48 protein-coding genes and 1 pseudogene are annotated in these 57,671 nt (G+C 36.2%); 19 read left to right on the forward strand and 30 right to left on the reverse strand.

Annotated features, from left to right (window positions below; translation table 11 throughout):
• Positions 1–133 precede the first annotated feature (133 nt).
• Both GLP24_RS14585 and GLP24_RS14590 read right to left on the reverse strand, forming a co-directional pair.
• A complete protein-coding gene (locus GLP24_RS14585) occupies positions 134–469 on the reverse strand; it encodes a hypothetical protein (RefSeq protein ID WP_101767526.1) in 336 nt (111 codons plus the stop codon).
• Positions 469–1,668, reverse strand: a complete 1,200-nt coding sequence (locus tag GLP24_RS14590; protein WP_101767527.1) for a hypothetical protein — start codon at positions 1,666–1,668, stop codon at positions 469–471. The genes GLP24_RS14585 and GLP24_RS14590 overlap by 1 nt, the downstream gene beginning before the upstream one ends.
• 158 nt (positions 1,669–1,826) lie before the next feature.
• Here GLP24_RS14590 and GLP24_RS14595 point away from each other — a divergent pair, with 158 nt between their 5' ends.
• Complete coding sequence (locus tag GLP24_RS14595) at positions 1,827–2,942, forward strand: coiled-coil domain-containing protein (RefSeq protein ID WP_101767528.1); 1,116 nt, start codon at positions 1,827–1,829, stop codon at positions 2,940–2,942.
• 76 nt (positions 2,943–3,018) lie between these two features.
• On the opposite strand, the gene GLP24_RS14600 is transcribed toward GLP24_RS14595, so the two are convergent.
• Complete coding sequence (locus GLP24_RS14600) at positions 3,019–3,699, reverse strand: DUF223 domain-containing protein (protein WP_101767529.1); 681 nt, start codon at positions 3,697–3,699, stop codon at positions 3,019–3,021.
• Positions 3,700–4,950: 1,251 nt separating this feature from the next.
• On the opposite strand from GLP24_RS14600, the gene GLP24_RS14605 reads away from it, so the two are divergent.
• Complete coding sequence (locus tag GLP24_RS14605; RefSeq protein ID WP_167388502.1) at positions 4,951–6,024, forward strand: RepB family plasmid replication initiator protein; 1,074 nt, start codon at positions 4,951–4,953, stop codon at positions 6,022–6,024.
• Between the two features lie 53 nt (positions 6,025–6,077).
• On the opposite strand, the gene GLP24_RS14610 is transcribed toward GLP24_RS14605, so the two are convergent.
• Positions 6,078–8,489 carry an Ig-like domain-containing protein gene (locus GLP24_RS14610; protein ID WP_101767532.1) on the reverse strand — a complete coding sequence of 804 codons (2,412 nt, stop codon included), beginning with the start codon at positions 8,487–8,489 and terminating at the stop codon, positions 6,078–6,080.
• Positions 8,490–9,063: 574 nt separating this feature from the next.
• A complete protein-coding gene (locus tag GLP24_RS14615; RefSeq protein ID WP_101767533.1) occupies positions 9,064–10,323 on the reverse strand; it encodes a PD-(D/E)XK nuclease-like domain-containing protein in 1,260 nt (419 codons plus the stop codon).
• Between the two features lie 192 nt (positions 10,324–10,515).
• On the opposite strand from GLP24_RS14615, the gene GLP24_RS14620 reads away from it, so the two are divergent.
• Complete coding sequence (locus GLP24_RS14620) at positions 10,516–11,217, forward strand: hypothetical protein (protein WP_101767534.1); 702 nt, start codon at positions 10,516–10,518, stop codon at positions 11,215–11,217.
• A 543-nt stretch (positions 11,218–11,760) separates the two neighbouring features.
• Here GLP24_RS14620 and GLP24_RS14625 read toward each other — a convergent pair.
• The 7 genes from GLP24_RS14625 to GLP24_RS14655 all read right to left on the reverse strand — a co-directional run bounded on the left by GLP24_RS14625 (position 11,761) and on the right by GLP24_RS14655 (position 16,296).
• A complete protein-coding gene (locus GLP24_RS14625) occupies positions 11,761–12,132 on the reverse strand; it encodes a hypothetical protein (RefSeq protein WP_101767536.1) in 372 nt (123 codons plus the stop codon).
• Positions 12,133–12,523: 391 nt separating this feature from the next.
• Positions 12,524–13,222 (reverse strand): hypothetical protein, encoded by a 699-nt coding sequence (locus GLP24_RS14630; RefSeq protein ID WP_101767537.1) that lies wholly within the window; start codon positions 13,220–13,222, stop codon positions 12,524–12,526.
• 125 nt (positions 13,223–13,347) lie between these two features.
• Positions 13,348–14,088, reverse strand: a complete 741-nt coding sequence (locus GLP24_RS14635) for a hypothetical protein (RefSeq protein ID WP_101767538.1) — start codon at positions 14,086–14,088, stop codon at positions 13,348–13,350.
• 8 nt (positions 14,089–14,096) lie between these two features.
• Entirely contained in the window at positions 14,097–14,372 is a 276-nt protein-coding gene (locus GLP24_RS14640) for a hypothetical protein (protein WP_101767539.1), read from the reverse strand.
• A gap of 72 nt (positions 14,373–14,444) precedes the next feature.
• A complete protein-coding gene (locus tag GLP24_RS14645) occupies positions 14,445–15,068 on the reverse strand; it encodes a WGR domain-containing protein (RefSeq protein ID WP_167388503.1) in 624 nt (207 codons plus the stop codon).
• Between the two features lie 167 nt (positions 15,069–15,235).
• Positions 15,236–15,562 (reverse strand): AzlD domain-containing protein, encoded by a 327-nt coding sequence (locus GLP24_RS14650; protein ID WP_101767541.1) that lies wholly within the window; start codon positions 15,560–15,562, stop codon positions 15,236–15,238.
• The gene (locus GLP24_RS14655; RefSeq protein ID WP_101767542.1) at positions 15,562–16,296 is read right to left on the reverse strand and encodes an AzlC family ABC transporter permease; all 735 of its coding nucleotides are present in this window, start codon (positions 16,294–16,296) and stop codon (positions 15,562–15,564) included. Before GLP24_RS14655 ends, GLP24_RS14650 begins: the two co-directional genes overlap by 1 nt.
• 227 nt (positions 16,297–16,523) lie before the next feature.
• Here GLP24_RS14655 and GLP24_RS14660 point away from each other — a divergent pair, with 227 nt between their 5' ends.
• Both GLP24_RS14660 and GLP24_RS14665 read left to right on the forward strand, forming a co-directional pair.
• Entirely contained in the window at positions 16,524–16,898 is a 375-nt protein-coding gene (locus GLP24_RS14660) for a Rid family detoxifying hydrolase (protein ID WP_101767543.1), read from the forward strand.
• Positions 16,899–16,907: 9 nt separating this feature from the next.
• Positions 16,908–18,191 carry an L-cysteine desulfidase family protein gene (locus tag GLP24_RS14665; RefSeq protein ID WP_101767544.1) on the forward strand — a complete coding sequence of 428 codons (1,284 nt, stop codon included), beginning with the start codon at positions 16,908–16,910 and terminating at the stop codon, positions 18,189–18,191.
• 45 nt (positions 18,192–18,236) lie between these two features.
• Here the strand turns inward: GLP24_RS14665 and GLP24_RS14670 are convergent, their stop codons facing one another.
• Together GLP24_RS14670 and GLP24_RS14675 are read right to left on the reverse strand one after the other, a co-directional pair.
• The gene (locus GLP24_RS14670; protein WP_101767545.1) at positions 18,237–19,907 is read right to left on the reverse strand and encodes a DUF6884 domain-containing protein; all 1,671 of its coding nucleotides are present in this window, start codon (positions 19,905–19,907) and stop codon (positions 18,237–18,239) included.
• A 19-nt stretch (positions 19,908–19,926) separates the two neighbouring features.
• Positions 19,927–20,229, reverse strand: coding sequence for a ParE family toxin-like protein (locus GLP24_RS14675; protein ID WP_101767546.1), 303 nt, complete (start codon positions 20,227–20,229; stop codon positions 19,927–19,929).
• Between the two features lie 250 nt (positions 20,230–20,479).
• Between GLP24_RS14675 and GLP24_RS14680 the strand changes: the two genes are divergently transcribed.
• The 5 genes from GLP24_RS14680 to GLP24_RS14700 all read left to right on the forward strand — a co-directional run bounded on the left by GLP24_RS14680 (position 20,480) and on the right by GLP24_RS14700 (position 23,364).
• Positions 20,480–20,797, forward strand: a complete 318-nt coding sequence (locus GLP24_RS14680) for a hypothetical protein (RefSeq protein WP_144043143.1) — start codon at positions 20,480–20,482, stop codon at positions 20,795–20,797.
• Positions 20,797–21,369, forward strand: coding sequence for a hypothetical protein (locus GLP24_RS14685; RefSeq protein WP_101767548.1), 573 nt, complete (start codon positions 20,797–20,799; stop codon positions 21,367–21,369). The genes GLP24_RS14680 and GLP24_RS14685 overlap by 1 nt, the downstream gene beginning before the upstream one ends.
• A gap of 330 nt (positions 21,370–21,699) precedes the next feature.
• On the forward strand, positions 21,700–22,029 hold the full coding sequence (locus GLP24_RS14690; RefSeq protein ID WP_232616196.1) for a hypothetical protein: 330 nt from the start codon (positions 21,700–21,702) through the stop codon (positions 22,027–22,029).
• A 231-nt stretch (positions 22,030–22,260) separates the two neighbouring features.
• Positions 22,261–22,647, forward strand: coding sequence for a hypothetical protein (locus tag GLP24_RS14695; protein WP_101767550.1), 387 nt, complete (start codon positions 22,261–22,263; stop codon positions 22,645–22,647).
• On the forward strand, positions 22,648–23,364 hold the full coding sequence (locus GLP24_RS14700; RefSeq protein WP_101767551.1) for a hypothetical protein: 717 nt from the start codon (positions 22,648–22,650) through the stop codon (positions 23,362–23,364).
• Between the two features lie 73 nt (positions 23,365–23,437).
• Here GLP24_RS14700 and GLP24_RS14705 read toward each other — a convergent pair whose 3' ends face one another.
• Entirely contained in the window at positions 23,438–25,360 is a 1,923-nt protein-coding gene (locus GLP24_RS14705; RefSeq protein ID WP_232578123.1) for a BRCT domain-containing protein, read from the reverse strand.
• A 341-nt stretch (positions 25,361–25,701) separates the two neighbouring features.
• On the opposite strand from GLP24_RS14705, the pseudogene lepB reads away from it, so the two are divergent.
• Both lepB and GLP24_RS14715 read left to right on the forward strand, forming a co-directional pair.
• A pseudogene (gene lepB / locus GLP24_RS14710) lies at positions 25,702–26,217 on the forward strand (signal peptidase I); the annotation flags it as partial.
• Positions 26,218–26,301: 84 nt separating this feature from the next.
• A complete protein-coding gene (locus GLP24_RS14715; RefSeq protein WP_101767554.1) occupies positions 26,302–27,123 on the forward strand; it encodes a hypothetical protein in 822 nt (273 codons plus the stop codon).
• Here the strand turns inward: GLP24_RS14715 and GLP24_RS14720 are convergent.
• Complete coding sequence (locus tag GLP24_RS14720; protein ID WP_101767555.1) at positions 27,120–29,507, reverse strand: phosphoadenosine phosphosulfate reductase domain-containing protein; 2,388 nt, start codon at positions 29,505–29,507, stop codon at positions 27,120–27,122. The genes GLP24_RS14715 and GLP24_RS14720 overlap by 4 nt on opposite strands.
• A 66-nt stretch (positions 29,508–29,573) precedes the next feature.
• Here GLP24_RS14720 and GLP24_RS14725 point away from each other — a divergent pair, with 66 nt between their 5' ends.
• Entirely contained in the window at positions 29,574–29,753 is a 180-nt protein-coding gene (locus tag GLP24_RS14725) for a hypothetical protein (protein ID WP_101767556.1), read from the forward strand.
• Between the two features lie 180 nt (positions 29,754–29,933).
• Here GLP24_RS14725 and GLP24_RS14730 read toward each other — a convergent pair whose 3' ends face one another.
• From GLP24_RS14730 to GLP24_RS14795, 14 genes are all read right to left on the reverse strand, one after another.
• Positions 29,934–30,707, reverse strand: coding sequence for a PRTRC system ThiF family protein (locus GLP24_RS14730; protein WP_167388504.1), 774 nt, complete (start codon positions 30,705–30,707; stop codon positions 29,934–29,936).
• Positions 30,708–30,933: 226 nt separating this feature from the next.
• Positions 30,934–31,689 carry a hypothetical protein gene (locus GLP24_RS14735; RefSeq protein WP_101767558.1) on the reverse strand — a complete coding sequence of 252 codons (756 nt, stop codon included), beginning with the start codon at positions 31,687–31,689 and terminating at the stop codon, positions 30,934–30,936.
• Positions 31,690–31,864: 175 nt separating this feature from the next.
• Positions 31,865–33,160, reverse strand: a complete 1,296-nt coding sequence (locus GLP24_RS14740) for a hypothetical protein (RefSeq protein WP_101767559.1) — start codon at positions 33,158–33,160, stop codon at positions 31,865–31,867.
• Positions 33,160–33,381 (reverse strand): hypothetical protein, encoded by a 222-nt coding sequence (locus tag GLP24_RS14745; protein ID WP_101767560.1) that lies wholly within the window; start codon positions 33,379–33,381, stop codon positions 33,160–33,162. The genes GLP24_RS14740 and GLP24_RS14745 overlap by 1 nt, the downstream gene beginning before the upstream one ends.
• Before the next feature lie 131 nt (positions 33,382–33,512).
• A complete protein-coding gene (locus GLP24_RS14750; protein ID WP_101767561.1) occupies positions 33,513–34,877 on the reverse strand; it encodes a hypothetical protein in 1,365 nt (454 codons plus the stop codon).
• Between the two features lie 65 nt (positions 34,878–34,942).
• On the reverse strand, positions 34,943–35,158 hold the full coding sequence (locus GLP24_RS14755) for a hypothetical protein (RefSeq protein WP_101767562.1): 216 nt from the start codon (positions 35,156–35,158) through the stop codon (positions 34,943–34,945).
• Between the two features lie 50 nt (positions 35,159–35,208).
• Positions 35,209–35,715: a hypothetical protein gene (locus GLP24_RS14760; RefSeq protein ID WP_101767563.1), complete on the reverse strand. Its 507-nt coding sequence runs from the start codon at positions 35,713–35,715 to the stop codon at positions 35,209–35,211.
• Positions 35,716–35,808: 93 nt separating this feature from the next.
• Positions 35,809–37,656, reverse strand: a complete 1,848-nt coding sequence (locus tag GLP24_RS14765) for a ParB/RepB/Spo0J family partition protein (protein WP_101767564.1) — start codon at positions 37,654–37,656, stop codon at positions 35,809–35,811.
• Positions 37,657–38,314: 658 nt separating this feature from the next.
• The gene (locus tag GLP24_RS14770; protein WP_167388505.1) at positions 38,315–39,400 is read right to left on the reverse strand and encodes a ParB family protein; all 1,086 of its coding nucleotides are present in this window, start codon (positions 39,398–39,400) and stop codon (positions 38,315–38,317) included.
• Positions 39,400–40,590, reverse strand: a complete 1,191-nt coding sequence (locus GLP24_RS14775) for a ParA family protein (protein WP_373322872.1) — start codon at positions 40,588–40,590, stop codon at positions 39,400–39,402. The genes GLP24_RS14770 and GLP24_RS14775 overlap by 1 nt, the downstream gene beginning before the upstream one ends.
• Positions 40,591–41,129: 539 nt before the next feature.
• Positions 41,130–41,573 carry a hypothetical protein gene (locus GLP24_RS14780; protein ID WP_101767567.1) on the reverse strand — a complete coding sequence of 148 codons (444 nt, stop codon included), beginning with the start codon at positions 41,571–41,573 and terminating at the stop codon, positions 41,130–41,132.
• Between the two features lie 134 nt (positions 41,574–41,707).
• Complete coding sequence (locus GLP24_RS14785; protein ID WP_232569135.1) at positions 41,708–46,843, reverse strand: DEAD/DEAH box helicase family protein; 5,136 nt, start codon at positions 46,841–46,843, stop codon at positions 41,708–41,710.
• Positions 46,844–46,953: 110 nt separating this feature from the next.
• Entirely contained in the window at positions 46,954–47,175 is a 222-nt protein-coding gene (locus tag GLP24_RS14790) for a hypothetical protein (RefSeq protein WP_232569134.1), read from the reverse strand.
• Positions 47,157–47,942 (reverse strand): hypothetical protein, encoded by a 786-nt coding sequence (locus GLP24_RS14795; protein ID WP_101767587.1) that lies wholly within the window; start codon positions 47,940–47,942, stop codon positions 47,157–47,159. Before GLP24_RS14795 ends, GLP24_RS14790 begins: the two co-directional genes overlap by 19 nt.
• 526 nt (positions 47,943–48,468) lie before the next feature.
• On the opposite strand from GLP24_RS14795, the gene GLP24_RS14800 reads away from it, so the two are divergent.
• The 6 genes from GLP24_RS14800 (at position 48,469) to GLP24_RS14825 (ending at position 57,661) form a co-directional block, all read left to right on the forward strand.
• On the forward strand, positions 48,469–49,317 hold the full coding sequence (locus tag GLP24_RS14800) for a thioredoxin fold domain-containing protein (protein ID WP_101767589.1): 849 nt from the start codon (positions 48,469–48,471) through the stop codon (positions 49,315–49,317).
• A gap of 38 nt (positions 49,318–49,355) precedes the next feature.
• On the forward strand, positions 49,356–49,835 hold the full coding sequence (locus GLP24_RS14805) for a hypothetical protein (protein ID WP_144043145.1): 480 nt from the start codon (positions 49,356–49,358) through the stop codon (positions 49,833–49,835).
• Positions 49,836–49,941: 106 nt separating this feature from the next.
• Positions 49,942–50,376: a hypothetical protein gene (locus GLP24_RS14810; protein ID WP_101767609.1), complete on the forward strand. Its 435-nt coding sequence runs from the start codon at positions 49,942–49,944 to the stop codon at positions 50,374–50,376.
• Positions 50,377–50,393: 17 nt separating this feature from the next.
• Entirely contained in the window at positions 50,394–50,792 is a 399-nt protein-coding gene (locus GLP24_RS14815; RefSeq protein WP_101767610.1) for a TraR/DksA family transcriptional regulator, read from the forward strand.
• 98 nt (positions 50,793–50,890) lie between these two features.
• On the forward strand, positions 50,891–53,266 hold the full coding sequence (locus GLP24_RS14820) for an Ig-like domain-containing protein (protein ID WP_101767611.1): 2,376 nt from the start codon (positions 50,891–50,893) through the stop codon (positions 53,264–53,266).
• 159 nt (positions 53,267–53,425) lie between these two features.
• On the forward strand, positions 53,426–57,661 hold the full coding sequence (locus GLP24_RS14825; protein WP_167388508.1) for an Ig-like domain-containing protein: 4,236 nt from the start codon (positions 53,426–53,428) through the stop codon (positions 57,659–57,661).
• Positions 57,662–57,671 lie beyond the last annotated feature (10 nt).

Here is a 57,671-nt window from a genome sequence, read left to right on the forward strand (position 1 = left end):
GATTGTGATGTTGACTTTAGAGTTGGTTGTTAGCGTAAGGGTTCACTTTAGAGTTGGTCTTAAATTAACTCTAAAGTGAACACTAGAGATCAAATACGTTCGCCCTACCATTATAACGAGCGTATCGAGACCATTAATTAATATTAATGATAGCAAACACGACAACAGCCAAAACTATCATTGCTGTCATTTTGTTATATCTTGATCTCCATATAGGATTAGTCATGCCTGTTTCAAGTTTCGCTTTGTATTGCGCTAGGTAAATAAATACAGAACCGGTATAGAACGTCAGTAGCATTAGTATTAAGAAACCCAACTCCACATCAGTTAGATGTGGGGGTAATGCACTGAAGAAAAGTGCCAGTCCAATAATCTGAACAATAATAAGTAGTGCACTTACAGCAAAATTATTACGTATCATATGAGTTACAACTTGAGAATAACTCACGCTTTCTTTTTGATCTAACATTAGTCGTCCCTACCGTTATTACCGCTAAGTTGAGCTAAACACGCACTTGCTAGTACAGGAAATTCTTTTAGTATTTTTGTTAAAATGGTGGTCTTCGCTTTTTCATGATAGCAACTGCGATTCATGTCAGATGCGTATCTCCAAATTTGACAGTAACCTACCGCATTGTGTCGAATCATATTAACAATGTGGCGATGTTTTGTTTGTGTGGCCAATAAGCTCCACTCGCAACCGTCTCGATGTGACTCCTCATACCATTCTTTAGTTGCTTGTAGCCAAAAGCTATAGCTTTTGATAGGTAAAGGCGCGTCCAGCTCCTTTAATAACAATTCATTCTCATCTTCGCTTAAATGTTCTTTGTTATATAATGCCCACTCTTCAATATGTTCTAATTCCCATGCGTAATATTTATGATCACTATCAAGACCTAGTGATAATATTTTTTGTAGAGGAGGAAGTTGCTTAGGACGCTTTAGGATTTTAACTGGTTTTACTCCATCAGCTAAAAACGTTAATACTGAATACATCTTTTTTGCATCTTGCTGACTGTATTTGTGATATTTCATGAGGTTCTTAGTGTTAAGAGGACATAAATCACCATCCTCAATAAAAGCAGCGTGTTGAGATGCTGTAATACTGTAATGGGCTGAATTTATTTCTCCGTCATCCCAACTGTTACTATTAATCATTGCTGCGCGTTTTTTTTGATAGAGTTCATTAATACTGGCGCGCTTCACTGTATTGAACGCGTAATCGAGAGTCTCACAATCCGTTGTTAACTGTAATGGACGAAAAATTTCAGGTAGAGGTTCATTCTTCGCAACACCTTTAAATAACGACTCGAATAGTTTTTTGATTGAAATGTCAGGCAATTCATCGCCAACTATTTTTGCATCACTACCATGCTGCCCAATCCCTAGTGATATGATCTTATTGGGAGTAATACCATACCCGTAACCAAAATTAGTCCCGTATACAGTATATAATCGATCAACGACAGATTTAGATAAACCATTTTGTTCATAATATCTGAAAATTGAACAGTAAAAATCAATGATTTTATTTTTATCTTTAAATGAATCATTTGCACTCAACTGATCACTGTAGTCACCAATATTTTTCTTCGCAGACCCCGCACAGTAGGTCTCCATTTTATCAAAAACGCCTCTAACTAACGTTTCAATGTGATTAATTGTCATTTTTATAACCTTGTTAATTAAATTTATACATGTATTTTTACATGATTAGCTTTATGCGCAATAGCTATCGTATCGTTATTAACCTACAAATTTATTGTTCTGTTAACCCTATGATGCTTACAATATAAAAAATTAACGTTATTAAGGGATACAGATAAATGCAAAGAGCAAAAAATCTTATTGATATGATTACCTCTCATCCTCAAAAATCGAATGATTGCATAGAATCATCCCCTGATTATCTTGTATGGGCACCGTTACTATCTCAATATAGTGATATTACCGCTTTAGAGCTAGAGAGTATTACGCGTAAGTTTGAAGGCTCGCCATTATCGTTAAATCCAGAGCAAAAGGAACTCGCAGTAAATGCTGCAATAAAAATTGCGAGTCAAACGAAACTAGAGCTATTCAAAACATTAGTACAAATGCAGCTAAACTTAACGGATGCTGTCCATCTAATTAATTCGACAAAACAAACTCCATCCTCGATAGCGAACGTCGTTGACGACCATTCAGAATGCCGAAACAATACAGATGCACCAATACCTGATGTTATTGATTACGCCTTAGAAATAAAAAACATTCAAACCTCATTAAGTAGCCTCATATCTATGTCGGAATTACGTAATGAGCACGTCGAATGTGATAGAACTATTGATGTTAATATGGTTTCAGTTATTGAAAATGCTATAAAAGCTGCAATAACTAGCAGTGAAGCTAAAACTGGCAGTGATGAAGGTCTTATCGAGAAAATAACTGCAGATAACGCTCAATTAATAGAAACAGTAAATAACGTATCTTCTAGCAATAGTAAAATGTTAGAACAAATTGAACTGCTAACAAGTGAGTGTAATGCCCTTACAGAAAAGTTGGCTTCTTCAGAAACCAAAGTTGCTCAGTTAATGAAAGAACGGAGCCCAGACCAGAAACAATTAGATAAGTCGCAAAATAAAATTGACTCACTTAAAACAACTGAAGTGGAGCTAAAAAAACAAATAAAGGGGTTCGAAGAGCGTATGGGCACCCTCATTAAGCAAAACTCAGATCAGCAACAGCGATTAGAAGATTCACAAGATCGATTAATGAAAGCTGTGGACGCTAAATATTTAGCTGAAGGTGAACGAGATAAATTATTAGCAAAATTAGAAAAGAAAACTGCTCGTAAAGACAAAAAATCTGATGTATTAGATAAAATGAGCCTTGTCGCAAGCCAAATTAATAATGAACTGAATGATAATATCGAATCGAATGATAATATCGAATCAACTATCTGATATTTAGAATAATTTACTTGCACTGCCTGATGTCTAGCTCATATTTCAATCAAGCTAGACATCAAAAATCATTAAGTTAATTTAAAAAATAACACGTATTTTTAGTTGGAAGCTGTGTAACACTACCACTCAACGCTCTTGACATTTTCCATGCTTTTGCGCGTCTTGCTCGACTATTCAATGTTAAGTGTTCAATAGCATCAGGCATTGAACCAACCTGTTCAAACACGGAAAAAATGCAGTGTGTACTGTCCATGAGTTCGATTCTAAATTTTTCTGTCGTAGCTCGATCATAATTAGTGACTGATAATTGATATTGAGTTATTCGTGCAAATTGCTCAGTTGCTAGTTTGTGATTCAACGTGTCGGAATATTTCTCTTTAATGAGTGCATCAATATCGTCACGAATACCGTTATTATCTGCATCAACACCCGTTAAATCGTTGGTTTCCGTTTCAACGTCTATGTTCATATGACCGAGATCTCTCGCCAGGTTTTTTATTGCCAGTTTTTGAGCCATTAACGATCTAATGTATTTTTGCGCAGCAGCTTTTTGGGTTGGGTTGCTCCCAAATTTAGTCTCAATTAACGCATCAGCTTCATCAGGTATACCGTTATTGTCAGCATCGTAAGCACCAAGCTCAAAATGATGTTTAGTTACGGTATTAGTATCGGTTACGGTATTAGCTAATGCGCTACCGCTTACAGCTAATGTGATTAAACTTGCAGTTATCAATTTTAATATTTTCAACGACATAACTTTACTCAATATGATTTTTTAAATTAGTAGTAAAAAACGTTTGTACGAAAGAATCTCGTTCATTTTTATCAATGATCCCGTTAACTATTTTAGTGATGCCTTTAATCGCATATTCGGTTCTTAATGCCTTTGAATTTGCAAACAGAATCGATGGGGTTTTATTTAATTGCCAATCTCTAACTCGAAATGAATGTAAGCACATTGCTGTGCCGATCGTGCGCGTGTTTAGTAAGGAGTTGTATTCGAATGATTTAAGTCCTGTAGTGTCAGTACAGAGCGCACGAAATCGCGTAACGCTGTAGAAATAGTGCCATTCTGCGAATGTATCAAATCAGTAATAATTGCTTTATCAACTTCAAATTCGTGAAATACAGAGTTGCTTGTCATGTTTAATTATCACTCGTTCAATAAAAGGATATTTTATCTTGAACGAGTGCAAATTATATTTATGTAATCGCCTGTAAATGCTTTCCCCAGAAAAAATAAATAATAACGCTGATTGTTAAATATGAATTAATATTCAATAAATCAGCATAAAATGATATTAATTTTAAAGTACCAAATTATCCCCTCCTTTATACGTATTTTACGACTGCGTTTTTATCTCTCGCTCCGCTTGATTTTTTAAAGATATATTTTTCTAATTCGCATTCTTAGGCGATCAACTGTCATAGCCTTTAGCATTTATCATTAAATTATAGATAAGCCAGCTATGCAGCTTACAGGCATCAAGAAACACATAATATGATGTAAAACTTAGGTATTGAACTTAAAATTATAGTTCAGGTTGTCTTTTGCTGTTGTGTATTTTTCATAATCAAAACAAATAAAACAAAATAATAACAATTGCCCATTTAAATTGTTTGAACTCAAGAAAAATCGAAGATTTGGAGTGAGTTTAAATAATTAAATCTTTTAATGCCTTTTGTTTAAGACCTTTGTTTAAGATCTTTTATTGGGTTAGTTAAGTTATTGAATTTAAAGGGCTGAAAGGTGACTTCTCGGGCAGGTTTGAAGACTAACTCGGGCAGGTTTGAAGACTATGAGCTGTATTAAGTAACAGGTTATACAACGCTTATGTACACATTATATACATGTTATCAATTTCAATTTTAATGGTTATTGTTGAAATAAAAACAAGCAATAATTAATTATTAGACTTACAACTTTAAAATTAGTTGTTGTGAATGAAAAATGAATATAAACTCAGGCAAATCGTTTTATTTCTTGCCTGAGTTGGATTTATTAATGTCAAAAATTGAATGCGATGAAGTTGCGATTGCAGATACAGGTAGTAACTGTTTTTTGAAACAATCAAATGCATTAACTACGGCCGCATATACATTAACGCGCAATGAAAAACGATTGATTTATATCGTTGTAGAGATCTTAACGACAAATAATATTCCAGAAGTCCGTGGCCGTTATGACATTGAAATTCACCATGGCTATTATCATCGGCTTTTTGGCGGCGGCAATAATGTTGCGCGTGATATAAATGAAGCGTCTCGGCTCTTAAATACACGCGAAGTTATTTTTTATCTTCCAGAAGAAAATGGTGATGGTGATAGCGAAGACGATATTGCACTTGATGGATTAAGTTGGACAGTCAAACGAGGAACGCGACCAAAATTGGGTCTAACGTTATTATCAATAAACGCAGAAGTAGCCGATTTTATGTTGGCCACACATCAGTTTACTGGCTACTATTTGCGAGATGTGGCTAGTTTAGATCGTGTTATCTCAATGCGATTGTATGAAAGCATTATGCAATGGCATAACAGAATGAAACGAAACGAACAATCAGTCACTTTTAGTTATGAGTGGATAATGGATCGCTATCAATTGCCGGCATCCTTGCGAGTTATTACTGATTTTCGTAAACGTTTTTTACGAGTAGCAACAAAAGAAATTACAGATAAAACGGATATAGACGTTAGATTTGAAGAACATACCCGTCGAGAAGGGAGAAAAATAGTATTAGAATCTATAACTTTTTACTGGAGTAAGAAGCGTCGGAACAAAAGCAAGAAATCGTTATGCGATAACGATTATATTGAAACTAAAACGGCATCACTACAAATGCCGCTTTATGAGTCAATGCAAACAGAATGTTTTATCCTTGCTAGTAAAGATTATCTAAACGCTATTATTAGTAATGGTGCAAAATTAGAGCTACCAAAACCTTCATGGTTTACACATTTTATTCATGCTCATAAATTTGTTACAGGATTACTGCCTGATCTTAAATATATGAATATTGCAAAAAAAGTGCTTAGTGAACAAGAGTATAATTTTTTGTCGTCAAAAGGTCATATTTAATGTTGCAGCAAAAACGAGCCTGTTTAGTTTGTTTGACTAAACAGGCTTGTTTGTTATTTATCGTAGAGAGATCGAAGTTGCTGAACATCAAACATAAACTCTGCGTGACCATCCTTAACATCGCTATCGGGATAAATTGGGAGCTCTAATTTACCGCTATCCCCTTGCAGATTAAAACCAATATGCTCAGTTTCACCCGGTCCTACATGTTGTTCATTAATAATCACACCAAAACTGGCATCACTACGGACAGTAACTATGCCCTCTTGAGGACCTGTAGCTATGTTTCCTGAGTCAGTATGCAACACGGAAGATGTGATTACGGCTGCGGGTTTGTCGTTCTTTAGTAACAATTTTCGGGAGATAGGTAATGCAGTAACAGCTTTTAATTTAATCCAGTTATCAGGCGTATACATAAATGTAACGCTAGATGTTCCGATGTTACCGAATGCGTCTTTTGCACGAACTGTTAATGTGTACTGTTGAGACTCAATCATCGCAGGGAAAATACGAGGCTGCTCAATTTTAATTTTATTTTTATCGATATTACGATAAGCAAGATAAATGTTATCTTTCGATGGTCCACCTTTCAGAGTGATATCTAAAATCCGTGATTCAGACATATCTGCAATATTTACAGTTAATCCATTAATGCCATGAACCATCCCTTTAACGGGTTGGCCGTTGTAATCAATAGTTATTTGTGGTGCCTCAGCATCATTAGTGAATTTTGCTACATTTTTTGTTGTAAAGTTTCGGTGTGCCTCCATTATGACAGCATCAATATCATATACGCCATCAGGCAGTTTTGATAAATCGAATGCGAATTTGTAATTATCTGAATTTTCCTCCCATTTTGTACGAGGCACATTTAATTTTTTACCGTTGCTATTGAGATAAGCGTCAGTAATACGAACGGAGTCAAAATAATAGCCTCGGCTTGGTTGATTAGCTAAAACGGTTACTATCTTAGTTGATGGCTCCCATTCAGTTGACGTAATTATTGGTAGTGCCGAGTTATTCCAATGAACACTCGCCCATCCTGGTTGTGAGAACAGTGAGCCGTCCTTATTTTTTAGAGTGGAACCATAGTGCCAATTACCTATTGTTCCCTTGTTGATTTCTTTTGGTGGATCATAGGTAATAACACAAGAAGTTTCTCCTGCAGGGATAGTGCAATTACCCATATGTTCGAAAAATTGTTCATATGGACGTGATTGAGCAATAATTTTTGATGCCAAGATCTTAACGGGCATCTCATTGACATTAATGTGACGACTCCATGACGACCAGCCTATATCTGAATATTCATAACTATTGCCAAGACGAACAGGTTGTTTTACGACGTCTTCTGCTAGTTTAAGATTGTAACCATTAATGTATATGCCGCCATACTGCCTTTTATCATGCATTGATACGTAGTTGCCGTCAGTAAATCCATAAGGATCGGTATAAATCACATATACTGGTTCCCCTTTATCATTATCAATGATCTGAGAATGACCTTTGGGAATTAATCCACCCCTCGCATGAGTGTGAAAGTTATCATAAGGCACTTGATACATTGTTTTGACGGGATTAGTGAAGACCTTCATACCAGGCTTGTACGTTTCAAAGCCTTTGACTCCACCAATCGATTGATCTGAGTTTGGATTATATATAGCCACCAATGACGCACTGCCATTTACGTTGTCGTAATACATTTTTTGCGCGAGTGAATACTCGGTATTACCGGCATTATCATGCACTTCAAACTGTAATGTGTATATTTCAGTTGCGTTATTAGACGGGAACCAACCGCTACCATTACCAATCGATGCCATTTTGCCTTGGCTGTCATAATTAACTTTTGATCGCTTGTATACGGAGCCATCTTCGCGCTTAACAATGGCAAATATCTCACTAATCCCAGAGAGTTCATCTGAGATTTCTGTCGCCCGATATTTATTATCCTCCCAATAACCGGTATACCAAACATTAGGAGGAACATCTTTTCCGCCGAGGCCCCCGTATGATTGCGCGACGATAGGACCAACTTTTGGCGGAGTTAGATCGATTGTAATTTTGTCGGTTGTAGTGCTAATTAACGTCCCTTTCAAATCAAGAGTTTCACTAATTATAGAGTATTCACCTGACTGCAGTTTGTTACTTACAGTAAATTGCACGCCATAAAATGTTTGGTTATTTACTGTAAGTCGGTCATGAGTATTGATGACGTGACTGGTTTTAGTCGCAATAGTAAGATCACCCGCGTCTTTTATTGTCATGCGCATACGACGATCTAATCCTGCACTCATCGTAATGGTTACATCGCCATTAGGGTTGAAGAATTTTTGAGATAAGGCAGCTTCTTTATGTTCGCCTTGTTGATCAGTGTAACCGATAGAGATCACTTCAGCGTTTACTGCTGTCGAACTAATTAATAACGCTATCAATATTCCAAGTTTTTTCTTGTTAATCATCATCTATTTACCACGATTTTAATATTTAGCGTTATTGTAACTAATATTTATATATTTAAATTGTGGTAATGAGGCTTAAATGCCACCGCTTATTGAAATTATCGTAAGGTGACTACGGGGATATTGTTAATATTGGCATATGGGAATAAACAATAAACGATAGCAATAACTCACGCTATTACTATCGTTTATTGCAACTTTTTTTGAGTTCGTAATCTTCAAACCTGCCCGAGTTAGAAAATATAATTGTTATTAATCAGTTTGTTAAGCAGCATCAAAAAGCAACGCAAATTTTTGCATTGTAAAAATCAACTTAAAAAGGCATTATTAATGCAAATAATTAATTAATTCTGTTATTTAGCATGAATGGCTTCAACAGCTTGTAAGTTGACCTTAGTATGTTAACTACGATTTCAGATAGTAAAAATATCCATTAATAATAGAGGTCTTCAAATCTGCCCGAGTTCGACACTGGATGAAAAAAAAACACAAAAAAAACTAATAAAGTCTATTATTTGTCACTTTATTAGCTTTTTATGTGAAATTGATTAGTTAATTTAAACATATTAACTATTTGTTAAACTCTACCCCTTTTAGATAGGGTTATTCTAGTTGAGCCAATTTCATCGGTGTAACCATACCAATCATTCGTTTCTAAACATTCCATTAATTCGTTTATTGCGTGATGATAGTTTTTTCCTGCGATACGAAAATCATCATGTGATAACTCGAAAACCTCGCATATATCGGCATCAATAAACTCTACGCACACAAACGGAAATGTATATCGGGGAATTGGAATGCCAGCCAACCGACCAACATAGCTATACATGTACGCCTGTATGTCATATTTTAAGTCAGCAAAATAATAAATAACTTTTAATGGATTAGCCGAGCGAGAGGTTTTTAAGTCTACAGGTACGCCATCGTAAGATAACCAGTCGAAACGCACTTTTAGCCAGCGCCCAGTCTCAGGACAAAGAGCTATAACAGATAGTTCTGATATACCGTCTGATAGTAAAGTATCTGCCCACTCATTATTACGTACAGTTTTACATGCTCGATGTGCATCATCCCAGACGACAGCATCAATGCCTGTTTTTCCTTGATTTGCCTCTAAATGTCGTTGCTGCATTACATCGAATATAAACTCACCGAGACAAGGATCATGTTCAATTAGGCGTTCGATAAGAACGGCTTTAGTTCCTGATAATTTAAGCCCATTCTCTTTACAAAGAGATTTAATATCCTCGCTTGAAGATAATAGATTTGGATTTTCTGCTTGTGATAGTTCGCGGAAATAACGGTCATAAAAACCATTTGGTTCTAAGATTAACTCATGAGCATAAGTACCCGCATCCAAGGTGTATTCCATCGCTTTTGATGTTCGTTTTCGATTAACAGGATCGATGTAATGTCTATAATAGTGCGCGGGAGAAGTTAAGAATTTTTTTATCATACTAGAGCTAAATGCTGGCAGTGAATGATAAACATCGTTAGGAATGTCAGTATATATACCCGCAATTAAATCGCCATTAGCATCAAGAAAGTTCGGCTTACCTTGATCGTCATAGCCCGCTTTGACGGTAAAATTTGCTTTAGCGTTTATATCATCAATATCAGCTCTTTTTGCTGAAATTAGACCTGATTTAATTGTTAATTCCTGTGATTTAGAGTTCACAACGGGAGTGATGGTGGATGCCGATTTATTAGTTACTTCAACACCTTTTACTTTAACGATCTTCGGCATATTTTTTTGGATTTTTTCTATCATTCCCTTTTCAGGGTTCCAGTTACTATCCATAACATCGACAAATAAACTACCCATTGAAAACATAATAAACCCCTAAAATTCAATCAATTAACCTGTGTATTTATTATCACATGAGTTCTAATATGCGCTAGTGGCTGATAAGTTTTTGGATAACATCATTTAAAGTAATGCACTTACAACCAAGTAAGAACTTGCACGTTCAAAAAATAGCGTTACTATTAATTGTTATTATTTTTATCATTGAATGTTCAGGTTATGAATACAGAAAAAAAACGTTACTTATCACTAACAGGTAATTCACCATATTCAGTTTTGAAGTGGCTACAATACAATAAACAATACCAAGTAATAGAAAAATCAATTATTGACGATCAATTTTTAACATTGGTTTTTAATGATACATTCCGAAAAAAAATAGCAGCAGATATAGAAAAAGCTAATGATATTTGTACCCGATACAGAACATCATTACTAAAAGTTCTGGATGTGGTGTGTGAAAAATTCCCTATTATCACCATTTCCCGCAAAGGTGTAAGTTCTTTTGTTATAACTCTTGTTGTCAATAAGTCTATTGAGCTTACTACTGAAGCACTCACGCTAGAGAAAGCGTTTGAGGATGCGCGGGTACTTAATAAATCTTATAATTGTGCGCATTTTGCTGATGTAACATATATTGGCAGTTGGTTCTATGAGTTGCCGATCAATAAACAATTAACCATTCTTTACAAGACAATTATTGGTGATTTTGGAGAGAATTATTACTCCCCAACAATGGATCTGCTAGAGAAGAAACGTATTGAGCATAACATTGTCGTAGGAACTAAATCATACGATTATTTTATTGATAACATTACGGGTATGAAAGTTTACAACCCTTATCGATTAACATCTGAACCTGCATCTCGCTATGGGCGATGTTATCTGGATTGGTATCAAAACGTGGAAAAAGAAGGTTAATTTACAAACGAAAAAAATCCAATCAAACAACAGTGCATTCGGTTTGATTGGATTTTTTGTTGTATTCAGATTACGATTTTGACTTGAAAAACACAGTGGTTAAAGGCCAAAAGCACGACACGATAAATATTATCAACGTCAAAGGAGGTAAGATTTTAGGAAACAATACGATGTAGTATGTGCATAACCCCGTATGATTTAAGATAAAATCCCAATGTGGAGGATATATTCTTAATTCCTCAGCAAGAATGACCTGTGTGAACACGCCAGTAATGAATATAATAAATAATACTAAGGATATTAAGTTTATTCGCTTTAGCGTGTTGTATGTTGATCGTGCCTCAGTATCATCATAAAAATGATTCGCTTTATTGCCAGATAAAATGGTGAGAGCTGAAAATAAAGCAAGCGTAGTGATGGTTGCAGCATTAACAGCATAAATGCTGATTTTCGAAAGTATTGGTATCGAAATCGTGTACATAGGCATTAAAATGGCGGTAATGAAGGCTATAATAGTCCCAGGTGCCCAATTAAAATCTAATTTCAACATGATTGGTTCACTTCAAATAAACTCAATGCATTAGCTACACAAAAGTTACTTGGTTTTGTTCCATGGCTAGTATCAAAAAATTCTTTTCTTATACTAACTGCATCTTCAAGATAAATGAGGTCGTTAGCTAATTCCCATTGCCCATTAGTTAACCAAGATAAGTTATGTATATGGTCTATCGTAAGGATACCCGTTGCGGGTTTTAGTTGATCAACTAAAAAACCGGAGATTGGTAATCCTTTATCAAGCGGCAGGCGAATGCCAGATGTTGATTCATATGATGTAAACGTTACATTATCAATAACGGATACGAAAATGTCGTTTTTTTGGCGCAAAATATCGCCAGAACTTGTTAAGTAAAACATAATTAGTATTTATCCTTCTAAAAATGCAGTGAAAATGCAATATATTTGAATTGCTGTTGCCAAATAGTTTGGCACTTACAACAGTAAATACATTGTGTTGATAGCAATGGTCCAACTCTTAATTCATCAAAATATGCGGCATGAACAAACGAGTTACAGTCTGGACACTTGTTCATGCTACTGACAACAAAGCTGTCATCCCCATTTAATTTTTTAACACTAATAACGAACTGATAGAATCTTTCGTATGATGTATGGCAGTTACAACAAGTATAATTAGCTAAAAAACCATTTTTACACTCTTTAATATCACACAACAACTCACTACAGCATATTTTGCAAATATCCAAAACCTTTACCACCTAAATCTTACGTTTTTAATGACAATTGTTCATGAATATATAACACTCAATTTAACATCCGTTAAAGGATAATCATATTTGATATTAAATTGTGTTATCACTTTAGATATTGCAGGAAGAATAATAGCCAATTTTGACGGTTTAACTATAGTTACTACAGAGGATGAATAAACGTCCATTGTTAAATAATCAGTTAACTCACTCTTCGCCATCGAAAATAATGCTGTTATAGCCGACGACATAACTGATTGACGACGAGCGAGGGGTAAATTTTCAATGTTAAGGTTAAAAATAACGTTAATATTTTTATCAATGAAAACGTCAAGGTAATATTTCTGAAGGGCTAAAGGGCTGATTGTTTTGGCCGCTAGTAATATCTGATGAGAGTTGTCACTATTTTTAATAATTGTATATACGTTACCATGCTGATGACAACCATCAACCATCCCTTGATAGATCGTTTCGTCGGAACCGCTATTAATGACAATAGAACAGAAATAATCAGTACAGCACGCTCCGAGACATCGCATACCTGTTTTGAAATTAACTTTATTAAATCGAAACGCCTCTATTTGCTGACGTTGATTTTTATTAAGCATTACAGGTACATTTTTTACTAATTGACGAGATTGATCCGTTGTTAAACTAAACGGTAGAGCAATGATGCTTAATTCCTTTTCACATCCATCTTCACTTAAAACTTGTTTTTTTACTTTAAAATTTTCCATTAGTAATCACTAATCAATTATGACTTGTACAAATATTTTGGCATTAACTCCCGTATGCGCTAGTGCCTCCAATATACATTGGACATACATTGGATAATTTTATTGTAAGGCAAATACCTAATTTGTTAGATGCTGTAGTGAACGGTTAAATAGCCGGTATTAATATCAATATCATTGCGAATATTAAATGTGGTAAGTAAGTAACGTATTACACTAAGTGCAGATTTTAACTCGTGTGGGTAAACGGCAAGATAAAAGCACAAGTTTGGTGTGGTTGCGTCACTATCAACGTTATAGTTGAACCCCATCTTGTGTAATTTGCTATTAACTTTATTAATCTCGTTTGATTTCAGTTCTTGAAATTTATCTTTAGTCACCGAGGCTATAATATTAACTTCAGCCAATATATACTCATCCTCACAGCTAGCATCCTTGCGACTTTCGATGATAGTTGCTAGCTTTAATGGATTGGGGACATAAGCAGCTAGAACTAATTGCCATTCGGTAGGGCTAATTTCGTGAACGGCATAATAAATCCGATCAATTTCTTCAACGTTGCGTGTTAAATACGCTTTAAGTTCATTATTAGTTAAATGCACTAATTTTTCAGCTAACTTTACAGCGTTAGATAGCGAAGCGTTACCTAACGCTGCTGTGCAAGATGGAAATGTAAGTGTATTACGTCGAAAATTTTCAATGGTATCAATAGGTACACCGCTCCAACTAAGATTAAATAGTCCTGCCTCAATAAGCGTAAGTGCATCACTATCAATTTGTAATGGAATAACGACACAATCAAGATCGCAATATTGAGCTTTATCATTTTGATGATTAAAGCGATAACATTTAAATGGTTCTAACGACATTTGCTTACCTATAATTTAAATTGAACATGATTATCAAGGTCTGAATAAAAATCCAAACCAACGACTCGGCAGCGTCGAGTCATTTCAATTCGTTGATCCACAGAATCAGCATACTGTTGAATTTGATCAACGATCCGTGAGGCTGGTAATGCAGCTAATTTTGCGGCTGCTCTACGTTCTTCGTTGTTGCTACACCCCAAATTTTTCATATCCACTTTCCGCAACAATTTGTACGCTGCATTACGCGGAATTTTAACTTTTAATTGATGGCTGGATGATTGCATTTTAAATTCCTTAGTATCTTGATTGTTCCCTACTAAATAAGTAGAGAACAAATTTTAGTTATCACGGCATGTTTACTTCGTTAGCTGACAATCTTCTTCCTCAACGCCAGCATCTTCGATATCTTCAAGAGAGCGGACAATAAGAACTGTTTGTAATCCCTCATATAACTTATCTAACACTGATACTTGTGCGAAATATGTTTCATCACACGATGATGTGTCGCCTACAGCTACGGCACAAGTACGCCAAGGTGAATCAATCCCTTGTGGGTCATAGCATGATAGATAAGTGTTACCATTTTTTTGTTTACGACAAAGCAAGTAGCAAAGGTTATTTTTATCTGCAACATAAACGCCTTTACCTGAATCTGTATCTTTATTAACTTGAGTCGATTTATCAATTAGATACGCACGTTCATGCTTGTAATGATTAGAGATCTCATAACCTTTTTTACGCTTAGCTGATACCGCTTTTTGAACAGCCCTTGCAGCATCTTGAGGGAATGCGGTCGTCATTATAGGTTGAGGTGTAGTATTTGAGCCGACACGTCCATAATGGCGATAAACAGTGTATTCATTTGATTCTTGATCTTGCAGAGTAGAAACGTTATAGAATTTATCTGAATTTGTAACTGAATCTTGAAAATTCATTTCTATCTTTTCAATTAAAATTGAATCGTTTGATAATGCAGACATTTTTATTGCTCCATTGCAATGTTTAATTATTAACTGCATTTATTGTCACACGGTTTTCGAATCGCGCTACCCTCGCCCAATTTGGCTAGTGTCGTAGTTGGATTACAATTGGTGGGGGTGTAATGCACAAACAATAATTCACATCACTTGTGCATTACGATTTACGTTTAGGCGCCAAGTAATATTTTAAATAGCATTAATGATCCCATGCCGCTAATTACAACCCAAATAAGATCGAATTTTAGACTCACTAATGTACAAACAATGGCTGCTAAAACTTTTGGATTATCTAAAGTGAACGCAAGATGTGGCGCAGTCCCCAATATTTCAACAGCTATAATTGCGGGAAGAACAGTAACAGGGACAAATCGAAGTGTTTTCTTGAATCTCTCAGACATTTCAAAACGTCCAGCGAGACCTATAACGGATAGTCGAACAATATAAGTAGCCATTATCATTGCTACACATAGTAAAATAAAGTATGAATTAGACATTATAAAACCGCCCCTTCGTTATTATTGTGATTCTTTACCAATGCCTGTTTCTCCGTTGCAACATCCATTCTATATCCCGCAAACACGCCGAGAATGGCAGCAATAACAAGACCTAGTGAATAAGGTAAGCCTGATAGTAATAATCCAGATATTGTTGCTACAATTGCAGCAGTAATACATTCTCGATTGTGTAGTTGTGGAATTACGATAGCAATAAACGCAGCGATCATCGCAAAATCTAATCCATAATTTGCGATTTGTGGAAATGATGAACCGATTGCTGCGCCTAGAAGATCTGCAATTACCCAATTTAGCCAAAAACCAAACATGGCTGCTAAGTAAAAAATATGCCGAGATTTTTTCCCCTCTTTCATGTGATTAATGGTCGAAGCGTAAACCTCATCAGTTAATCCGTAACTCATGAGCATTCGTACGTAAAATGGATATTCTTTCATGTGATCTGACATGGACGCCGAATATAATAAATGGCGAAGATTAATGACGAATGTAGTGAATGCTATAACAGCAATACCTGCAGATGCCTGAACGAGTCCGATCGCAACCATTTGTGCCGAGCCAGCAAAAACAGTAAATGACCAAATGGTACTTTGAGCAATTGTCATTCCAGCTGTAACACTAAGTGCACCGACGATAAATGAAAAAGGAAAGGCACCTACGCATAATGGACCTATCGCTTTCAATCCGCCCAATATCATTACTTTAGTTGTTTTCATAAAATTATAATTTCCTCGTTATTTTATTCTCTCTATTTTTAGGCTATTACTGGATTCTTACGCTTTCAACAATAAACGTTGGCATTTACGATCAATGTCTCTTTTATTACATATATCTAAATATATCATTACAATACATACTCAATTTGTCATAAGTATTAATATACCAATTGAGCAATAACAAATTTATCGTTAGTTAACTACGATTATTTCGACGGAAAGAAAAAATGAAACGAGTAATTAATGCAAAACAAGCACCAGAAGCTATCGGACCTTATTCTCATGCGAATGCTTTCGGTGCAATGATTTTTACTTCTGGCCAATTACCCGTGTCTGAAGGGAAAATTGTTAGTGGTGGTATTATCGAACAATCAAAACAATCACTACTCAATCTTCAGTATGTATTGAAAGCTGCACATGCAGATATGACTACTGTAGTTAAAACTACGTGTTATTTAGCAGATATTAATGATTTTGCGGCTTTTAATGAAGTTTACAAAACATTCTTTAAATCTGACTGCCCGGCACGATCTTGTTTCGCTGTAAAAGATTTGCCATTGGGTGCGCTTATTGAAGTAGAAGCAATTGCTTGCCGAAAGTAGGAGAATGTCATGAAAAATCAAACTAAATGGAATAGCTACAAAAAGATCATCAATACCGTTGTAAAACCTGCGCTTGGTTGCACCGAGCCTATCGCTGCGGCTTATGCTGCATCTGTTGCGGCTGAAATGCTTCACTCTGCACCAACTCGAATTCATGTCGAAGTTAGCTCAAATCTGTTTAAAAATGCGATGGGGGTGTTTGTCCCAGGTACAGGTAAAATTGGTTTAGCTATCGCAGCTGCAGCTGGTGCTATCTATGGGAATCCTGAATATGGACTTGAAGTGCTTGCCGGTATTAATCAGTCTGATGTCGATCGCGCACAAAATCTAATTGATGCTGGTTCGGTTACGGTTAAGCGAAACGTAGAAACAAAAGAATTTATCTATTGTTTTATTGAAATGACTGATGGTAATCATGTTGCAAAAGTGGAGCTTCAGGGCGGGCATACTCAAATCGTTAAAAAAATTCTAGATGATGTAGTTGTATTTGAGCAACCACAAAATAAGTTAGTTTCAACTGGATCCGTTTGCGACGATGTGGATATTTCCTTAGCTTACATTTATGAATATGCAACAACGGAAAAATTTGAAAATATCAAATTCATTCTAGACGCAGCTGATATCAATATCGCTTTATCTAACCACGGATTAGAACATCCTTATGGCTTGGAAATTGGCCGTACATTAGCCGACGCGATGAATGAAGGGATAATTACTGATGATCTAATGAATGATATTATCATGCGAACTTCTGCAGCTTCAGATGCTCGTATGGGTGGTGCAACTCTTCCCGCAATGAGTAATTTTGGCTCAGGTAATCAAGGTATAGCCGCAACAATCCCTGTGGTTATCACTGCTAATTACTATAACCAAGATCAAGAGAACTTAGCTCGAGCATTGATTATTAGTCATTTGACTGCAATTTATATCAAATCGTTTTATCCGCCATTATCTGGTTTCTGTGGTAATACAGTTACTAGCGGTGCAGCTTCAATGGCAATGGTATATCTAGCTGGCGGTACGTTTGAACAATCTTGCTCAGCTCTTCAGAATTGTATTAGTGATGTCGCAGGGATGATCTGTGATGGAGCGAAAGCTACTTGTGCCATGAAAGTTAAATCAGCAACTTGTTCTGCATGTGCAGCTTTCTTGTTAGCAATGCATGATCAGTGTGCCAGTGAACAAGGTATCGTTGCCAAAAATGTTGAGCAAAGCATTAGAAATATCGGGCGTCTAGTTACTAATGGCATCTCTGCCGTAGATACGGAAATTATTGATATAATGTCAGCTTAATGTTTGAACAAAAACGAGCCCAGTAAGCTTAGTGAGCTCGTTTTGCTAAAAAATATTCAGTTGTACCGCACGTCTCTCTCTTGAAAATAATTCAGTGATAATTTCCGAACGCACTTCCGTTGATGAAACACTTGAATCATCCATATTTGTGTAATTTAGCCACAATAATCGCTTTAAAATAGCCCCTACCTTATTTTTCGCGTTAGCTAAAATGAAATAAAAACTATTTTCGACATCCCATTCATCATTTGATTCCGCTATTTTGTAAGGTTCCGGTTTCTGTATCATACGTTGACATTGCTCATTCCAGGTCTTAGCAAAGTTACAGGGATTGTCCTTTATCATCTCAATAGCGATTTCAGTAATCGGAAAATCAGTATCATCTTCGATATGAGATAAGAAGTATTCGGATTTTTCAACACGAGTAATCATTCTTTCTCTGCGCACGTCGGCTTTTTTAACGTAGCCTTTTTGACCTGACGTAAAGATGCTACTGGTGCGAACAGCATCAAAATATTGTTCTACACCAAACATTTTAAGAAAGTTATGCATGTGGTTAAACTTAGGATTGCATTCGCTCATACCGAGGCAATGGGTGCGAGAAAACAAATAATCGTTTTTTCCCCTCTTCGCAGAAAGTAATTTCAATATATTATTATTGGTTAATGCGATGGGCTTACCGTCAGGCATTTTAATGCTTCGTGTTGGAATACCTAAAATTACATCCTTGATTCCTAATGAATCTAGCATCTTCGTTGCATGATCAACGATATCGTCAACAGCATATTGGTGCACAGGAAGAATAACATTTGCATGTTTGGCTATATTGCGTATCTGTGCACGATGCGCGATCAGCTCATTTCGTTGTTTCTCATGATCCATTGGATTGTCATTAAGTACAAAATAAAAGTTTTTACGAGCTGATGGTCTAACTAATTTGAGTATTTGCTGATAATGCTCATAAATTTCTATAGATGACGTCATCTTGCAACCTTTGTTTAAAGCTGATATCAAACCAGTATCGACAAAAATCTTATAACCAGCTTCAGCAGCCTGAATAATATATTGAAATATTGATAAATTTTTCGTCTCGTTTACGTAATGTAATGATATCCCCATATCTTGGCCCGACATCATATAACCAATAGCTTCATCAAGATTCGCAACGCAACTTCTAAATAGAGTTGGATTTTGGGGTGCCTTTAATTCTTTTTCTAGTTTTGATGCGTAACCAATCAAATCACCGATCCCTCGATGCTGTCGAGATATAATAAAATCGAAAGAGTTAGTTAATGATTGAGGCGCTATTTTTAGCATAGCGTCGAGCACATTAAGATAATCGAACGGAAGGAGAACATATACTGTCCGACGAATTTTACGTTTCCCCATAACTTTGTGATGAACGTAAGATCTCATCAAATTTTCAAATGATGCCATGTGTTTTGCTACAAACTCGTCTGTTAACGCCTCAGCGCCCTTACTTTTACGTTTGTGTAATCGCTCGTTATAAGTATCAATTTTTTCATTTGCATCGATTAACCCGTATTTCGCTGACAATACTGCGATATCTGCTAATTGATGCAAGTGTTTCAGTTGATTGATTATTTTCCCATCATACATTTCAATAGCTAATGAATGTTTAGCTGTTTTATTGTTACTACATGGCACAATAATCAATGGTTTATGTTTGCCGATTTCATAATCTATAGATGACATTTTCCTTCCCTCTCAAAAACTAAATATGGCTGATTCGCATATACATTTTGTTGTAATTTTTATGAGTTAAACATTGCCACGGAATTATTTCATTGTTAGTTTCAGTCATTAACAAACGATGACGATTACCAACTTTAACTGTAATGATATTACGATTTATATTTAGCCTTTTGCCGTCGTATTTGTTCGGATTTACCTTATTAAATCTAATGTCATCAGCGATGGCTTGCGCTCGTAATGAAATTGGCTGTGTGATTGATTTTAAACTTTTTTTAAAAGCTCGCTCAAAATTACATTGATCTATTTTTATCTGACGTCCCATTATTTAGCCTTACTTATTAATGCGTTTTAACCGCGTAACTTAGTTTTACATGGTTATTTATCTGCGCTACTGCTTGGGATTAACGTCGTATTGCAACCACGATTTAAAATCACATACTCCAAAACAAATATCGTTACTCCCTTACGATAAATTACAACTAATACGCGTTTACTTTATTAAGCCCCGCCACTAGCGCGTATAAAAATGCATGAGAGAATAAATAAGTAATTTAACGATAAGGGTTATCTCGTTGAACAATAAACTTTATATGATTACTTGCACTAACCATTATTTTGAAATTAAAACTCCTAGTTATATGAACTTGGGAGATATTGAAGAAGGTTGCTGTTTTATCTTTAGTGATTCAGAAGATGTTATTTACGATGCTGTATGTAAGCGACTTAATTTATGCAGGGATGAGGTTGATGGCAATCTATTCTCCCTTGAATTTGATACCAAAATTGGCTGTTGGTTAATAATAGATGATCGAGGTTGTGGATTCCACGTTGGAGAAAATCACCTTGATGGACAATCGTTTGAAAAATTTATCTCTCAATGGAGTTTTTAATGCTAACTAATTTATATCATTACACAATCAATTCTAAATTTGCTGATATAGAACAAAGTGGTTATCTGCAACGTTCACCGCTAAAACCTGATCGTCAAGAAAAGCCTGTAGTTTGGTTGTCAAGCAATGACAACTTTGAAAATTCAGCTCGCAAAATAGCCTTTAATCCTAGAACACAGCAGCAACACCTAATGTCTATGGATGAAATGATAAATTTAACTGGTGCCTTGGTACGTTATGTGTTTTTAGTAAACGATATTGATGCTCGCAGTTGGAACGATGCCCGTCGAGATACAGGAATGAGTCGTAAACGACGTGACTTATTGTTGGAACGTGCTGATTTGGTATCATCAAATCCTAACGACTGGTGGGTAACGTTTTCTGAAATTCCACTGACAAAAGCGGTGCGAGTTGAAATTTGTAACGAAATAGCTGGTGATGGTAAGTTGATTTGGCGACCAGTAGAAAGCACTATTAATACGACGGATAATGTTATCGTTTCAATGACCGTTGATGAACTAGCTAAATCTGTATCATTAGATATTAATGGTACTTGGAGGAACGCAAGTTAGATTGAATACTTGAAGAAAGGCACATTTAAAATGTGTCTTTTTTTGTTTTTTACTTACGATATTTAAATTCATAGTTATAATATATTCATGAGTACAGCACCCATATGGAGCAAGGTTGTGGCACGAATAAAGATATATATATTAGCTGGATGCGAACTGCAAAATGATACTGAAAAGTGTTATTCAGCATCGGAATTATATAACTCAAATTTTTTCAATTTGAGCAAAAGATATATGAAGGTATTGAATAACGATAATTGATTAATACTTTCAGACTACCATGGTTTGATCTGGCAAGGTGCAATGATTGCCCCCTACTCATCGAACTCCATGAATAGGAAAGAAAGAATATCCCGATTAGAGAATAATTTAAGAAAGGAAAACATAGAAAAGTTATTGATTTCAGTCGGTGTATTAAGCCATGACATAATCAATGAGGAATTAAGGAAAGGTAAATCTTCAATGTCGAATGTGACATTTATTCTTATAGGAGACACTCCATCTTTACGTCAGGCAAGTGAATTGTTGAGTAATGTAGGAGCCAAAATAAGGATGCCAATGAGAAACCTCAACGCCATTAAGCAGTCATTATGGTTACTTAACACTGCCAAGACAGAGGCAGAGTTGAATATTATCAACGGCGGAGAAAGTAGTAGTTAAACGATGCCATACCAGTCATATATATTATGTTCTGATTGCCTTTTCGTAACTCCATTACGACATAACAGAGATCCTTCTGTGATTCCGTTATTGGGTTGTCATTAACAAACAATCTTTCAAAAAACTTATCCTATCAATGTTGATTCATTAGCGTTATTTTTCATGGTGTATATCAAAATAAAGAAACAATATAATATATAACGCTAAACGTTGAAATTGAAGTAATCAAGAATGAACACAAGAAAAAACACAACAGTTGCGCAGAAGATTCTCTCCAAGATAGAAAATAGAAACATTAAATATCCAAACAATAAACTGGGAAGTGTGAAAGTGCTTGGTTGGTTGTTTGTTTTGTCCCTTTGGAACTCAAGACTATTTAATTTAATTTTCTGGTTAACATCTGCAATATTCTTTTATAAAGGATTCAGTATCGAGTGGGCTTATGTGTTGCTGTTATTCCCTTTATTTTCGGCTTCAATGCCTGTTTATAACATTGTAATGCTCAATAAGGCATACCGAGCAGGGGTTAAACAAAAAGCGAGTAAAGGCGTATATATGAACCCCTATCCAAAATTCAGTAATCAACATGATCAATTTGAAAAAGGATACCACGAATAAATGGCTGTTTTATCTATCACTGAACGACAAAAATTACTATCAAATAGTCGTTATTCAAAATCATCAAGTAAGCGAAACACTTTGCCTACAGGTAAATCTGCTAGTACCAATGCTCGTGCGTCCACGGATAAGCCGAGTAACAGCAATAGCAACAGAAAGATGAGCTTAGCTGAATATAAAAAAGAAGTAGCCGCTCTTGAACTCTCAGAGGACAGCATTTACGCGCGCGAAGTTAAGCGGCTTGATGCAAATCCAGTAATTAAAAATAAGATGTTGGAACATTACGAACAGTGCTTATATTTTAAATGGCTACTAAATAATCACCCCCAAATTTGTGATGTGGCTGCATCAGTACCTAACGGTTCAAAAAGAGTTGGGATGGATGGCTACTCATTAAGTGCGGAAGGTTTAAATAAAGGTTGGCCTGACGTACAGATAATGTATCCAGCAAACAATAAATTCGGTCTATTTATTGAGTTCAAACGTCAACCTTGTGGGTATAGCTGTAGAAGTTCAGCTCAGGCTGCCCCAAAAGAAAGGCAGAAGAGTATTATTCGTAAGTTAAACACTATGGGCTACTTGGCAACTTTTGCTTTTGGTTGTGCTGAAGCAATTAAAATCACTGAACAATATTTGCTAAATGGTACGTTACCTACAGATTTATTTTTTGACAATAATTGCCATCAGTTGTCAGCCACTAACGACACTCAAGCGTAATGTTTTTGGGTTACTAAACAAAAAAAATCCTAGCGTTAAGCTAGGATTTTTTTACCTAATTGGCAATTGCTAATTATTTATTGATCATAATTAAATACTCATGCTCTGAAATCATTTTAGCTCCCTTCGCTTCGGCTTCTTGAATCTTTTTAGCCCCGACTTTATTGCCGCAAATCAAATAATTCGTTTTACCGTTAACACTTGATTGCACATTTGCACCTAACTGTTTAGCCCTTGCTTTCATTTCGTCACGACTACCAGATTCCATTGCCCCTGTAAAAACAACATTTAAGCCACTAAGTACCCCGTTTGTATCTATTGGCACACTTGATTTTGTATCAACAATTTTACTAAATTGACCAATTAAGAAGTTCAATCGCAACAGTTGTTCATTGATAGAGTCACTAATAGATATTGAGATTAATTTACCAAAGCCTGCAATTTTGATTAACTCTTTTGCTGTAATGCCATTACTAGCAATATCAGCAATGGTGTGATGCTCAAGCATTTTACTTGCTTGACCACGACCTAATTTATGGATGCCAAGAGAGGCTAAAATCAAGTTATCTGCAATTTCTGATGATTTAATACGTTCAATTTCAGAAATTAAATTTGCAGCTTGACCAGCACCTAATCCACATTTCTGAATTTCATCAATAGTAAGATGATAAATATCCTCAATCTTAACGTGACCACCATCAACTAATTTTTCGACCGTTTTTTCACCAAAAAGATCCGCTTTTAATGTTTTAAAGTGATACATTATTGTAGTGACAGCTTGAGCTGAACAATTAGGATTTTGACATTCTTTAAATAAAGGTAACTCACCTGAGTTAGACTCTACCCATTCAACCTTATGACCACAGTAAGGGCAAGATATCGGATCAACTGGTTCATTATCAGAAACAGAGACAACCCTCAAGCAAGATGGCACCACCTCCCCGCTTCTTACGATTTCAATTTTTGCACCAATAGCGATTTTGTTTGCTAAAATGTTACGTACATGATGCCCAGTCGCACGTTCAATAGAACAACCACTAAGGAAAACGCTTGCAAATTCAACGACTGGCGTTAGCCTCCCAGTCCTTCCAACTTGGTATCGAACCTCTTTAACTTCAACGATTGCTGTTTCACCGTGATTCTTCTTAGCTAACATCCAGTTATTGTGATGTGATGTTGAACCAAGAACAGCTTTTGTTGCTTCATCGGTGATCTCTATAACAAGTCCGTCCGTTGGGTATTGAGTGTATTCTTTAAACTTTTCAGAGAATAAATCAATGTGCTGAATTAGAGTTTCTTTATCAACCGTTTTTACTGGCATATCTCTATAAATAACGAGTCTAACGGCTCCGTCTTTTAGTGCCTTTAGCGCAAACTCGTTAATGTTTCGTGATGCAGCAATACCAGCGACAACGTTTCTTGGGTGGGCAAATTTATCCGCTAAATTAGCATCAAAATATGCCTGCTCCATTACAATCTCACCAACGCTATCTTTACTACCATCGCCCATTATGACTAAGCCATTTTCCAATAAATGACTAATGTTGTTACCAACAACTCCATCACCACGAGTTACAAGTAAAGTTCCACTGTTAAGTAATTTTCCAGCAATACCATCTAATTTTGCGCTTAGTCTGTAGGTAAGTGATGATGGCTCTACACCTGCTTCAATTGCTGCTGCTTCACAGCGAGCAACAAAGTTGCTTACTTCGTCAACAGAATACGCTTTATTAGTTGATAACATCGGTATAGCGTGTTTTATGCGATCAGATACATCTACCTGAGTAGATTCAACACCAAAGTTTTCAGGTTGAGGATGTGTTAATAACGGGTGGTTAGGTTGACGGAATTTTAATTCTGCTAGATAAATATCATCAAATTCATTATCTGATACTAACGGGCAGCCCTTTCTATATTCATCATTCAAATAAATACATAAAGCACTTAACTCATCATTGCTAATAAACATTACAGGTTTTGCTAATAACTCTTTCATTTTTCAAATGTCCAAATAATTCATCTGCAACTATTATTACATAAGTTTTGATCTGAGCTAGTCACGTACATGACTTAATAATTGTCACATAAATCAAGTGTAGTAAGTAACGAACAATAATATATAATGCTTACAAATTTAACGTAAGGCGTTGTATGTATACTTTCTTTAATTTAACGTTGGTTTTTATTTGGGTAGAGGTGCTTTTAATTAGTACATTTTACTTTTTTAGCTTTCGTCGTAATGCGATAACGATAATAAAGAAAACAGGAGAACTCTATCCTGATGTCGAGGTCTTGCCTCCTTTGTTTTCGAGAGTGTTCACTTTTAGTCATATATTGCTAATTGTATTAACAATTGTATTAGCATTACGATTTTTCGTGGTTGAGATTTGGCATATTCCGTCAGAGAGTATGATGCCAACATACAAGGTGGGTGACTCGATACTACTAAATAAATTCGCTTATGGTGTCCATGATCCGCTATTTAACAAAGTATTGTATGCCAATGACGATGAACCCAAAGAAGGTGATGTGATTATTTTTCGGATGCCTGATTCCCCAGGAGTTAATTTTATCAAGAGAGTCATCGGTACACCTGGGGATCGGATTAGTTATAAGAATAAAAAATTAATAGTCACTGATGTAAGCGGAAAACGAATAAATGGAATTAATGACCATGCTATAACCGACTCAAAAGCAATGAGCGTAGAACAATATTATTTCCAACAAGACGGTATGAAAGCAAATGAATGGGTCGTTCCTGATAATTCCTATTTTGTCATGGGTGATAATCGAGATCATAGTCATGATTCCCGTTTTTGGGGATTTGTCCCTAAGCAAAATTTGATCGGAAAGGTTTTTGAGTGAATATCTTTTAACGGTTGCATTGTGATCGTTAAGAAATGGTTACTCCAAACAAAATATATTGGTTAAATTAAGATGAAAAAACTTATAACAACGTCTGCTATAGCGAAAAAACATAATACATATTATCGACTTATGGTAAAAAAACTTGTGACTGCTGGTTTGATGGATAGTAATTTAGAGCTAACGGAATATGCTGAAAGTCTGGGCGCTACTTATAAAGGCAAGGAATCGCGTATCTATTGGCCTGACAATTTATTAATAATGGATAATGGTCAAATTGATATAAAGTCTATTACCATTACCCCCGATTTTTTAAATACAGCCAAAAATCTCTACGTAACAACAACTGAAATTGGTAATGATTTTGCGATATCTTCAGATCAGGTAATTAGTTGCCTAGTGTTTTTAGGGTACATCCATAAATCAATTAATAACGAGTTGTTGCTGACCACTGCAGGAAGCATGTATGGACGACAATATGATATTGATAGTGTTGGTAAAATTTGCAAATGGAAAAAAACACTTTGTCGGGATGCTAAATTTAGACAAGCAATCAAAAAAGTAAAAAGCATAACCGATAGCACTCTTAATTATCAATCAGTTGATGGGCACATGTTCAATACTGAACTTGCCTGCGCTATCGATGACTGGTTAACGTTTTCTGGCTATCGTCATAGTGTTCGTCGTATTTGCCCAACGACAAAAATTATATCTCAATTTTATATTCATCACTTTAGAGCTCATATTTTCATTGATGATGGCGTGCTCTTTAATGAAAAAAATATTAGGCCCATTAAAGAAATGAAATTAATCATCAAATCAAGAGGCGACATTGATATTGATAAAACACTAGGTGATTTTTTTTCGCAATTTTGTTGCGTAGATAATTATTAAAACAAGAAATCAGCCAATGTTGCATCACATTGGCTAATCGTATTTAACATCATACCTTTAAAAATGGCCGGATTTTCAATCGCCAACTCTTTTAAGTGATCTGAATCAAAATCATTAAATGAGCCACGTTCAAAAATGGATAAGTAGCTTTGAATGCTCATCTTCTGCTGAAGTAAAACTTGCTGATGATAATAATCGCCTAATTCTCTCTTGCTCTCCGTTATCCGTTTTTTTAATGCAAGAATAATTGGGGTTTTATATACGTATTGTTGCCTCGCTATTTTCCCTTTTAATTTTGAATTTAATTCTTCACACGCGATGTTGATAGCAAGATTGATCTGAGAAAGCACGTTCTGCACTTGGATTTCCATTTGTTGTTTGTAAACAACGATTTCATTCTCGCTATATTTATCGAACGCTACCCCTTTACTAATTTTATTAGCTACCGACCTATGCATTTTATCATTGATAATTTGTTGTTCTTTTATCTTTTTATCATTGATAATTTGTTGCTCTTTTGTTTTTTTAGCTTTTAAATTCAGAATCTTATGTTCTTTATCTCCAATGATTTTAAGATCAGGTAGTGCAAGTATATCTTCAATGGTTTTCGCCCCAGAAATTTTAAGTTGTGAGTAACACTGCCCCCGCATTGCCATTTTGTTGTACAGTTTAATTTTCCCTTTCGGCAATGATAAGATCCCACTTCGAAGCATCATCTGAAACGAGTAAGAATGCGTAAAACAATCCAAATCGCCGTTGAGCCATAGCCGAACAAACTCATCGTGAACAAGCCATTTAGCACCGTCCTCATCGACACTGAATGATCTGAGTTCATTGAAGCTACATGTATGAGTAACTGTATTATCATCATTAACCACAACTTGACGACCAGAGCTAAAATCCACATCAAATGCCGTCATATCGTCAGCTAAGTCATGTAAGCCACAATAATTACCCGTCGCCCATTGATCTATCCTTAACCACAAAGCGGCAGGGATCGGTGTACGAGGTGTTTCTTCAAGATTATCAACAAAATTTAGCGTTTCTAGTTTATGCAGCGAGTAAACATGATGCCAAATTTTCATAGCTTGAAATGGCTTATCTTGAAATGCATGAAGGGACCACAAAGATTCGATACCAACAATGTCTTGTTCTGTAACAAATTGAAATTGTGGTTGTGACATTCTCTGATTGTAACTATCGTTAATTATATCGCCATTTTTTAGTTTGTTAGCTACATCCTTTGCACGTTGAACCTCTAAGTAATCAAACGAAATTAACGCATGAAGAAGTGTTGCTACAAACGATGGATGATAAGTGTCAGGCTTTAATTGAATATAACCGGCATCACTGATTGTACGACCGACAATGTGCCGATATGACCAATCGTATCGAGTTAGATATAGTAATCGCTGAACGCGGTTTATACCGCGCATGTAACCGTATTTTTCAGGATTAGTATCTAATAGCTTTTGCATCGATTTGTCGTCACCACTAGCAACGCAGATAAAGCACCCATGCCGAGCTGAGCATTGACTCTTACTTCGACCTTGCTCTTGTCCTTGAAAATACACGCATTCGCCATTGCCACTATCTCGATACAGATCAACGGTTCTTAGGTGATTATCAAGGTATGAGGGTATTGTACGGTACTTACTATTAATTCCTGCGTTAGTTAAAAAATCCCAAACATCACCATCAGTCCACTCTTTTATTGGATATAACGTTGCAATATCGCAGTTTTTTTCTGATGTTAATAACGTACTGCTACCATTGAACTTTTCAATTGAGGCTGCTCGATGCACGCTCTCGCTGTCTCTGCTACCCAACAGCATCACAATGTCTTTATGCAAGGATCTATCAATGTTAGATATATAGTTAGCCCTAGCCTTATTAGCTGATGATATTTTTAATTCGTGAGTACATTGGCGGTATTCAGTGTTAACAAAAGTCGGCAGTCCTCTCCCCCCGATTATTCGCATTAACCAACTGCTACTCAGTGATGGTTGAGCAATTACAATAGATAATGGGATGTCATTTTCTGTAATGAACTTACGTAGTTTATCTAACTTATTAGACGTTAGATTGTGTACTTCAGGGTTTTCAACTCGGGTGTCAACGTGTAATACATAAGAGTGAGGGCTAATCTTGTCACCATTACGTTTTGCTTTCATTAATGCCAGAATTAATAACCCAAGGCACACCTCACTATCTTTACCACCTGAATAATTTAATTGAAATATTTTACCTGCAAGCAAATATTGATAAATACGAAGAACGGCGCAGATCGCTTCTTTACCAATTTCTATATCAGCATTGTCTATTCCTGTTTCCCATAAATCCCATTCGTCAACATTCTTAATGTTAATTTCGTCGCAGTGCATTTTTAAATCCCCCAATAAAAAAGAAAACCGTTAAATTATTTTTACACGGTATCTTATAGGCGCAAGATGAATGTTTTTGGTAACGATGAATTGTTCATGGGTAACGATGAATTGTTCATGGGTAACGATGAATTGTTCGTGGGTAACGATGAATTGTTCGTGGGTAACGATGAATTGTTCGTGGGTAACGATGAATTGTTCGTGGGTAACGATGGGTTGTTCGTGGGTAACTTACAATACAAATAATAAAAAAAACCGAGTATATAATACTCGGTTTTCCCACCTATTCCCGATACCATGCTTAAAATATCGGACAAGATTTTCGTAGATTTTATATTGATACTGGTATTTGCTGCGGAATCCATTCCCTTAAAGCATACTAACATTAAATGTTAATATCGCAAGCAATAGGTGCATAAATTAGTATTAATTATTTGTTGGCTTCCATCCATAAAATCCCCACTCAATAGGATCGACATTCATGCGAGTTGTTGTCGCCTCATGCAAGTCGATAAATATACCATTATGTTCTAATCGACCTTGGCGGAAGAACGGGAATAAGAGCATGGATGCCGCGCTTTTAGCACACATTGAATTGATACCAAATGTTTGTTTTGCTATTGCTTCTTCTGTTGAGCATGATGGTACTTCATGCTCAGTTTCAGAAATTGTTTCCCACTGACTACCGAATAAATCGAACGGTGACGGAATCTCTTTACCACTTAACGCTTTACCAAAATATGCTTGCGCTGTGTGATTATCATTGCCTAAATCGAGCCAGTAGCCATCGAGATGACGCATTCTACTATTAATTACATCATTAATAGTAAGTCGAACCGATGCCTTATCAACACAGGTAATAACTATATCAGTTGATGGTAACGATGAAGACTCTGTAATGTATGTCGGTATGAAATCCCAATTCAAGTCACCGAACATGTTAAATCTTGAAATAAGAACCTCAGCCTTATTTAAGCCAACATCGTGCGCCCAAAAGTTCTGACGAAATACATTTGAAGTGCTAACTTCATCACCATCAATCGCTGTAACATGAATGCCCTTGCCGCCTAGAGCTTTCAGTATGCCGTTCATTTGAAACAGCTCAGTTAACATAGCTGAACCTGTTCCACCACAACCAATAAGCGTAATGTTTATAACTTTATCACCCCATGAAATCGGCATTAGCATTTGAGTTGTCATTTTTATTAGTCCAAAAAGAATAGTTAGTTGATGTGAATATTTTCTCATGGTTTATCAGGTGCGCAACTGCGTGACCATTGATACCCTACAGGTTCACCAGTATCGTAATGCACAAACAATTCAGAATAGTGCATCTCCGTCGATTGGGTGCAACATTTGTTACACCCTGTAACCTTTAAAAACCATGAGAGATTATTTATGATTATCTTGGAGTTTTGTCGATTAATTACATTAAATCGCTAACTTTGATATTCAATGAAATCAATTCTTCGATCTCAACAGGCATATCCTTACCATCACGCTTACGCCAAAAATTTAAAGAGTCTTTAACTGGTGCGGCTGGATCATAAGAAGTAAATGGCTGGTTATTCCACCAGTGAGCAAATGCGCTATCAAATAATGTAGCCTCAATGTTTTGAATGTTTGAAAAATTGAGATCAGTCGGTAAATTGGCAGTGCCTTGACATAAGTAACCATGCGCATTTACGTTCGGAAGCGGTGGAAGATATAGACACGTATCTAACGTTGGACGGTCGTTTGAATCTAACGCAAAAACATGTAATCTCTTGTTAGTTTTGTCTAGTGACCATAACATAGGAGTCCACACAACGTTGCAGCAAAAAGGAGGTAAGCCAGCGAATCGAAACCACATAGGGCGTGTTTGTGATTTTGTGTACCAAATCATTTGTTCAAAATCATCAAATAAAACATTGTCAGGAATTAACTGCTTTACTTTTTTTTCTTTCTGCTCTGATTTGATTTTGTAATGTACATTATTGAAAATGGAATGAAGCTGCTCACCATCAATAAGCTCTCCAATTCCCATTTCATTCTGTTTGTTAAATGAATGGCGAGTCATGAACTCTTGACCTATAGTGCCGCTATAAAACACTATAGCGAAATCTGGTGCGGCTGATTTAGGCTGTGCCACAGTTTGTTGTGATGATATATCTGTTACTTCATTTTGCACTGTAAGAGCCATGTTGAAACCTTAAATGTTTAATTATTAACTGCATTTATTGTCACATGACTTTTGGTACGCGCAACCCTGTAATATTTTAAATAGAGGAATGAATAAGGGATTAATTGTAAGTTAATTACCCCCCGTAACATCGTAAGTTAATTACCTCGCCCAATTTCAGGGAATGTCGAGGACGTTACAATAAATCAGACATTGAAATTAACGCACGATCAATTAATGTGAAATTTTTTATCATTGGTATATATGATTCATCGGTCATTAAATTTAATTTTAAGCAAGCATCCTCCCCATTCGACATTACGTTTTCATGTATATTATTCAAAAACTCGTCCTCAATATCTGTACCGAATGAAACAAAATTAGAATCATAAAGAGTGGTATCTGAACCGTTTATCCATGCGTTAGTGTTGTTATATTCGTTAATATCGAAGTTTTCATGGACGCGAGTAAATATAGACAACACGATGTTTAACTTATTTCTGTCATTGTCACTTATAGTTAAAGTGTCAATCATTTCGCTTAATTCAGTACAATGAACTTTTAGACGATCTTTAAAGTTTAACTCAGAACGAACAGGCTCAGAGATAAATAGCGTATTACATTTTGTAGCTACAAGATTGTCGTATAACGATTCGACTATTTCCGTTTCTGTAATGGTTTTACCGTGAGTTTTTATTGCGTTCGGAGCTATTTCTGTAATTGCATTACAGAGAACCTCAATATCTAACTGTTCATTGAGTAGTTGTTTCAATTTTGGAAGTTTTTCAGGCGTTATTTCTATAGCAAAATCATCAACAATAGATTCATCACAATCACTAAATGAATAGTTTAAATACGTTAATCCATAATCGAATATCATGCCAAAAGTGGTCGATTTGTAACTTTGTGCTGCTGTATCTGTGATCATATTATAGAGTTTATTAGATATAGCAGTTGGATAATTGCTTATGTCCATACCTGCTGTTGCAACAAATGATTCAGAGGTCAGCCTTATCGCCATAGCCTCATTACTATCCCCATTTTCATCCTCGCCATCACCAAAACAGTTGTCACTATTATATTCAATATTAAATCCCCATCCGTAATCATTATTTCGTGTATACCAATGATCAATATCATCAGAAAGTTTAATGTCAGAAAAAATATCCTCTGAACGTTTTAAACAAGACTGAGCAGTTTTATTGATACTACCCATTACATCATTAATAAGAACTAATGCCTTATCATCTTGAGTGTCAAGTGAAGCTGTAATGAAGTCGTTGATTTGCTGTTTGTTAATTACATCATTTTTCAATGACCACTTGCACAAATTACCCCAAAAGCCATATTCGGAAGTAACTTCATTACAAATTGGAGCAACATATTCTGCTTCGTCAAATATGCCAATTTTAGCTTTGGCTTGCTCTGACAGGCGTAGTTTTGACTTTACTGCCTTAGCGTAAAACGGAGTCTCAACTTGTTGTAGTGGCATTACATTAGCGGTGGTAGTGCCGTGGTTGGTAGATCCAAAATTCGACTTGAAGTTTTGCATTGTTTGAAATGAGAGTGGATTTTTAATGCTTGCTGATGTTCTTTCCATTGTTGTTCCCCTGCGTTAGATCTTGTGAGTGGATTCTTTTTCTTTTGACTCTCGGCACACGATAGCTGCCAAGAATCTATTTTAGCGAGTAGCTCTAAATCATTTTCTTTCATCGGTTATGATCACCATGATTTCATGTACAAGTATTATTACATGAGTTTTGATGTGCGCTAGTTGTACTAAGGGGGGGCAATATAAGGAGGGGAACTGTCCTTACGGGATTATTGTAAGGACATTACAAAAATTAATTTTGATTGATTATTTGTGCTAATGCTATGAGAGCAGTATTAATTAAACAGATGTTTTTTAATAATGGCTCATAATCATGTTCACTATGCAGATTAAGTTTAAGACAAGCTAATTCACCAGTACATTGATTGTTATCTTGCATATTATCTAAAAAATAATCTTCGGTGCTTGTTCCAAACGAGATAAAATTTGACTCATACAACGAAATATTTGAACCATTAATCCATGCGTTATTATCACCCTCGGCTGAGGCATCATAATTATCAATAACTCGCTGTATGACCATTACGATAGAGTTGAGTTTTTTCTGTTCGCGTTCCGATATGTACCATTTCACATGACGTAAATGACATTTAATCTCTTGGATGTAGGCAGCAAATAACGTTGTAATTGATGAATTGTTTTTGGGTATTTTACGTACATAAAGACTTAGGCATTTAGTTGCGTCTAAATATTCTTGTAATGAACGAAGGGGAAGTTCATCGTGAAAATCTAAACCGTACTTAGCCATTGCCTTTGGTGCTAATTTACTAACCTCGTCCTTAATTTCGTTATATTCAGATGATTCCATAATTTTTGAAAATTCATCAAAATTTTCTTGCGTTATTTCTTTCGCAAAGTCAGTAATAACATCCTCACCAAAATCAGCCAAATCCCAAGCAATGACCCCATAATGCTCAATCATTTCAAAAGTAGACGCTTTATATGCCAACGAAGCTAAATCTGTAAGCATGTTATATAGTGTGTTTGAAATTTTGGGATTACCATTATCTATATCAAACGATAGGGTTCCTACAAAACAATCACTAGCAAGCCTAATCGCCATTCCATCATTTGACTCACCGTTTTCATCACAATCATTACCAAACTCACCCTGTTGAAAAAAGCTAACATTCATCCCCCATTCGCTATCATCAACTTTAAACCATTGAGCCAATACCTCATTAATTTCAATGTCAGAAAAAATAGTCGCTGAACGTTTTAAACAAGACTGGGCGGTTTTATTGATACTACCCATTACATCATTAATAAGAACTAACGCCTTATCATCTTGTTGGCTGTTAATTGGCGAAGAAATGAAGTCGTTGATTTGCTGTTTGTTAATTACATCATTTTTCAATGACCACTTGCACAAATTACCCCAAAAGCCATATTCGGAAGTAACTTCATTACAAATTGGAGCAACATATTCTGCTTCGTCAAATATGCCAATTTTAGCTTTGGCTTGTTCTGATAGGCGTAGTTTTGACTTTACCGCCTTAGCGTAAAACGGAGTCTCAACTTGTTGTAGTGGCATTACATTAGCAGTGGTAGTGTTAAATGCGCCTTTAGCTTTAGGTAAAATTTGAAATGTTGTCATTGTCATTAATCCACAATATTAATAAGTAAAAAAGGCGCAGTAACTCGACTACGCCTTTTCTTTAATTAACCATTCGTTTTTACTGGTGGCATAATAATTGGATAAACAATGCAACCGTTTAGCAATTGTGCATCTTCCTCATAGACCTGAGTGAATCGCAATTGAGGATAATGATTTGCAATAATGCGCACGTTTGTTTGTAAGTCGGCATCTGGTGCAGGAAAGTTAATTTCAGTCATACCAATTTTAAACTTACGTTCAGCTTTTTTAATAGTAGCCATTTTTTGAATCTCCAAGGTTGGCGGTTAAGATTGAGTGTTGTTTTTAGCTGTTAAAGAGGTTGAACATCGAAAAATGAACCTATACTGAAAGCATCATCTGGTGCTGGTGTAGGGGTCTTAATTGCGTTTTCTGGCTCAGATTTAACGTTGGCATTGTCTTTAACTTTAACCGTTGGAGATTCTTGAACGTTATTAATTGGCGTTGTAGGTTTGACTGTTACCTCTGCTGTTTTTGATTTATTCGAACGGTTAGTTACTGGCTTAACTGTAGTAACTGAATTTTTCAACTCAGAGTTATTTAAGATAAACACTTGCGCATAGTCTGCGATTGATTCATTAAAAGCTGCATCAACTTCTGCAACTTGACCACTTATAGCTAACGGAATGGATAGTGCATTACGAAGTTCTACCTGTGCTGAATTTTTAATATCAACAACAGTGTTTGATGTTGGTACTGTTAGAATTACAGAAGCATTATCGCCATTAGTATTTATAGTGATAATTGCGCGTTCAGAGCCAGCATTTTTAAGCAAGTCGCAGATATGTTGTAAGTTCATTTTTATTATCCTGATAAATTCAATAGGAGAGAGGTAACACCCTCTCTCTCGATGTAACTATTTTTACATGGTTTTCTATACGCGCAACTCGTACTATTTAAGTTGTTTAATTAGCGTTTTAGGAGCAAAGTCCGTCCAGTCGTAGTTGAAAGACGATATTTTTTTTGTAATATCTGTTTTTTTCATCTTAAACAACTTATCAAAAGAACCATCACCATTTTGTTGTTCATAAGCTACAGCAAATCCACTTGCACTACACAATTGCTTAATCTGTGCGATGTTATAAATAGATAATCGAGCATCAGTTGGTTGCCACTCATTTTTTGCTAACGTTTTGCTATCATCTGTTTGTGATAGTACGTGAATCATTAAATCTGTCGCATTATTCGCTTCACTTTCATAAGCGAAAAACTCAACGGCACGAGTCATGTGTAATTGAATATCTTTAATTGATAATTTCATACATGTTGCTGTAAGTTGAGTAAGTGACGAATGAGAGCCTAATTCCTTATAACCAGTAGAATGAGCAAGACTCGCTAATGTAAGAGCCATACGAAATTGAGGATCATTACTTAATCGTTTAGCACTAGCAGTACGTAAAACCAGTCGATTATCTTGTTGCTGTCCTGTCGATTGTTTCGCTGTAATTTCATATTCGTTTTTAACATCATCAATCTGTTGCTGTTGTTGTTTAACTACATCATCAACACCTTGATCAATGGTTTTGACGGTATCGTGCATTTCTTTGATAGAACAATCACCGCCTGATAGCATTTCACGATATAAACGAGATTTTTCATCGGCTGCGGCTTTTTGAGCGTTTTCTTTCTCTTTATCTGCCGCTATCTGCAATCGTTCTTCTTCGGCTTCTTTCTCTTGGCGTTTCCGTACACATTGTTTGTAACAGTCGGTGTCGATACATTGGTTAAGCAAGAAATTACCCCACCGCATCGGTCTGTCGTCTACAACATTCACTTTGTTTTCACAGTTTAAGCAGCCTCCGTTATATTGTTGCTCACCCACAGCATCAGTTTTAACTTCAATACGATCTGATTCTGGTTTTACATCCCACAAAATCGTCTTTCCGTACTTTTCTTCGATTGCTGATTTTCGTGTGGTAGCAACCCACTCTTTAGCTTTTTTATCAAAACAAGCAGGGTTTGAACATTTCTGATCTGAATCGTTATCATCACAAAATGCCATTAGTGATAATTGTTCACCCGTATTATGAATACAAGTCGCGCACTCGGTCTTATTGAATGGGGCATTAGCAAGTGGCAGTAAACGTTTTGACGCTCGAATCTTTAACTCTTTGACTGTGTACGTATTTGGATCTTTGATGATTGCATCAAGAGTGATGTTTTGCATTTTTTCATCAAACGTTGATAACACTAACGCATGACCAGCAGTAACAGGAGTTGAGGGATCTGCTAATGCGTCCAGAACAGCTTCGGTGCAACGCTTTAACTGTAAGCGGTCACGAAATACCGCTTCACTAACCCCGAGCGTTAGAGCTGCTTGCTTTAAATCCCCATTGGTAAGCGAATAATAGGACTGAGCAAGATCAGCTTCATCAACAATCGAAATATCAGAACGCTGTTTATTCTCTGCAAGTTGAGCTTCTAACGCCTCTTTGTCGTTGTAGTGAAAAACAACGACTGGTACATTAGAAATACCAAGTTGTATTGCTGCGTTTCTACGACCGTAACCAGCACAAAGTTCAAGGCGGTTTTTATTAAGTGGATTAGGACGAACGGTTAGAGATTGAAGAATGCCCTTTGTTTTAATTGAATCAAGAAACTCCTCGCTACGAGACTCATTACGACGGTGATTTCCACCGATAGATAGATCATCAATGATTGTTGGGTCAACTCGTATAGCAGCACCATTAGCAATCTTAGAAAAGTCAAAATTAGCATCTGTAACAATATTCTTGTTCATCGTTAAATCTCTACATATCCATCAAAATAAGGGAGGACGTTGCCTCGTTCTGTATCTATTTTTACATGCTTTTTGATCTGCGCTAGTGGGTAGGGGAATAGTGTTTTTTGTTGTAGTGTGCTTACAGTAGGTCGTATCAGGGGGTGATACGATTCGTTGGTGCATTACATCGTATCAGGGGTGATACGATTCGTTGGTGCATTACATCGTATCAGGGGGTGATACGATTCGTTGGTGCATTACATCGTATCAGGGGTGATACGATTCGTTGGTGCATTACATCGTATCAGGGGTGATACGATTCGTTGGTGCATTACATCGTATCAGGGGTGATACGATTCGTTGGTGCATTACATCGTATCAGGGGTGATACGATTCGTTGGTGCATTACATCGTATCAGGGGGTGATACGATTCGTTGGTGCATTACATCGTATCAGGGGTGATACGATGTAATAAAAAAGGTCAGACAAATACCCCGACCTTCCTCTGGATGCGTTATATCTTTCATCATTAAAAGGATAAATGATAAGATTAAGAAGGGATTCCACCTTGCACAATCCAATAAATTCCACCAATAATTCATTTAACATCAATGAGTTACGTCAAAAAAAACAAGTAGTGCAAATAAAAAAGGTTGCCTATAGGCAACCTCTCTTCTATTTGTCTTTATCGTTGCGTTCTATTTCATCTTTAAGCTCTTGCTTGATAAATTGCTCAAGCTTATTTGTAAATTCAGCAGATAAACGACTAAATGTATATGTTACTTTTTGTTTTTCTTTTTTGACTTTCGCAAAAGTATTTTTGTCAGCAAATTTTTCAATATCATTAAATTTAATCACAGTTTTTTTTGGTTTTTTCGCTAACAAATATGCTTTGAATGTTTTAATGATTAAATTATAGGGACTATCAAAATCAGGTTTTTTATAATGCTCAGCTATATCAATTTTTAATATCTCAATTTCATCATCTAGCTCATTACGATCTATAGCTTTCTCTTGTGCTTTAATCAGTACATCATAGTCTGCATGAGATAATTCACTAACATCCGTAAATAAAGCAATGATACGTCCATCTACCATCACTGCTTTTAGCGCGCGATTTATTTTAGTACGACTATATCCCAATAATTTAGCTATCGCATCTTGCGTAATACCAGGTTGTTTTTGTTGATATGTTTTGGCCATTTGGCCAATTTCCCAAAGATTATGCTCTTTGGCTGTTTGTAAATCTTTTGCCAGTGCACGAGCATCAGATAAGCTGATCGGTTCATCAGTTACCCATGACTTTAAAAATGGAATTTTACCATTAGAGAGTATGACTCGCTTTCTACGTCTAGAACCATCGGCATAGTCAATTTTACCCTCTTCATTATAATAACCAATGGCAGGATAATGCTGTTGAATCTCCATGGAATCGAGATCTGATAGTGTCACTGTTGTTAACAATGATTGCTCACGTCCATTAATTTCAAAAGTGACTGTCGTTTTTGCTTCAAGATCTTCATAAGGCACATTTATTTCATAAAACGTGCGAGTCTCACCAGATTTTAACGTCCACTGAAATGATTTCTTAGATGTGAAACGATCGCCAAATCGTTCTTGTAACAATTCTAACTGTTGAGATTCAGTTAAAGCAGAAAAATCACTCAAACCCTTTACTGCCGCTTTTATTTTTTGCTGCTCAATATATTCAGGTGTTGCAGCAGATGCAACAATGCTACCTTGACCGCGAGGTTTTGCCATTATTTTGACTCCCATACAGTAACTATGTCTGAGTGTATTTTACTTACAACTGAATACGCATTTGTTACTGCAGATGCAAAGGATGATTTAGTTTTAGGATATTCGCTTTTCGATATATCAAACAACGTACACATATAAGATGAGCACTCACGTACAGCAATAGAGTGCTTAAATTCTGTCGAATACACATGTTCCCCAAAAAACTTATGTATTTTGTTCGCCATTTGAATGTATGCAGTATCTTCTTTATAGTTTGTAATCAACACACGAACAAAATCGTAACCTTTGTGACCTCCGGCTGAGTCCAAAATATCAGCAACTTCATTGATGCACTCAAAATAACCACATGTTGCGTCCATGTCATTTTCTGTTGCGCCAAGAGGGAAAATTACAGCACTTGCCGAATAATATGCATTTAATGTAATGAATGACAACGAAGGAGGGGTGTCAATAATAATAACGTCAAAGTCATCTCTAACAGCATCTATTATGCGTTCAAGTTGTTTATATGGACTATCCAAGTGACCAGCAGCTAATTGTTTATGAAACCAGCCATCAACGCCTCTATCTCGTTGCGATGCAGGACAGATACGCAGATTTGGAATTGATGTCGGTTGAAATGCATCTTTAATTGCATCTACTTCTGTTTCATTATCATCCAGCTCATAACTATTAGTGATTAAATCACCAATAGATAAATGATCATCCGTATTTTGAGTGTAATACATCGTTGCTGTTGATTGGCCATCAAGATCGATCAATCCAATACGATATTCCTCATGATACTCAGTCGCTAAACCACTTGCAGTTGTTACAGCTGTGACTGTTTTACCAACTCCACCTTTTTGATTCTGAATAACAATAACTTGGCATTTTTTATCAGCACGTTCAAATTTATCGTTAAACTTTCTTACATTTGATGGGAATGAATTACGTAAAGAATACACCTCATTAATATCAAGCATCCAAGCTGAATGGTCATGACGTTTTGGATCTATTCCAAGGTGTTGAACATAAGAATCAACTGTACGATGACTAGGATTTTGCAGATAGTCTAGAGTCTCTTGCTTTGTAAATGTTCTGGGCGCTTTTTGATTGCCTTCAAATAATGATGAATTTCGTGCCTCTCTATAAGCACGAGCACCTTCACTTAACTTGCCAAAAACGTCTGTAATTTTACGTGACATGATATAGCTCCAATGTAATGATGAATTTATAGTACCACACTTTAGTAAGTTACCAACAAAAAGTGTGAGTATTGATATAAATCGTGAAAATGTGATTTTAACGAAAACACGCGAAAGTTCCAGGCCGAGGTGAAACCCATTAATTACGAATCAATTGATATTCAGTTTGATACTATCAGAAAAGTACACAAGTACATTGTGGAAGAAATAGATGAAACAAATTTGTTGTCATTAACATACATTTTAAAGCGCCTAATTCGTTGTCCATCATTACTGCCATTCAATAAGAGTTCTGAAGTTCGTAAGGCAATAACGGAAGAATGCAAAGAGAAATTACAGCAATATTTTTAAATTTATCGTAACAGAAAAGCCGGACTAATATTGAGTTCGGCTTTTTTGTCGGCATCATAATAAATCGTAAGTCTCCAACCATGATTATTGTTAATAATATTTTGGTTGCAAATGAAGCGTTACCAATCATTAGTTAATCAATAATGACTACCCATGAATAGTGGACGACTACCCATGAATAGTGGGTTGCTTCACATTCGCATAACGGCTTGCAACCATTGATCAAGATGTTGCTGATTCGATGCTTGTTGTTTTCTGTCTTTTATGTTTTGCTTGTAAATGGGTAATGCCGTTTTGTAGAGTCCGTCGTTATAATTTAAACAATCCATACCATTAATGGCTATTTTAGCTGTGTATTCCATTGGAGGGTTTAAAGAGTTGAGAGCAACAACAAAACTATACAATGAGCTGTTATCCTGCATCTTTTTCATTTCGTTAACTGTTAATGTTTTTAAACATTTACGTCTGATCGTCTGATTTATTGCTGTAAGTGCATTACTACATACAGGGCAAGTTTTACCAGTGGTCTTGATGAATTGAACCTCATTTTTAGACATATCTCTAACAAGGTGTGGTGTCGTCAGTGAACTACATCCACCTAACAATATAGCAATCGATACAGTTAAAATTTTCATTTTTAAACGCTATTCGTTGAAGTTGTAGTAATTGTTAGTTAATGACTAAAAAAATGCAATTAAAAAAGCCTAAGTAATAGCAATAACCGTTACTTAGACTTTAATGTTATCCGTTCCTGAAAGTGCAATTGTAATTAAGCTACTTTTTGTTTCTGTTCTAATTCATCATCCTGAATACCTATAAGTTCACGCTCTACCTCAATAAGACGTTTACGCACACCGATCAATTTATCAAGATAAATAAATTCTTTGCCAATATTTTCATTGGCAGTAACAATGTCTTTCAATGTATCTTCATGAAGTCGTTTGTTAAATTCCAAAGTGGACGTTAGATTATTAAGAATAGACATAACTACATTTATTAGTTTAATTTCGGTTACATCTTGAATTTCAATCGAGTAACTTGTTTTACCTGTAACGTTAACCGTGTATTGATCTCTATTCCAATTAACAGTTTTTTCAAAATTAATATTAAATCCCGCGATAGTTAAAACATTACCACTCTCAACGTCACGAGTTGAGTGACCAGCCTTATAACGGAAATCAAGCCATTTCATAAATAAATGCTCTGATACGTCTTTCTTGTCTTGGAACATAACATTATTAAATGTTGCATTAATTATTTTACTATCAGTATTCTTTGCCTTTTCGTAAGACTGAATATCAGATTCAATATCTTTTAGAGTATTAATAAGTCTGTTTGCTAACGCCTCATTTTTACTCAAACTATCTTGATAGTGGTGTTGTTGTTGAGAATGGCGTTTTTGTTGTGTTTCAAGTTTAGTGATCTCCTTGTTAAGCTGCAAATGCTCAAGAATAAGAACGTTTCCGCTGATTTCTGCCTTGATTTCAGCAAATGTAAGTGAATCGGATGCTATATCTGAAATAGTACGCTCGTCTAATTTTGCTGTTCTAAAAGCCTCGATCCACTTACTTTTATTTTCTAACGTTTGGTATAAGAAGCTATCTAGGCTGTTACGGGTAGCGTAGTAAATAACATTAACTTTAAAGTTTGCAGGATCACTTTCATACAATGTGTTTCCTTGTCTGATAATACGTCCTGCCCTCTGTTCCATATCACTTGGCTTATAAGTTGGGTCGAGCATATGAACGGCAACACCTTTTTTATTGATATTAGCGCCTGTACCTAACAGTGTCGTACTAGCAATAACAACACGTTTAACGCCTGAGTTTAATTGTAAGTGTAATTCTTCTTTTAATAGTGGTGTCCTGTAATCTTGAGCAAAAGCGATCTCATTTTCAGGAATATTTCTGTTTAGTAACTCTTGCTTTAAATCATCATAGATCGAGAAGTTGGAGTTAACGGATTCAATTTGATCAAAACCGATTGTATCTAGTTCGAGCAGTGCCTTTTCATCCCCGTTATCGGCTAATGCCTTTAATTTTATGATTTTGGCTTTAAGTGCTTTTTTATCTTTATTCGGAACACTAAGATCACAAAATACAATTTGAGTTCCTTTTTCCGCGTTGTATTGTGTGTAAAGTTCTTTGACTTTATCAGCACAAGCAATAACTTTACTGTTTGAGTTTACAGGGGCGCTTGAGTCCAGTATACGCATGTCAAGACTTGCACATCGAGCGTGATACATGACGAGTAACATATTATCGTTATTGATTGGTGAATTTCTAAAATCCTTTGCTCTGTCTGCTAATTTATCGATAAAATATTTTTGTGTCTCACATGGATCAACAAAAATTGTTTGTGCCTTACCACCTTTCAACGGTGGGATCATTGGATAACCACCATCTAGGCAAGGTAGGTATTCATTAAGCTCACTTGCCGTTACTGTTTCAGCTATACACCCATACATTGCTGATAATTCAGGTAAATTATTAAACGCTCTAAGTCGTGTTGTCGGTTTAAATCCTGTTCCTGATGGTGATATTTCAAATTCAGAAGTTACGGATGCGTAAAGATTCGCCCATGCATCTAAGTGATGTAATCCCATATTTTTTAGATTTTTATAATCCAAGAAGCGCTGAACCGTAAAAATTTCAGCAATACTATTTGAGATTGGTGTTCCCGTTGAAAATAAAACGCCTGCATGTTCATACTTGTCACTTAAAAATCTAATTTTGCAGTACATATCGAAAGCAAGTTGAGAACCGTTAGAGTTTCCTAAACCACGAACGCCACTTAACGCTACTGTTTGATATTGTAGGTTTTTATAAGATTGTGCTTCATCCGCAATAATTGAGTCGAACAACAAATCCTCAAAATCTAGTTCTGTTGTTTTCGCCTTACGATTAATTAAGGTGTTAAGTTTGAACTCAAGATTTTTTAAAGACGTCTCCATTTTTTTCACATTGAATTTTTTTGATGATAATTTTTCAACTGCGTCTCTAGTTGCCTCTATTTCTTCTTCGAGAATTTCCTTTTCCTTGCTTACTGGTAATGGTATTGCCTTAAATGTTGATTGTGGGATAATGACAATCTTTGAACCTGTCTTGATCTTGTTCAGTGTGCTGATACGATTTTTTGAACTCATATCGTCGGTAGACAATACTAAAAGTTGTTCTGTAGGGTAAAGGTGTAACCACTCTCTCGCTACCTGTTCAACTAGATGATTTGGTATGACAACGGCAGTACGCTTTTTTAATCCTAGTCGGTGCCATTCGTGGCAAGTCGTTGAAAACATGTAAGTTTTACCGCTACCAACTGACAAATCAGCGAGAAGAGTAGGTTGTTCAAGTGCTCTTCGAACACAAGTTAATTGATGTTTGCGTAGTTTTATTGACTCGTTCATGTCGGGTAAAGTTAGCATCGAACCATCATATTGAGGCTTCACCCATCGATTAAAACGTTCGTTATAAAGGTCCTGCAATTTAGACCGTCTTGTTTTGTCTTTCCAGACCCACTCCTGCCATAAGGTACGGATCTCGCTGGCGATACCCTCGACCTGTACGGTTTCATCTTTATTTACATAACGCTTACCATCAATTGTGTATGTCACAATTAAATTACGTGATTGCATCATACGAGTGATGATTTTTGTACTGGTATAGTTTGGCAGACCAAATCTTTGTGTGTCAGTTAAATACGGCACACCGATACACCTAATATTCCAGATCCCTAATAAATATTCAGCTTCCACACTCTGCGCGTTTAATGTTTCACAAATAAATTGGCAAACAATTTCTTTTGGGAGCCAACCCGCATTCATATCGACTTTAATATCAATTGCGTTTACTTCTTTTGGCTGAATTGCTGTTAATTCCGTACAATTTATTAAGTATTGAGAGTCAGTTTTCGCGGATTCTGTTGCAATTTTTAGTTTCGTTTTAACATCACCTGACAAGTATGAATCTTTAAAAACATATAAATTAGTTTGCGGATCTTTAAAAATGGTAGAGCCTATTAATTCTTGTTTTACATCTGTTTCAGATTTACCGCACATTAGACCGATGTTATTTAAATCGATGGTGTGAAATTGACTATATGTAATCCATAGAGCGTCTAAGGCGGTTTCTGTGTGTGTTGGTAACTTAAAAGGTGAAATGACACGCTGAGAAAAAATAGCTGCTTTGGTCGCTTTTGGTGGCGTGTAGATAACACCTAAACGCTTCGCTTGATCTTTAGTTACTCCACATTCAAAATTTAACTCTAAAGCGGCTATATTTGTATATGATGGATCTTTATTAAACGCCCGTTTATTCGTTGACTCATTAATAAAACCAAATTTCGAAGTAAAAGCATCATAGACATTATTAAGTTCATTGCGAATGGAGTTTAATTCTTGTTCGGATGCATTATCTAAACGCTCTTTTTCTAGTAATTTAGATAATATTTGTTTAATTGGGATCATAAGTTTAATTCGCTCTGCGCGTTTACCTGTGATCTCCTGACAAACCTCAAATAATTTTTCGCCATTTTCTGAGTCAGCAATACGAATGCACACATCATTTGATGTATTAACCGAGTAACCACCGACAAGAATATAATCAGTAGTAGTAACATCGGTGTAAATTGGAAATACAGCATCGAGAAAGTTTTGCTGTTTTTCGACGACGATATTAGGTTCTTTATAAATACCATCGGGAATAAGTGATTTTATGGCTGTCTGTATATCACCCACTAGATCTGTTGAGTTATTTACACATTGTATGCCTTTACCTGCAAAATTGCCGATACTGACCATTTCACCCAACACTTGATCGGGATTATTTATAAAGAAATTATTAATTTCGTATTGAACATTTGTGTCAGTGAATACAGTTTGTGTGTTTATCCAGTCAGCATAACCGTTGATATTTTCGTCACGTTGAAAAATAATAACATCCACTGATGCATTAGCCCCTGCGTGATTTTTAAAACATTCTATAGGTAGGCGTAATGCACTGACAATACGCCCCATTTTGGCAAGCTGTGTTCGAGCTGTGGGGTTTTTAGCGTCAAGAAATGATGTAGTGACAATGGCTGCCATTAAACCACCATCACGCAGCAAAGAGGCTGCTTTACACATAAAATAATTATGGATAGTTAATCCGTTTAAGTCTGAGTTGTAAACATCAAACACTTTATCTGAACCAAACGGGGGATTGATTACAAGTAAATCTGTATTGGATTTAAACTGTAGACTCTCAAAGCCAGTTTTTGCATACAGTTTCGCTGATGGGTATAAATGTTCTAATATCTCACTTGAAAGATCGTCTAATTCAACAAGAGTTAAATTAGATTCTGTAAGCATATCTTGAGGCATAGCATTAATTAAGCCACCAACCCCCGCGCAAGGATCAACAATATTGCCGCCATTAAACCCTGATTTTTCGATTGCTTTGAATAATGCCTTACTTAAAAAATGAGGTGTATAAAAGGCATTGGTGGTCGATTTTCTTGCAGCTATGTACTGATCATTGTTCATTAACAATTTTAAGGTATCGCGTTTGTCAGATTCTTTTTTGTTTGAGTTATCAAAAATAGAAGCTATAGCCCCCCAACCGCAGTAAGAAGCAAGTTTTTGTTGCTCGGATAGAGTAGCCGCACTATTACGCTCACGTAACGTTTTTAATATTTTTAGTGCAATTACGTTAGCTTTAAAACGTTGACTTGGTGTTGTCGGCATTGTTAAGGCCGAGGACAAAAGGAAATCTTTAGCCGCTGTTAAAATATAATCTTTCTTATGATTGCTATTATAACGATCAGTGAAGCGATTAAGATCTTCATCGTCACCAAAAAATAAGGCTGTTTGACCACTACCATATACAATGGTTTTAACATTTTGAGCCTGAGTATTTAAACTTGAAAACATAATGTACCTACGTATAAATAATTAACTTGTACAAATATTTTCACATGGTTTTCTATACGCGCTACCCCCATTTTATTAGTACAACTTATTGAATTATCGGCTTAAACTCGTTAATTATGTAAGTGACATACCGCAGAATAACGGGCAACTTTGAAGGTATAAGGGTAAGTGACATACCGCAGAATAACGGGCAACTTTGAAGGTATAAGGGTAAGTGGAATACCGCAGAATAACGGGCAACTTTGAAGGTATAAGGGTAAGTGGAATACCGCAGAATAACGGGCAACTTTGAAGGTATAAGGGTAAGCAACCATTAATGGGTTGTTGTGCATTTGCGAATTGCATTAACTGCCACCTCAACGGCGAGTGTAGTAATTAAGGTGATGAAAGCTAAAATTAAAGAAATGATAAGTATAATTGTTAGTGTAGATAGTAACCTAAAAATAAAAGTAAGGGTTAGTTGCGGTAATAGTAAGTAACTAACACTCAGGATTAATACCATAGCGATAATACCAGTAATACTATTATGAAGATCAGCTCTAGATGGTGACATGTGCAATGCAATAGATCCTGAAAGATAGACCCATACCACCAATCGCCAAAAAGAATCGTACGTTAAAAATGTAAGTAACTCTCTTGAAAGTTCATTGATAGTAAGCAGCATACAATTAGATATTGTCGTCAAACCACTGAGTTTTATCGTACTTACACTAAGAAAAATATTATTGATGTTTGAACCGGGAAGCAAGATGTTGTTCACTAAGTAAATCGCTAACACTCCACCAAATAAAGGCGCAATACCAATAAAACAACTCCCCGCAGTTTCGAATAAATTATTTTTATTAAATGAATGAACCACACTACCTAGAGTACCATCAGCAGAAGGACTGTATAACGAAATTTTATGTATTTTATGCCTAAATAATATACATAATAAACAGTGACTTAGTTCATGTATTGGTGTGCCAATAATAGCAGATGAATTTATACCTTTAGAAAACATTCTTACATGGATGCTAAAAGAAAAATGTTGCAGAGAGTAAAGTAAATACATTAAAACAATGTCAATTAATGTTGTTGTTATGATAGCTTTGTTCATCGATTTGTCGTCTTTATTGATTTGCAGAAGACATATTAACAATAACTTTTGAAATCGTGTGCTATTTTGATAGTCTATTAGTATAGTTTCGTATGTTAATTACAAAATCCACCTCATATTTATGCTTTTTGAGATGGTTTATCTGTTTTTTCTTTTTAAACTATGCGGTTGAATTATTTAGTAGGATATATTGATTGATGATTAATGAATGCGATGTTATGAATACTACAAAGATGGAGCTCTTAGATGTAGCCTCATCTTTGTGGGATTTTCACTGCTCTAAAAACACAAAGTCATTTTCTCTGCAAGCACGTATGATTTGTGGATGTTCTGTTGTGAGCCTTTATTGTATTAATGTTCATGGCCATACCACCCCCGTAATGATTAATGCTATTTGGGCTAAAAAGATAGCCAGCATTTTTAATTGTCATAACCATACCTATCTAAATAACATCATAAGCCATGTTCATTTAGTTATAATGAGCACTGGCGCGTATCAAATTAAATTTAAGTAAGTTGCTAAAAAATGAAAAAAAAATTAACAAGTTTAATTGTCGCTAGCGTATTCGGATCATTTTTGTGTGGAACAGCATTTAATGCGTACAGCTATTCGACTAAAGATTCAAAAGATGTAGATAAACAAAAGGTTGAAGTTAAACATGCAGCAATTGCACCTCCGCAGCTAGAACAGCTAATTAAAAATGGGGTGGTTAAATTAGTTGAAACCTTTAAACATGGAAATTATGTTGGTTATCTAGTTGAGAGCGATGGAGAGTACCATCTGTATTGGGCTACAAACGATAACATGGTCATTGCTGGACCGTTAATCGATGCTAACGGATACAATATTACAGATCAGTATTTGAATGAAAAAATGCCTAAACCTGATTACTCCGCAATTTATAAAGACATTTTGAGTGATAAGGGCGTAATTAATACTCATCCTGAATATAAAAGCGACAAAGGTACAATGTATGTTTTTGTTGAACCATTCTGCGGTTGGTGTGCCAAGTACCATCAGCAACTAGAACCGTTAATTAAAAATGGACTAAACGTTAAATGGGTACCGGTTTCATTTCTATCTGAAAAAAGTAATGGTGTTATTCAACATGTGTTCGACCAAGCTAATCCGTCTGAAGCTTGGGATCTACACGTAGATTCTCTTCATAAGTCTGAACCGATAGTATCTGTAGCAACAGAAGCAACCAAAGCTGCAATTTCAGGTAATTCAGAATTAATGCAGAGATTAGGCGCAAAGGGAACGCCAGCAACAGTTTATATGTTAAATGGCAAAGTGCATGTTGGCGGTATCATGGAACAAAGTAAGCTGATTGCTTTGGCTGAACAGTTAAATGCTGAACGTATAGGAAAATAGGATCGAGGTTGACGATGATTAATCTAAAGAACATTGTTTTGTCCACTGTAATCGTCGGATTTGTGGGTTTGTCGTTATCAACATACGCAAAAGCCATAACAGCAACAAATGATTATGATAGTTCTAAAGATTTAAAGATTGTCGGCCAAGATAATAATCTTAATAATGTCCGTGATGATGTTGATGAAATTATTGATGAGTCAGTAATTGGTAATCCACTACTAAAAACAGAGTTGCGACGGTATGCTTGGGCGTTAGAACAGTATATGCAAGCGCAAACACCGACACAGATTATTAATTATACATACTCAATGGATGCTCCTCGATGGTGTAGCATCGCATTAGGTATTTCTGATGATGATTACTCTGAATATGCCGCTATCGTGTTTAATCAAATGATTAATACAACTCAACGGAAACTAGCCGTGGCTAAAGTTGACATGCGATTAAGGAATTTAGGCTACGTATCAAAAAGGATGCGACCTTTTTCTGATTATTGTGAAAAGGGATTAATATAACCGCCGTTGGCGGTTTTTTTTGCATTATACTTGATTATTTTATATTTTCTCTTGCGATTTTAACGAACAACGTTATTATGTCGCCACAAATTTCAAGGTGGTGAACATGACCAAGTATTCATTAATGGATTTCGCTAGAGTTAATGGCATATATCGTGTTAAGGGTATTATTAACATACAACCACTACCTGATAGGTTAAAACAACGAATCTTAGATAATAGATTTAGTAAAGCCGGGCGCTGTTATGACAACGTGTTTGGTATTGTTAATAGTGGATTGTTCGATAATGCTCTATATGTTCTAGCTGTTGCCTCGAAAGTTTTACCTGTCCAACACGCTATTATTAAAATTGGTGAATGTTATTTCGATCCGACATGGGAACTGAATCAATCAGATTCCAATGTGTTTGACCAAGAAGGTCAATATTTAGTGATTGATGAGTGGGATAGACCCGCGCTTAATGAAATCATTTTAAAAACACAGTCATCGGACGGTATTTGTTACGCACCAATGATTAGCACGATTAGAAAAATATTATAAATTAAAAGGGATGTACCATGTCATTATCGCACGATATTTTAAGCGAAGAACAACTATTAAAAATCAAAACAGTAATATTAAAAAATATTAATGATAGTGAAAGTCGTTTAAGTACATATACAGTAATGAGTTCACAAGATAGAGATGGTGATCAGATTGATCGTGCTAATTTTGAATATGATAGAAATCAAAATATCATTTTAAAAAATAGAGATACTGTCCAAATAAAATTATTGCGTAAAGCGATGACTCTTTTAATTAATGACACGGAAGATTTTGGTTACTGTACAAGTTGTGGTGTGGATATTTCGTATCCCCGCCTACTGATCTGCCCTGAATCAATATACTGTTTAGAATGTATGAGAGTGCTAGAATTAAAGAATAAAATTAATCGAGTGGAAACCTGCCTTGGTTAATTGCGGAATTGGTATGTAAATATCACCCATTATCAAAATTATACATATCTGTTACGTATTAAAATGCTTGAATAATTATTTTATTCAGGCATTTTTTTATGAAAAAATCTCTTATAGCTACATTATTATTAGGGTTGTTACCCAGTTTAGCTAACGCAGAATTAGTTACGTTTGGTTTTACAGACTCCGCTAATAAACCTAAAACAGTTATACCTAAAAATATTTCATATTTAAACGCTTCTACACCGATCACTTACATTTTGAGTGGTGGATTAGATCGAAAACTTCAAATTGTAGTTAAAGATGCTAGTGGATTAGAAATTGATAAAATTACAAGCTCAATTATTAATATTCATGATCGAATGACCGTTAATGGTCGAGATTTCTATGGTAAGTCGATTGTGTCAGATAAAAAATTGAGTGATGGGCGTTACACCATTACAGCTCAAATTTTGGATATGAATAATAAAGCTATTCAGAGTAATGATTTTGCTGTGGATATTGATACTGTTGGTCCTGTCATTACTGGTGATATTACGCATAAAGTATTGGCTCAAGGCGGCGGTAATGTTGCTATGTTTGATTATCTTGAGCAACGTGAACTATCGGTATCTGGTGTATCAGATAGCAATAGTGGATTAGATAAAGCTTATTTCACGGCGAAATTAGCTGGAACAGATAAAACATTAGAAACCCCAGTATTATTAGATCCAGTTACGGGGGTTGCTTCATGGTTAAGACCTTCAGGTGGGACATACCGACATTTGTTTTATAAAAACCGATCCAGTTATGATATTGGTTTTAAAGTTTTTGATCGGGCGGGTAACGTTACAGAAAAACATCGTATTTCAGATTTTAACGGAGTCTGTGGAGAAAAGAAGATCCACAGCATTTTTAATCCAAAAACGAATAAATGGGATTTATATAAATCAGGTATGACGATTTATGCCAATCCATATAAATTCAGAGTTAGCGTACCTCGTAGCGAAAACACTCATACTTCAGGGTCTAAATTTGGCTATATATTTACCCCTGCAGCCAGTGATGAACAATATGCTTATTTTGAAGCGTCTGCGTCCATACCTCGAACCTACTCATATTGGGAGTTTACAACTACAGCGGGTAACTGTGGCTTAGTGAATCAGAGTTGGATTAATGTAAAATTAGCAAACGATATTGAACAAGGTCCTGCGTTCGTAAGTATGAAACAACATATCATACAGGATGACTCGTGGCATAGCGGCACAAACATTACTCGTAACACGCCCTATACGATTGATAAAATTGAAATTGGGGTTTCTCCTCGCTCCTATGAACAAAAGGTTACTATCGGTAGCACAGGCACATGTACTGTACCTGCCAATCAAAGCACTTGTGTAGTAAGTGGCACCCCCCATGAACATTTGGTTGGTCGTGGTTATATCCCGTATCCAGTTTATATTGCATCAAGCGATGGGAAGTTTTCAAATCACTATACGTATAGTTATGAATATTGGGATTTGAATGCACCTGTTTTTGAGAGTATTAAGCAGGATAAAGTTCATGCCGAAATGGTGGTCTATGATGCTGATGCCGTACAGGATTGGCGTCGTGGATGGTGGTTGCCGCGCGAAAAATACATATATGCTTATGACGTCAATAACCATAAAAAAATCAATTTAAAGCTTAAAGATAGTAATGAGCCGACTTATCAAAAATGGTGGGTTTCTTACGATTTAACGTCATTACCTGAGGGTGAATATAGACTTGACGCTTTCGTTAAAGATGTCTATGGAAACTCTCGAACTCAAACGATAACAGAACTCTTTAAAGTAGATCGTAGTGCGCCTAATATCAGTTTTAATAGTGAAGGAAAGCCATTAAAGGGAGAACTGTATGGGTTAGAGAATTTACGTATAACCTTGAGTGATGCTAATAAAGCCAAGATCACAAATATTAAGCTGGAGGGTGGACCGACTAAAGATAAGGTTTATCTAGCTTGGTCTGATTTAGGGGATAATATATATCGAGCTGAATACCCAAGATTATTTCCAGCTACTAATAACACTGGTTTTTACACGTTAGAAGTAACTGCAAAAGATGTTTTTGATAATACGGGAGTTTATCAGGAAAAATTTAAGTATTTCCCTGCAAACTGGCTGCAAGTAGGCCGCTCTAAAACGCTACCATCAAACACGCCCCTTTTGGACCGTAAAGATATTCCGGTAGCCACAATTAAGAGTAACGTACTTCGTACTGATAGTGGGGCTATTGCTACTGGTGACCAAGAAGTATTTTTCACTCTCCGTTCCGACTCTCCTTATTCTGTTGTTTTTAATGGACAAAATATTACTCCAGGAGAAACGAAAATGATAAAAATGAATCTTGGTGATACCGGTGAAATTAATACTTTTGTGACGCCGATTGGAAATGCTGAAGGTGAGGCAAACTTTATGTTTGATATCCCTCAGCTCAATTCTAAATTCAGTAAATGATGTAAGTTGAATACGATAACGATAAGATTTTACCACGATTTCAAAATTTAACGTTAAGCACCCTAAATTGACACCCATTATCACGATTATTAAATGATGATTTAGGGTAATTTAAAACTTGCGATTTTGCTATTTAATGGTTAATTGATTATGAAGCACATGAAATTAAAAAAAGTTGCTGTGGGTGTTACTCTTGCAATTTGTGCTGCTCATTCATCTGCTAAATCGATTCTTGTTACCGGTTCAATTGATGCTGTTTCACCAAAGGTCACTTTCCCTGTTGTTAAAGATCAACAGGCTTTTGTAAGTCCTTTGAATTTTATGGCAAAAGAGGCTCAGCATTCAGGCTGTAAATTGACGGGAGATCCTGCCATTGCTAAGGCTGATCACGGTAATGAATTGGTTTGTTTGTTTGAATGGACAGATTTACCTCGAGGACTGTCACCTGCAGGAATGGAGGCTAGAGGCTTTCTGCTCGCAGAAGGTCACCATAAGCTTAGTTATGATATTTCTTATTTCAGTGGTAGCCAACTTGAAAAGGTATTGATAAGTAAAGGTGAAACCACAATTGATGCAGTTGCACCAAAACCGCCTGTAATTAAGACGATTGTGACTAAATTAGATACAGGAGTGCAGACTGGCGCTATTGTTACTAATTATAAGCGCACATCAGGATTACGTGCGGTAACTATTACGGTTGAGCCTCGTACCTTTAGACAAGTAATACACGTTAAAGATGTGAATTCGTGTATTGTTGATATTGGTAAAACGTCATGTCTGATAGATATGACAGGGGTTAGTACCACAGATGATCAAGATAGTAGCAAAGGCGAGAAGCACATGAATTTGTGGGCTGACTCGGATAATGGCTACTTCTTGGATAATAACAATGTAACGCCATTAGATTATACGGTTAAATGGGATTATTCTGCGCCTAAAATTGAAGCGTTCGCAATGCAAGCCCTTAACGAAGAAAGTGCCAAGCCTGTGCAGGGTAATGTCGATGATACTTATTATGTTGTTGATAACGAACAAGCAAAATTAGTTGTATCGTCACCGCATGAAGGGATGGACGGTGATTGGTGGGTGCCTGATGCTGTGATCGAATTTATCCCAGATCCTACATTTAAGCCGAAAATTCCAGCATTTCAAATTAATGGCCGAGATTTTAATGGTGATGGTCAACAAGCCATAATTCAGTCTCAAAAATCATTTGTTGTTAAACCAATTAAGGCACCAGAGTTAGTTAAAGGAAAGTATGTATTCTCGTTTGATTTACATCAAGTGGCTGATGGTAAATTTATCCCTAAAGTAACAGTGCAAGACAAATACGAAAATAAACAAATTAGTACGTTGGATGCTGTTAAATTGGACCGTGAACCACCAGCCGTTACGATGTTCTATCAAGATGGTAAATTTAACGATTCAGGTAAAATTTATTACATGCAAGATTTAACTATCGTCGCTCTTGATACGTTTGATGGCGGTGCGATAATTAATGAGGCACGAATAAATGGCCAGAAGTTAATTCTTGAAGGGAAACAAAGCTTTGTTAAAGGCTTGGCCTTGCCTAATAATTTTGAATTAGCCCCACAACATGAGTATCCGTTAACGGTTAATGTTAGTGATAGTGCCGGTAATAGCTATACAAAAACATTTAAAGTGTTTTATATGCCAATGGATTATGAATTGGAATCCGTTAACAATACATTTTATTCAAACGTACAGCGTATAAAACTTAAAGTACATCAAACCCAAGGCGTCAATTGTCCGTTATATGAGTCATTGAGTGACATCCAGAAATACCCATATCAGTTTGGTGAGGATCAACGATGTGTTCTTGAATGGACTGGTGTGCCTGATGGCGCTGCAGGTGTGTACTTGCGCGGTCAGGGCATAATGACGGGCAAATTTGCGAAAATAAGTGAAGAAGTCGATAACGCAATTAATTATCGTGTTTGGATGTACGATAAGAATGGTCGTCGGGCATTAGCTGCAGATGAGACAAATAAGCTAAAAGTTATCGCTCCACCACCGATTAAGATGACGGTAAATCAGAGTCATTCATTAAGTGAAAACCGCTTTCCTGTACCATTAACAGGCGGAACGGTAACATTTGCTCGTGCATCAGGGGTTAACGCTGATATGCAAATTGCTATCGATGATGGTAATAGTGTTAAAACTCAGTTAGTTCGTCAGCGAGGCTTTGCTAGCGCGGATAATTCAATTGGTACGCGTATCCGTATGTCGCAAGGTAAGCTGTGGGAAAATCGAAAAGTAAATTTACATGGCCGATATACTTTAACTGATAAGCATTCTGCTGATGAAAATATCAATGTGCTATTTGTTCCGCCTCGAGGTATTTTTGCCAATATTCATCAAGATGGTGTACGTCAATTAGATAATGCTAACCCAACCGTTGAATTTAAGATGGGCGCGTATGACGGCAAGACGGATAGTGTTATTTACAATCCTGAAACGCAGGGTGCATGGACTGTATATCTAGCGAAAGAACGATTCGATCGTAAACAGCGTAAGACGTTTTATGATCCACTGACTAATAAAGAACAACTTGGTAGTAATGGTACATCTCGATTTACGCTAGATCTGTCAAATGTCGGTTATGAGTCATTTAGATACGTTGGTGTTGCAGAGCTAACGTCACCAGATGGAACATATCATCGTCAAATGACAACGAATAGTGGAGTCTATCGTGTGCTTAAAAGTGGCGCAATTGATGGTAACTTAACTACGAGTCGTGTGAGTAATCGTGTCCCATTCTCTATGAGCCTTGTTTATCATCCTGAATCACGAGCAGATAATGAAGCGAAAGGTCATATTGTTTGGGAGTGGAGCCGCGATGGTAAGACTAATTGGCAGAGAGATAGTCTGTATGATGATAAGATTCGATCTCGCCGCTTAATTACTGAACCTGGTAAGTATTATGTTCGCTCAACAGTAGAAAACCGACACACGCATGTTAAAAACATATCTGAAGTCATTGAGATTTTAGGTTATGAAGTTCCTAAACTTGAAGTTGAAGGCGTGCGTATGCTACATGATGGTGAACAAGGTAACATCACTTTGATGGACCATAAACATGTAGCTAGGGAAGGTGAAGGTATTATTGAGTGGTCTACTGACAATAAAAATTGGAAAGTAGGCGGTAATACATATCATATTACTGGCACAGGTAAACGAATGAAATTCTATGTTCGTATGAGCTATCTCGGTAATGAGCTAGCAGGCCGCCATGCATATGACTACTCACGATATACAGTGTTGGTGAAGGAACCTAAGCCTGTTCGTATAGGTATTCAACATCCACAACTTATCGAAACAGGTAAACCGTTAGATCTTGTTGCAAAAGTCGCTTTACAATCACCGGCATTAATTACTCCTATTGAAAGTGAGTGGATATTGCCTGATGGTAAGGTTATTAAGGGTAATAAATTACACTACGTGCCAACGGTAGAAGATGCAAAGGCAGGTGTGACTAAGTTGAAATTCCAAGCTTGGGCACAAGGGTTTAAGCATAAGACATTCCGTGAAGAGTCATTATTCTTACATACTTGGGAGTATAAATTCCCTGATTTCAAGGTTCATTTGAAATATCACACTCGTTACGCGCCAATGACAGCAACGGCATATTTACGCCAAACTGGTAAGCGTCTTCCTGTTCACATGGATTTCAAATATAAATTTGAGCCATTTGAGGGGATGAAGATCACTGAAGATCGCAGTAGCCGTGGACGGATTAACTTTGTTGTTGATAAACCAGGGTTATATCAATTCCATGTAAACGTTCAGGACGAACGTGGAAATGATAAATTGTACACTGAGTTCTTAGAAGTGTTAGATCCACCAGCACCAGTAGTCAATCTGAAGGGGCGTTATAGTACGCGATTTATGCGTGCTCCATTGGACGCTGTGTTTAGAGCAAGCATTAAACTTGGCCATCCAGAAGATCGTATTGAAGAATGTGATTGGTATTTAGATGATAAGTTGGTGGGTCAAACAAAACGAGTAACTTCAATTCCAGTAATGGATATACCGCAAGGTAAGCATGTCTTACGTTTGCATGTTAAATCTCAATTTGGTATTGAACATGATGAGTTGTTAGACCTAGAAGTTGCTCCGAACCAAAAGCCGACTTGTGAAATGAATGTTCGTCAATATGGTTCAGTGTCTCAAGTTTATGCGGGTTGTAAGGATCCTGATGGTAAAATGAGTACGTATACATGGTATAAAAATGGTGAGAAAATTCACGGCCATGCTGGTAACGTACAGCTCTTCTTGGATAAAGATGAGTCATCAGAAATCAAAGTCGATGCGTATGATGATAGTGGTGACAAAGTAACAAGTTCAATCGTAGTAAGATCTGAACGAAACTAACACCACGATA

Source organism: Photobacterium carnosum, assembly GCF_021236965.1.
GTDB classification, from domain to species: Bacteria; Pseudomonadota; Gammaproteobacteria; order Enterobacterales; family Vibrionaceae; genus Photobacterium; species Photobacterium carnosum.

What these genes read in the sequence shown, in the direction of transcription:
- GLP24_RS14600 (WP_101767529.1), bottom strand. Translation starts at nt 3,699, where the DNA reads ATGTCGTTGAAAATATTAAAATTGATAACTGCAAGTTTAATCACATTA.
- GLP24_RS14675 (WP_101767546.1), bottom strand. Translation starts at nt 20,229, where the DNA reads ATGGGACGTCAGATAAAAATAGATCAATGTAATTTTGAGCGAGCTTTT.
- GLP24_RS14655 (WP_101767542.1), bottom strand. Translation starts at nt 16,296, where the DNA reads ATGAAAACAACTAAAGTAATGATATTGGGCGGATTGAAAGCGATAGGT.
- GLP24_RS14780 (WP_101767567.1), bottom strand. Translation starts at nt 41,573, where the DNA reads ATGAAAATTTTAACTGTATCGATTGCTATATTGTTAGGTGGATGTAGT.
- GLP24_RS14810 (WP_101767609.1), top strand. Translation starts at nt 49,942, where the DNA reads ATGACCAAGTATTCATTAATGGATTTCGCTAGAGTTAATGGCATATAT.
- GLP24_RS14715 (WP_101767554.1), top strand. Translation starts at nt 26,302, where the DNA reads ATGAAAAAACTTATAACAACGTCTGCTATAGCGAAAAAACATAATACA.
- GLP24_RS14750 (WP_101767561.1), bottom strand. Translation starts at nt 34,877, where the DNA reads ATGACAACATTTCAAATTTTACCTAAAGCTAAAGGCGCATTTAACACT.
- GLP24_RS14625 (WP_101767536.1), bottom strand. Translation starts at nt 12,132, where the DNA reads ATGTTTTACTTAACAAGTTCTGGCGATATTTTGCGCCAAAAAAACGAC.
- GLP24_RS14755 (WP_101767562.1), bottom strand. Translation starts at nt 35,158, where the DNA reads ATGGCTACTATTAAAAAAGCTGAACGTAAGTTTAAAATTGGTATGACT.
- GLP24_RS14820 (WP_101767611.1), top strand. Translation starts at nt 50,891, where the DNA reads ATGAAAAAATCTCTTATAGCTACATTATTATTAGGGTTGTTACCCAGT.
- GLP24_RS14730 (WP_167388504.1), bottom strand. Translation starts at nt 30,707, where the DNA reads ATGACAACTCAAATGCTAATGCCGATTTCATGGGGTGATAAAGTTATA.
- GLP24_RS14790 (WP_232569134.1), bottom strand. Translation starts at nt 47,175, where the DNA reads ATGCACAACAACCCATTAATGGTTGCTTACCCTTATACCTTCAAAGTT.
- GLP24_RS14735 (WP_101767558.1), bottom strand. Translation starts at nt 31,689, where the DNA reads ATGGCTCTTACAGTGCAAAATGAAGTAACAGATATATCATCACAACAA.
- GLP24_RS14635 (WP_101767538.1), bottom strand. Translation starts at nt 14,088, where the DNA reads ATGTCGTTAGAACCATTTAAATGTTATCGCTTTAATCATCAAAATGAT.
- GLP24_RS14690 (WP_232616196.1), top strand. Translation starts at nt 21,700, where the DNA reads ATGAATAGGAAAGAAAGAATATCCCGATTAGAGAATAATTTAAGAAAG.
- GLP24_RS14745 (WP_101767560.1), bottom strand. Translation starts at nt 33,381, where the DNA reads ATGAAAGAAAATGATTTAGAGCTACTCGCTAAAATAGATTCTTGGCAG.
- GLP24_RS14705 (WP_232578123.1), bottom strand. Translation starts at nt 25,360, where the DNA reads ATGAAAGAGTTATTAGCAAAACCTGTAATGTTTATTAGCAATGATGAG.
- GLP24_RS14615 (WP_101767533.1), bottom strand. Translation starts at nt 10,323, where the DNA reads ATGTTTTCAATGGGTAGTTTATTTGTCGATGTTATGGATAGTAACTGG.
- GLP24_RS14620 (WP_101767534.1), top strand. Translation starts at nt 10,516, where the DNA reads ATGAATACAGAAAAAAAACGTTACTTATCACTAACAGGTAATTCACCA.
- GLP24_RS14665 (WP_101767544.1), top strand. Translation starts at nt 16,908, where the DNA reads ATGAAAAATCAAACTAAATGGAATAGCTACAAAAAGATCATCAATACC.
- GLP24_RS14605 (WP_167388502.1), top strand. Translation starts at nt 4,951, where the DNA reads ATGTCAAAAATTGAATGCGATGAAGTTGCGATTGCAGATACAGGTAGT.
- GLP24_RS14815 (WP_101767610.1), top strand. Translation starts at nt 50,394, where the DNA reads ATGTCATTATCGCACGATATTTTAAGCGAAGAACAACTATTAAAAATC.
- GLP24_RS14645 (WP_167388503.1), bottom strand. Translation starts at nt 15,068, where the DNA reads ATGTCTGCATTATCAAACGATTCAATTTTAATTGAAAAGATAGAAATG.
- GLP24_RS14685 (WP_101767548.1), top strand. Translation starts at nt 20,797, where the DNA reads ATGCTAACTAATTTATATCATTACACAATCAATTCTAAATTTGCTGAT.
- GLP24_RS14740 (WP_101767559.1), bottom strand. Translation starts at nt 33,160, where the DNA reads ATGCCACTACAACAAGTTGAGACTCCGTTTTACGCTAAGGCAGTAAAG.
- GLP24_RS14725 (WP_101767556.1), top strand. Translation starts at nt 29,574, where the DNA reads ATGAATGTTTTTGGTAACGATGAATTGTTCATGGGTAACGATGAATTG.
- GLP24_RS14670 (WP_101767545.1), bottom strand. Translation starts at nt 19,907, where the DNA reads ATGTCATCTATAGATTATGAAATCGGCAAACATAAACCATTGATTATT.
- GLP24_RS14770 (WP_167388505.1), bottom strand. Translation starts at nt 39,400, where the DNA reads ATGGCAAAACCTCGCGGTCAAGGTAGCATTGTTGCATCTGCTGCAACA.
- GLP24_RS14825 (WP_167388508.1), top strand. Translation starts at nt 53,426, where the DNA reads ATGAAATTAAAAAAAGTTGCTGTGGGTGTTACTCTTGCAATTTGTGCT.
- GLP24_RS14640 (WP_101767539.1), bottom strand. Translation starts at nt 14,372, where the DNA reads ATGCAATCATCCAGCCATCAATTAAAAGTTAAAATTCCGCGTAATGCA.
- GLP24_RS14785 (WP_232569135.1), bottom strand. Translation starts at nt 46,843, where the DNA reads ATGTTTTCAAGTTTAAATACTCAGGCTCAAAATGTTAAAACCATTGTA.
- GLP24_RS14795 (WP_101767587.1), bottom strand. Translation starts at nt 47,942, where the DNA reads ATGAACAAAGCTATCATAACAACAACATTAATTGACATTGTTTTAATG.
- GLP24_RS14585 (WP_101767526.1), bottom strand. Translation starts at nt 469, where the DNA reads ATGTTAGATCAAAAAGAAAGCGTGAGTTATTCTCAAGTTGTAACTCAT.
- GLP24_RS14800 (WP_101767589.1), top strand. Translation starts at nt 48,469, where the DNA reads ATGAAAAAAAAATTAACAAGTTTAATTGTCGCTAGCGTATTCGGATCA.
- GLP24_RS14720 (WP_101767555.1), bottom strand. Translation starts at nt 29,507, where the DNA reads ATGCACTGCGACGAAATTAACATTAAGAATGTTGACGAATGGGATTTA.
- GLP24_RS14760 (WP_101767563.1), bottom strand. Translation starts at nt 35,715, where the DNA reads ATGAACTTACAACATATCTGCGACTTGCTTAAAAATGCTGGCTCTGAA.
- GLP24_RS14700 (WP_101767551.1), top strand. Translation starts at nt 22,648, where the DNA reads ATGGCTGTTTTATCTATCACTGAACGACAAAAATTACTATCAAATAGT.
- GLP24_RS14630 (WP_101767537.1), bottom strand. Translation starts at nt 13,222, where the DNA reads ATGGAAAATTTTAAAGTAAAAAAACAAGTTTTAAGTGAAGATGGATGT.
- GLP24_RS14610 (WP_101767532.1), bottom strand. Translation starts at nt 8,489, where the DNA reads ATGATGATTAACAAGAAAAAACTTGGAATATTGATAGCGTTATTAATT.
- GLP24_RS14765 (WP_101767564.1), bottom strand. Translation starts at nt 37,656, where the DNA reads ATGAACAAGAATATTGTTACAGATGCTAATTTTGACTTTTCTAAGATT.
- GLP24_RS14590 (WP_101767527.1), bottom strand. Translation starts at nt 1,668, where the DNA reads ATGACAATTAATCACATTGAAACGTTAGTTAGAGGCGTTTTTGATAAA.
- GLP24_RS14660 (WP_101767543.1), top strand. Translation starts at nt 16,524, where the DNA reads ATGAAACGAGTAATTAATGCAAAACAAGCACCAGAAGCTATCGGACCT.
- GLP24_RS14650 (WP_101767541.1), bottom strand. Translation starts at nt 15,562, where the DNA reads ATGTCTAATTCATACTTTATTTTACTATGTGTAGCAATGATAATGGCT.
- GLP24_RS14595 (WP_101767528.1), top strand. Translation starts at nt 1,827, where the DNA reads ATGCAAAGAGCAAAAAATCTTATTGATATGATTACCTCTCATCCTCAA.
- GLP24_RS14695 (WP_101767550.1), top strand. Translation starts at nt 22,261, where the DNA reads ATGAACACAAGAAAAAACACAACAGTTGCGCAGAAGATTCTCTCCAAG.